Genomic DNA, 57,259 nt, shown 5'->3' on the forward strand with positions numbered 1-57,259 from the left:
GCCAACTCGTCGAAGGTCCGCCGCACCTCGGCGACGAGGGGGGCGAGCGGGTGCCGGGCGTCGACGAGGAGGCTGACCGCGAGCGCGACCGCGCCGCCGACCAGCGCGTCGACGAAGCGGAACGGCACCAGCGACCCGTCCGGTGGCGCGACCACCACCAGGTAGAGCGCGGAGACCGCGGCCTGGACCAGGGTCACGCCGGTGGCGCCGAAGGCGACCGCGAGCAGGACGGTGAGCAGGATGACGGTGCCGACCGTCCACGTGGTGCCCGGGCCGAGCGCCTGCACGACCAGGTCTGCGACGAGCACTCCGGCGGCCACCCCGAGTACGACCTCGACGGCCCGCCGGATCCGCTGCCCGCGGGCCTGGCCGAGCACGATCAGCGCGGCGGCCGGCGCGAAGAAGGGCTGCGGATACCCGAGCAGGCGGGTGGCGAGCAGCCAGGCCACGGTCGCCGCGACGGTCGCCTCCAGCACCGGCCGCCAGCCCTGCCGCAGCCGGTGAGCGGCGACCCGCAGGCCTCCGAACCACGCCATCGCCCACCTCCGCTCACCTCGACCGCACGCCGGGGGTCCATGATCGCCCGCGCCCTTCCGGCGGCCCGGAGCGCCCCTCGCGATCGTTCACCATCGCGTGATCGACCCGCTCACCGGGCTGCGCGACGGTCGCCGCGCCGTCCTGCCGGGCTCGGTGGTCGACCCGCAGTACGCGCTGCGGGTCGGCGCACCGGCCCGAGGCTCAACTGCTGGTCAAGGCGCGCAGCAGCGTACGGACGGCGCCCGCGAGGTCGGCGCGGCTGGCCGGGCCGCCGGGGTGCGGGGCGGTGAGCGCGCCGGCGCCGACCAGACGGTCGAAGAGCAGACCGTCGACGAAGGCGACGAACTGGTCGCCCTGCCGGTCGGGATCGGTGGCCCCGGCCCGGGTCAGCAGGTCCCGTGCCTGTGCCCGCATGCCGGTGCCGTGGTGCAGGATGCCGCGCAGTTCGGGGCGGTGGACCGCCTCCAGCAGACAAGCGTAGCGGGCCAGCGTCCGGCTGCGTCCGGTGCTCAGCCAGCGGTCGAGAACCTCGGCTACCCCGGCGGCGAGCCGGTCGAGGTCGTCGCCGTCGAGCCGGGGACCCGGCGTCGGGGAGGGCGGGCCGGTCGGCAGGTCGTACGCGGCCAGGTCGGTCCGTTCCCGCTCGGCGAGGCGTTCCACCACCGCCTCGATCAGTGCCTGCCGGGTGCGCAGGTACGCGGAGGTGGTGCCGGCTGGCAGCCCGGCGCGACCGTCGACGGCCCGGTGGGTCAGCGCCCGCATCCCGCCGTCGGCGATCAGCTCGATGGCGGCGTCGGTCAGCAGCGCGATCCGGTTGGCGCGGGCCGTCACGGGTCTCCTTCGGCGTCGAGGTCCGCAGGTAGTATCACTCTTCTACAGATGTAGAAGGGTGGGGACATGGGCGAGCCACACGCGGTCGTGGTCGGCGGCGGCATCGGCGGGCTGAGCGCGGCCCTCGCCCTGCACCGGCACGGGTGGCGGGTGACCGTGCTGGAACGCGCCCCCGAACTACGCGAGGTGGGCGCCGGGCTGACCCTGATGGCCAACTCGCTGCGCGCCCTGGACTCCCTCGGTCTGAGCCCGGCGCTGCGGTCCAGCGCGCACGCCGAGGCCCCCGGCGGGATCCGGGACCGGCGGGGCCGGTGGCTGTCCCGGGTGGACGCGGCGGAGATGATCCGGCAGCTCGGCACCAGCGCGCTCGGCATCCACCGGGCCACCCTGCACCGCATCCTGCGCGAGGCGCTGCCCGCGTCGTCGCTGCACACCGGAGCCGAGGTCGAGCACGTCGAGTCCGAACCCGACCGCGCCACGGTGCGCCACCACGGGCCCGACGGCCCACGAACCCTCGACGCCGACCTGGTCGTCGGCGCCGACGGCCTGCACAGCCGACTGCGCACCCAGCTCTGGCCGGAGATCCCGGCCCCGGTGTACGCGGGCTCGACGGCCTGGCGGGCCGCCGTCGCGTTCCCCGACCCGATCCCGACGGCGATCACCTGGGGCCCGGCCGCCGAGTTCGGCATGGTGCCGCTCGGCGAGGGCCAGGTCTACTGGGACGCGGCACTCAACGCTCCGCCCGGTGGCCATGCCCCGGACGAACTGGCGGCCGTACGGGACCACTTCGGCGCCTGGCACGAGCCCATTCCCGCGCTGCTGGCGGCGACCCCACCCGGGGTGGTCCTGCGCAACGACATCCACCACCTGGCCACGGCGCTGCCCTCGTACGTGCGGGGACGGGTGGCGCTGCTCGGCGACGCGGCCCACGCGATGACGCCGAACCTCGGGCAGGGCGCCGGGCAGGCGATCGAGGACGCGGTCGTGCTCGGCGCGGCCTGCTCCGGCGGCGCAGAGGGGCTGCCGGCCGCCCTGGCGGCGTACGACGAGCAGCGTCGCCCCCGCAGCCAGGCCATCGCCCGTGCCTCGCTGCGCGCCGGCCGGTACGGCCAACAACTGCGCAACCCGCTCGCCCTCGCCGTGCGCGGTGCCGCGCTGCGACTGATGCCGGCCGGCGCCGTCCTGCGCGGCATGACCCGGCAGGTCGACTGGCGACCACCGGCGGGCTGAGAGAGCGGCCACCCAGCCGGCCACTCAGTCGGCCACTCAGCCGGCCACGATCATCGACTCAGCCCGGGGTCGGGCACACCGGGACGCAAAACTCCAGTTTATTCTTTTGCGCCGCTTCCCACCTCGGTCGAATACGACAGTGCGCCGGTACAATCGGCGACTGCCTTGTGACCGATCGCTGACTGCTCATGGTGAAAGCGATCACACACACTGAGCGCATGAACAGGAGCGTCAACCGCGGTAGGGCACTCCGCGTCGCGGTGTGCCTCCTTCTTCTCGCCGCGTTGAGCGGCTGCATGCAACTCAACATCGGGCTCACCGTCAACGCCGATGACACGGTCGACGGGCAGTTGCTGCTAACCGCCCAGAAGTCCCTGCTGAGTGCCCGGAACAAGAACATCCCGGCGGCCTTCGCCGAGCTGCGGCAGAACATTCCGGCGCTGCCGCCGGGCGAGGAGACCAGCTACGAGGACGGCAAACTCTTCGGCACCCAGATCAGTTACCGCAGGGCACCGCTGGCGAGCTTCGACAGCGAGAGCGTCAAACTGGTCCGAGACGGCGACTTCTACCGATTCACGTTACCGCTGGACCCGAAGAAATACGGCGGGAAAATTGCCCAGCAGAATCCTCAACAACAGCAGGCTTTCCTCAAGCTGATGTCGTTCGAGATCTCGGTGACGTTTCCCGGTCGGGTGATCGACACCAATGGCACCGTCAACGGCAGGTCGGTCACCTGGAAGGTCGACTCCAACCAGGACAAGCCGATCGAACTGCGGGCCGTCGCCGAGGCCCCGCCCCGCCCCTGGGCGTCACCGGCAGCCGCCGCCTCCGACTCCGGCGGTTTCCCGTGGCTGCTGGTCGGCGGCGGCGTACTCCTGCTGCTGGTGCTCGCCGCGGTGGGCGTACTCCTGCTGCGCCGCCGTCGCCCGACGGCGCCGGCCGCACCCGGCGCGACCGCACCCGGCGCGACCGCACCCGGGCCGACCGCACCCGGGCCGACTGGGCCGACCTCGCCGGGCCCGCCCGCCGGCGCTCCCGGGCCCGGCTGATCCATCCGGTGGCCGGCCCCGCCGGCCACGTCCGGCCCCGGCCGCCCGCGACGACGGCGACCGGCGCCGGTGCTCCCCCCGCGGAGCACCGGCCCTCACCACCACCACATCCCGGTCGCACCATCGCAGAAAAGGGGGATCGCCGTGAACGATCTCTTCACCTGGGCCGCCCTGGGGACCATCGCCGGCGCGAGCGCCGCCACCCTGCTGGCCACCAACGTCATCGGCGGGCTCATCGGCCCGAGCGGCGACAAGCTCCGCAAGTGGATCGCCATCGCCATCGCGCTGCTGCTGTCCTACCTGACCGCGGCCTTCGCCGACGACGCCGGCGGCGAGAAGTGGGTCATCGCGTTCTTCAACGCGCTGGTGATCTTCTCCGCCGCGCTCGGCGTCAACCAGTTCCCGCCCGGCAACCGGCAGGCGACGCCCACCCAGCTCGCGAGCGGTCGCGAGCCCCGTGTCTTCCGCTCGTGGGTCTGAGGAGTGACGTCATGATCTTCGGAATTCTCAGCGCGGCGATCCAGGTGGGTCTCGGCGCCGTCCTCGGCCTCCTGGCCGGCGGCCCGGTCGGCCTGCTCATCGGCGCCGTCGTGGGCCTGCTCATCGGCGCGGCGTTCGGCTGGGCGGTCACCTCCGCCGGGGTGTACGCGCCGGACGCCCGCGGCATCTTCCTCTTCGTCGTCGACCACACGTGGAGCCTGCTCAACACGATCGTCGGGGCCATCTACCTGGCCGTGCACCTGATCTTCGGGCACTCGCTGGACCGGCCCACCTCGGCCGGCAGCGGCCGGGTCAGCGTGGTGGAGGGCGTCTCACCCCGCTACGCCACCACCATCGGCACCGTCTGCGCCGGCTCCAGCTCCGGCATCCAGCGCCACGAGGACGTGCACATCTTCCAGGCGCGGCTGCTCGGCCCGCTCTACATCCCGCTGGTGCTGGCGAACTACGTGCTGTTCACCATCGCGCCGGTCTGGCTGCTCTACCACGACCACACCAACGCGCCGATCAACCGGTTCACCCGCTACTTCGAGATCGGCGTCTACCCGCACGTGTGGAACGAGGCCATCGCGTACCGGATCCAGGGGACGCCGCCGCGATGACCACCGACGGGCGCGGACCGATCGAGACGGCCACCGCCGAGCTGGCCGCATGGCTGACCGGCGTGGCGGGGCAACCCGTCCCGATCGGCCCGCCCCACGCGGGCGTCGACGCCGACGGGCTGACCCTGTGGCCCCTCGAACTGCGCCCGGCCCAGCAGACGCGCTCCAGCGGCGCGGTCCGCGAGCCGTACCGGTTCACGGTCCGCTACCTGCTCTGCGTGGCCGGGCCGGCCGGGCTGGCCGTCCTGGACCGGGTGCTCACCGCCGCGACCAGCGACGGCAGCTACCCGGTGGTGCTGGAGGCCGGCGACGCCGCGCTGTGGAACGCGTTCGACGCCGCGCCCCGACCGGCGCTGCTGATCGACGTGCCCACGCAGGTGGAGCACCCGACGCCGGCCGCGCCGCCGGTCCTGCAACCGCTACGGCTGCGCCAGCTGTCGATGCGCACCCTCGCCGGCCGGGTGGTCGGCCCCGCGGACCAACCGCTCGCCGCCATGCGCGTCGAACTGCCCGGCACCGCGTCCGCGACCCGCACCGGCCCCGACGGCCGGTTCCTGATCGCCGGGGTCCCGCACGACCCCGAACACCCCGGCCCGGTACGGCTGCGGCTCAGCGGGCGCGGTCTCGTGCTCACCGCCGACGTCGACGCCGGCGAGGACGACATCGTCATCGTCTGCGCACCACCGACCCACTGACGCCCACCCGCACAGGAGGACCGATGCCCAGCTACTTCTCCCCCGGCATCTACGTCGAGGAGGTCCCCAGCGGCGCCCGACCGATCGGACCGGCGAGCACCAGCATCGCCGCGTTCGTCGGCGTCGCCCCGAACCGCAGCGCCCACCTGGGCAAGGCGGTACCGGTCAACAACTGGACCGAGTTCCTGCGGCTCTTCGCCGACGGGAACCAGATCGAGAGCACCCCACTGGCCCGGGCCGTCTTCGGTTTTCTGGACAACGGGGGCGCCCGATGCTGGGTGGTCAACGTCGGCGAGGGCGGCGCCATCACCGGCACCGGCCAGCGACGCGGTGGCCTGCAACTGCTGGAGGCCATCGACGAGATCTCCATCATCGCCGCTCCGGGCTTTTCCGACGTGGTGTCCCACGAGGCGCTGCTCAGCATGGCCGAGCGCACCCGCACCATGGTGGCGATCTGCGACCCGGCCCCGGACATCGACGACATCTCCGCGCTGACCCGGGTCGCCACCCCGTCGTCCGGCAAGCCGCCCAAGCCCGCCGAGGGCGCGGCCGGCAGCGCGGGACCCGGTGGGTCCGGCGGCGGCGAGGGACCGGCGTACCGGCCCCGGCAGTCCGAGTTCGGCGCGTTCTACTACCCGTGGATCGAGGTACGCGACCCGATCAGCGGGGAGTTGGAACTCACCCCGCCGAGCGGGCACCTCGCCGGCATCTGGGCCCGCACCGACGCCCTGCGGGGCGTGCACAAGGCGCCGGCCAACGAACCCGTCCGCGGCGCGGTCAACCTCGGCTACCTGGTCACCCGCCCGGAGCACGACGTGCTCAACCCCAAGGGCGTCAACGTGATCCGCTACTTCGCCGGCGAGGGCATCCGCGTCTGGGGCGCCCGTACGCTCGCCGCCGAGGCCAGCGAGTGGCGCTACCTCAACGTACGGCGGCTCAGCATCGCCATCGAGCAGGCCATCGCCAACGGCACCCGCTGGATGGTCTTCGAGCCGAACGACTTCACCCTCTGGCGCTCGATCCGGCGCGACATCGGTGCGTTCCTCACCCGGGTGTGGCGCGACGGCGCGCTGCTCGGGCGCAGCCCCGAGGAGGCGTTCTTCGTCAAGTGCGACGAGGAGACCAACCCGGTGGACGTGCGCGACGCCGGCATGGTGATCGCCCACATCGGCATCGCCGTCGTCAAGCCCGCCGAATTCGTGGTGTTCAAGTTGAGCCAGTGGGCCGGCGGCACCGAGACCGAGACGATCGGAGGCTGACACATGCCCACCACAGCCACCCCGCAGCCGGGCGCCCCGGTCGACCCGTACCGGGCGTACAACTTCCGGCTCCTCATCAACGGCGTCACCAACGGCCACTTCACCGAGATGAGCGGACTGGAGGTGAACATCCCCGGGCAGCCGTACCGCGAGCACGGCCCCGGACCGACGCGTATGGTCCCCGGCCAGGCCGAGTACGAGCCGGTGACCCTGCACTTCGGCCTCACCGCGTCCCGCGAGCTGTGGGACTGGGTGAACGCCACCGCCCAGGGCACCCTCAACCGCCGCAACGTGTCGGTGGTGCTGCTGGACTCGGCGGGCACCGCCGAGGTGCTGCGCTGGAACCTGATCGACGCCTGGCCCACCCGGTGGCGCGGGGCGCACCTCAACACGGTCAGCCACGAGATCGCCATCGCCTCGCTGACGCTGCGCTACGAGGGCCTGGAGTTGGAGACCGGCGGTGCCGCCGCGCCGACGCCCGCGTAGCTGGCTGGCCGGTCGGCTCCGCTCCGCGGCCGGCGCGGTGCAGCGCCTCGCCGGACTCGTCGAGAACACCGGCGTACCCCCGGCGCCTCCGGCGGAGGTGCCACGTCGTCTCGGGGAGCCGCCCCAGCACTGGCTGAACCTGGTCGCCGCACACGCCCCCGGCCTGCTGCGCGAACTGGACCTCGACGCGACCCCTGGCGGCGTCGAGCAGACGCCGGGCCGCGACGACCGGCAGGACGGCCGGGGAGAAGGTGGCCTGCCGTCGACCACTCAGGCTCGCCCTTACCAGGTCGAGGGAGGAACCGGCTCTGCCGATGAGAAGAGCCGGCGCCTCGCCGAGCGGGCCGGCCGCCGCGCTCGCGGCCCGGCCGCCCAACCCGACGACGACGCACGCGGCGTCCGGGCATCCGGTACGGCGGACGACCTCGGCGCGACGGACGGCCCGAGCACGGTAGGCGGCCCTGGTGCACCCGACGGCCACGGCCTCAGCAGGACGGCCGGCCTCGGCGGGAGAGACGGCCTCGGCCGGACAGCCGGTCTCGCCGGGACGGGCGGGACAGACGTCCTCGGCGGGTCAGACGTCCTCGGCCGGACGGGTGCGGTGAGGGCGGACGGGAGACCGGACGGATGGCGGCCCTCGGGCCGGAATGGGAGGTCGGGTCAGGTGCCCGACGCCTCTGGCCCGGGCGGTCGACCGGGCGGCTCGGGGATCGGCAGCGTCAGCCCTGGTGGCGATTCCGACGCCACCCACGTGTCGGGCGGGCACGGCAGGGAGGCGGCGTCCTCGCCGGCGAATCGGCGCTGGTCCGGCCGGATACTGGATCGTTGGCCCTCGCGCCCGTCATCGTGGCGGGGCGCGGCGACCCGGACGGCCACGGCGGCCGCACCGGTGGGACCGGCACGACGTGACACCCCGACCACCGACGCACGCGTCCCGACCCGGGCAGGCGTGCCCGCCGCCCCGCCGCTGGCCACCCGGCGCGGCTCCCCGCCCGAGATCGTGGAGGAATTCGGCCCCTCCAGGGGCACCTTCCAGCCACGATCCACTACCGCCCCCACCGCCGTCGGCGGGATGGCGGTGGGCGGCGCTGGCAGCGGGTTGTGGCCCGCCCTACCGGACGAACGAGCGCAGCAGGGCGGCGTACGGGCCACGCGGCCCGCCGAGCCCGACCGCAGCCACCGCGATCAACGCGAACCGAGTGCCGGGCATTGGTCGGTCGGCACGATGCTCCCGGCGTCGACGGCCGTCGACCCGTGGCCGGAACTGCCGGACGACGCTCCGCTGTGGACGGTGCCCGGGGCGGCGCTCGACGCCGGTCACGTGGACCGCCTGGATCGGGAACAGGCGGGCGGCTGATGGAACGTGTCGCCTTCCTCATCGACTCCTCCGGGGAGCGGGTGGACTGCCTGCTCAACCCGGAGACCGTGCAGGTGACCCGGCTCGCCGGCGTACGTCATCGGGGCGCGGGCGGCGGGCAGCTCACCGGGTCCGGACTGGCCGACGACCCGTTGGTCTTCACCGGCGGCGGCCGTACGGAGCTGGTGCTCGACCTGCTGTTCGACGTCGACTTCGTCCAGGCCCAGGTCCGCCCCACCGACGTACGGGTGCTCACCCGGCCGCTGTGGATGCTGGCCGAGAACTCCACCGCCGAGCACGGGTGGCTGCGTCCGCCGCTGGTCCGGCTGGTCTGGGGTAAGACCTGGAACGTGCCCGGCGTGATCATCGCGGTGGCCGAGCGGTTCGACGCGTTCACCGGCACGGGCTCGCCGCGGCGCTCCTGGCTGCGGCTGAAGCTGGTCCGGGCCGCCGAGACGGCCGACCAGGCGCAGGCGGGATTCGCCGAGGAGCTGGCCGCGGTGAGCACCCCGGCGGCCGCCCCGGGCAGCGCCGTGGTAGCCGCCGGTGACGGTGCCGCCGAACCGGGTCGCTCCGGGGTGCGCTTCGACCTGCTGGCCAACGACGCGCTCGGGTCGCCGCTGCGGTGGCGGTTGCTGGCCGAGCACAACCGGATCACCGACCCGCTCGCGGTGCCCGCCGGCACGACCCTCGCGGTCCCTGCCAGCGCCTCGGGCGGTGGCGGGCCGGAGCCGACGCTGGCCGGGATGGCGCGGGCGGTGGCCGGCGCGGTGGGCGCCGGCGCGTCGTTCGTGGGCGCCTCGATCGCCACCGCGAGCTGGGCCACGCCGACCGGCACAACGCCCGCCAGCACCAACCCGGACAGCACGCCGCTCGGCACCGGCCCGCGGAGTGCGCCATGACCAGCGTCGCGCCCCGCGCGCTGACCGTTGCGCTGGACGGCGTGGAACTGAATGCTACGGCCCGCCAGCGGATCCGCTCGCTGCGGGTGGCCGCCCGGCTCGACCAGCCGACCCAGGCCGAGCTGGTGCTCGCCACCGCCGCCGGGGGCGGCGCTCTCGACCCGGCTGCGCGGCCGGGCACGACCCTCGACGTGCGGCTCGCCGATCATCCCGACGCGCTGTTCACCGGTGAGGTGACCGCCGTGGAGGTCGAGTACGCCGCCGACGGCGCGGCCGTGCTGCGCCTGCGGGCGTACGACGCGCTGCACCGCCTGCGCAAGCGGCAGGACCTGCGGGTCTTCACCTCGGTGACGGCGGCGGAGCTGGCCCGTGAGCTGTGCGGCGAGGTGGGGCTGACCGTGACGGCGGAGAGCGACGGGCCGCGACTGGAACGGCTGCTTCAGCACCGGCACAGCGACCTGGAGCTGCTCCGGGAGGTCACCGGCCGGGCCGGGCTGCACCTGGCCGCCGACGGCGACGACGTCCGGCTGATCACCCTCGCCGGCTACGGGGAGCCCGTCGCGCTGAGGTTGGGCGCGGGTGTGCACACCCTGCGACTGTCCACCAATGCCGACCAGGCCAGCGGCGCCAGCGCCGCGCTGGGTTGGCATCCGCAGCGGGCCGAGCCGATCAGCCAGCAGGCCGACGAGGCGCGCTGCGGCCGACCGGCCGGTGACCGCCCGGACCCGGCCGACGTCGGGGCGGACGGGGTACGCACCGCCGTCGACCAGCCGGGGCGCAGCGACGACGAGTTGGCGGCCCTGGCCCAGGCACGACTGGACCTGCGCGCCGCCGCGCTGGCCACCGCCGAAGGGCTGGCCGAGGGCGATCCGGCGCTGCGGCCGGGCCGGCGGATCGACCTGACGGGTGTGCCCGACCCGCTCGCCGGGGCGTACGTGCTGACCGAGGTGGTGCACACCGTGGACGGCGACGGGCACCTGACCCGCTTCTCCACCGTGCCACCGCCCGCTGCCCCCACGACGGCGGGCGGCGCGGTGGTCACCCTGGGCACCGTCACCGACGTGGCCGACCCCGACGGGTTGGGCCGGGTGCGGCTGACCCTGCCGGCGTACGGGGACCTGGACGCCGGCTGGCTCGGCGTGCTCTGTCCCGGTGCGGGACGCGGCAAGGGCCTGGTGGCGCTCCCCGATCCGGACGACACCGTGCTGGTGGTGCTGCCCGGTGGCGAGCCCGCCTCGGGCGTCGTGCTGGGCTCGCTGTTCGGCGCCGTCGAGCCGTACGACGCGGGTGTCGACGACGGGAAGTCCCGCCGCTGGTCCCTGCGGACCGCCGGCGGGCAGTCGATCGTCGTGGACGACGTCCAGCGCAGCCTGCGGCTCGCCACCGAGGGCGGCAGTTGGCTGGAACTCACCCCCGACCTGGCCACCCTGCACGCGGCGAGCGACCTGGTGATCTCCGCGCCGGGCCGGGCCATGGTGGTCCGCGCCCGCAGCGTGGACTTCCTGCACGCCGAGGCGCCCGAGGACGCGACCACCGCGGCGCAGCAGGCCCGTTCGCTCGCTCGCGCCCATCACGAAGGAGGCGGCTGATGCGCTGGATCCACCGCGACTCGGTGATCACCTGCGACCACGACGGCCGGGTCGAGAACCAGCCCTCGCAGCTCTGGGTGACCGTCACCGCCGTGCCGGTGCTTGTGGACGACGACCCGGAGGGACGAAAGATCATCGCCTGCCCGAACTACGGCCCGACCATCAAGCCGTGCGCGAAGACGCTGACCGTCCGGGTCGGCTACAGCGACTGGCTGCGCGTCGACGGGCACCGGGTGGTGCTCTCGCACCTGGAGGGGTTCACCGACGGCACACCGCCGGGAGCGGTCCACCACACCGTCCGCGACCCGCGCCAGCAGTTCCTGGGGGCGGACCGATGAGGGCGTTCCGTTTCGTCGGCGCGGGCTTCGACGCCGGCCGGGGCGGCGGGCTGGCGCTCACCGCGGCCGGCGGCCTGGCCATGACCGATGGCGACGAGAGCGTACGCCAGGCGCTGTTCCTGTTGTTGTCCACGACGCCGGGCGAGCGGCTGATGCGACCCGGGTACGGCTCCCGGCTGCACCGGCTGGTCTTCGCGCCCAACGACGACACGACGGCCGGGCTGGCCATCCACTACGTCCGGCAGGCCATCGCCCGCTGGGAGCCCCGGGTGGAGGTCATCGACACCGACGCCGGCCCGGACCCGGACGACGCGTGGCGGCTGGTGATCCGGCTGGACTACCGGGTGCGGGCCAGCCTGACACCCGGGCAGCTGGTGTTCTCCGTGGACCTGCTCCCCGCCGACGACGAACCGGGAGGACAGTCATGACGCTGCCCGTGCCGCACCTGGACGACCGTGGGTTCCTCGACCTCGTCACCGAGGCCCGCGAGCGGATCCAACAGTCCTGCCCCGCCTGGACCGACCTGTCGGCGCACGACCCGGGCATGGCGCTGGTGGAGGCGTTCGCGCACCTCACCGAAGTGATGATCTACCGGCTGAACCAGTTGCCGGAGAAGGCGTACGTCTCGTTTCTGAACCTGCTCGGGGTGGCGCGGCACGCGCCTACCGCGGCCTGGGCGGACGTCGTGTTCACCCGCGCCGGCACCGACCGGGACGCGGTGCGGATCCCGGCCGGCCTGCGGGTCGCGGCGGCGCGCGGCGCCGATCCCCGACCGGTCCTGTTCGTCACCACCGAACCGGCCCTGCTGGCGGCCGGGGAAGCGTCGGTGACGGTCCGCATGCACCACTGCGAGCCCGTCGAGGCGGAGCTGCTGGGTGTCGGCACCGGCCAGCCCGGCCAGGTGCTCCGGGCGGCGCACGCTCCCCTCACCCACACCGGCGAGCCGCTGGACCTGCTGCTCGGGGTGGAGGTGCCGGCCGGCTCGGTGGAGCTGGGGGTGGCAGCCCGCGAGCACGACGGCCGCACGTTCGAGATCTGGCAGCCGGTGGACAGCTTCGCCGGGCTCGGTCCGCAGGCCAAGGCCTACCTCGTCGACCGCTGCTCGGGCACCGTCACCTTCGCCCCGGCCCTCGACCTGCGACCGCCCGCCGGTGCGGGCGAGGCCGCCGGGCCGGGCGGGGCGGTGACGGTGGCGGCCGTGCCGCCGGCCGGGCGACAGGTCCGGCTCTGGTACCGGGCCGGCGGCGGTCCGACCGGCAACGTGGCGGCCGGCACGCTGACCAGCCTGCGCGATCCACTGCCCGGGGTACGGGTCGACAACCCCGCGCCCGCGGCCGGCGGCCGGGAGATGGAGGCGCTGGAATCGGTGCTGCTGCGCGGCCCGTACGAGTTCTTCGCCCAGCAGCGCGCCGTCACCGCCCGCGACTTCGAGGTGCTGGCCACCAGCTCCGGCGCGGTGGCGCGGGCCCGCGCGTTCACCCGCTCGGCCGTCTACAGCTTCGCCCGGCCCGGTGAGGTCGAGGTGGTGCTGGTGCCGTACGTGCCGCCGACGGCCCGTCCGGGCGGCCGGCTGCCGGTGGCGGTGCTGCGCGAGCACGAGGTGCCCGAGGCCCGCCACCGCGTCGAGGGCGACCTGGAACAGCGCCGGATGGTCGGCATCCGCTCGCGGGCCACCTGGGCCCGGTTCAAGGCGGTGTCGGTGCGGGCCCGGGTGGTGGTGCGCCGGGAGGAGGACGTGGACGCGGTCCGGCGACGCATCCACGACCGGCTGCACCAGACGCTCAGCCCGCTGCCCACCGCGCTCAACCCGACCGGGTGGCCGTTCGGTGAGCCGCTGCGCGCGTCCAACGTGTACCGGTTGTTGGAGCACGCCGAGCCGGGCGTGCGCTACGTCGAGTCGGTGCGGTTCGTGGTCGACGAGGCCCCCGACGCCGAGGTCCGCGCCCTCGCCGTCGACCAGTACCAGCCGCGCACCTGGTACGCCGGACGCGGCCCGGTGCTGTTCCGCTCCAGCAACGCGGGCTCCGGCTGGGAGCCGGCCGGCCGGTTCGACGACGAGACCGTGCTGCGGGTGGCGCCCGCGCCCGCGCCGGTGCGACCGGGCATCGTCGCGCGCCCCGGCTCGGTGGCCGTGGTGACGCTGCGCGCCTCGGGCGGCTCCCGGGTGCACCTGAGCACCGACCTGGGTGAGACGTGGTCGCTGCTGACCGACCTGGACTCGCGCATCTCCGACGTGGCGTGGCTGGACCGCGACGGCGCCGGCGCGCTGCTGGTGGCGACCGACACCGGGCTGTACGAGGTGTCGCTGCTGCCCGGCGCGGTGCCGCTGCAGATCCTCGTCGATTCGTCCGACGCCGACCGGGGCTTCTACGCCGTACGCGCGTTCGTCTCCGAGCGGGGCGCTCCCGGTGTGGCGGTCGCCGCGCAGGCGGGCTTCGGGGTGTACCTGTCGACCGCCGGTGGCCGGCCGGGCAGCTTCGCGCACGTCGGCCTCTCCAACGTGGACAACCGGGTCCTCGCGGTGCAGTACGACGGCCCGGCCACCCTGCTGTGGAGCGGCGCGGGCGAGCCGGACCCGAAGAAGCCCGGCCAGGGCTGCCACCGCACCCGGCTGTTCGAGTCCGACGTGCAGTGGCAGACCGTGCAGGCCGGCTGGATCGGCGGGACCTGTCGCGACCTGGCGTTCGCCGGATCGCAGGCCCTCGCCGCCACGCAGAGCGGCGGGGTGCTGCGGCTGGACACCCTCGCGGCCCAGCCGCAGTGGCAGTCGGTGTCGGTCAACTGCGGGCTGCCGCTGCGCGACCGGACCCGGTTCGTGCCGGTGGACGCCGTCGCCGTGAGCGGCCCGGCGACCGTCGGCGCGGACGGTCCCACGGCGGGCGACCGACTGGTCCTGGCCTGCGGTGAGCGCGGCGTGTACCGCAGTGCCGACGCGGTCAACTGGACCGCCAGCGCCAACCAGGCCACCGCCGACGTGGTGACCGTCCCGGACACGTGGCTGCTCTGCTCCGGCGAGCACGACATCGAGGTGGTGCGCCAGGATGCGACGCTCGGCGATTGAGCGGCTGCTGCCCGCCGCCTACCAGCGGGCGTGCGTGCCGGGCAGCGTGCTCTGGGCGCTGCTGGACGTCATGGAGGGGCTGCACGCTCCGGACGAGGCGATCCTCGCCGAGGTGGACGCCCTGTTCGACCCGTACCGGGCGCCCGACCACCTGGTCGTGCGGTTGACCCGCTGGGTGGCGATGGACCACGTGGTGGCCTCGCCCCGACCGGACGCCCCGCTGCCGCTGCCGGTGGGCCGGCTCCGTGACCTGGTGGCCAACGGCGCGCTGCTGGCCCGGTGGCGCGGCACCCCGTACGGGATGCGCCGAGCGCTGGAGCTGGCCACCGGGTTGCCGGGGTTCGTCATCGACGAACCCGACGAGCGGCCCTTCCACATCGTGGTGCGGGTGCCGGCGGCCGCCGCCGGTCAGCTCGCCGTGATCACCCGAATCGTCGAGGCGGAGAAGCCCGCATCGACCACCGCCGAGATCGTCGTCGCCGCTTCGCCGCCATTCACCCCGCCGAGCGCGACACCGTCCGCAGAGGAGCCGTCATGACCACCGAATGGACCGTCGTCGCCGCCGCGTCGCAGTTCACCCTGGATGCCGCCAACCACGGCGAGCTGACCTTCACCGTCTCCAATCCGGGCCTGGCGCCCGACACCGTCGTCTTCGACGTGGCACCCGGCGAGGGCAGCCAGCGGGCCTGGTTCACGGTCACCGAGCCGCAGCGGGTGGTCCCCGGGCAGGGCTCGGTGTCCTTCCTGGTCCGCCTCGCCGTACCGGCGGGCATCGCGCCGCGCCGCTACGACATGACCGGGTTCGCGTACTCGGCGAACACCGCGCCGGAGGAGAGCTCGCGCTCCAGCGGCCGGGTGACGTACGAGGTCCGCGCGGTCGCCGCGCCGAAGCGGACGCCCTGGCCGTGGATCGCCGCCGCGGCGGCGCTGGTGCTGGTGGTCGCCGGAGTGGTCGGCTACCTGCTGACCCGCCCCGACGGCACACCCACACCGGGCACGCCACGAGTCGTGACGGTGGAGGCGGAGAGCCTGGTCGACGGCGCTCGAATCGAATCCCCGGCGAAGACCGCCGCGGCGGTCGGGGCGCAACCGAACTGCTGCGACGTGACCTGGTCGGGCGACAAGCAGCTGTTCTTCACCGGCCTGGCACCCGGCGACCGGGTGAGCGTCACGGTCGAGCTGCCGACCGACGCGCTCTGGCGGTTCTCCACCAGGCGCACCACGTCCTTCGACTACGCCAACACCATCTGGCAGGTCGACGGGGTGCAGCTCGGCGGCACCTTCTTCGGCTTCACGCCGACGGTCGTCCTGCAGGACTTCACCGACGTGGGCACCGTCCGGCTCGGGCCGGGTCGGCACACGCTCACCCTGGTCGCGGTGGGCAAGACGCAGGGCTTCGACAGGTACTTCGCCGGCGTGGACCAGATCCGGTTCACCGAGGTGACCGGGGCGGTCGCGCAGCGATGAGCGGTCGGCAGAAGGTGGTGCTGGTGACCCTGGCGGCGCTGCTGGTGGCGTTCTTCGTCCTCGCCGTCGGTGTCTCCGGCGGCGACCAGGGCCGCGCGGACGATCCGCCGGGGGTCGTCGAGCGGCTCGGCCGGCTCGCCGGCGCGAGTACGAGCGTCGACCCGGCGACCGTGCAGGCCGACTGCGACCGCACCGGCGACGTGCTCAGCTTCGTCGGCGGCTGCGCGGTGCGCGTCGCCGACCCGGGCGAGCTGCGGACGCTGGTGCTGCGCAGTGGTCGCCCGTTCGTGGTGCGCGCTCCGGCGCCCCGCGACGCCGACCTCACCGTGCGCTCCGAGGTCGAGCCGGACGACGGCGGCGAGGCGGTCGCCCGGATTGCCGTCGACCGTGCGGTCACTGTGCTCCTGAGCTGTCCGGGAGGTGTCGGATGCACGGTCACCGTCGCCGCCGACTGACCCGTCCCCCGGCCGGGCCCGTGCCGGCCGCCGGCCCCGGCCGCGCACCCGTCGGCCGGCACGACCGCGAGGAGGCCCGACATGGGTGACCTGCGCAAGCCCTTCCTCCTGCTCGCGCTGGTCGCGGTCACGCTGGTGGTCCTCGTCGAGGTCGGATCGTCACTGCTCACCGGGGGCGGGGACGCCACCGGCGCGCTGCTGGCCGGCGCGGCGGACCTCGGCGTGGAGGTGGACGCCGGCGGAATCAGCGAGCCCTCCGGGCGGGGTACGAGCTACCTGGCGCTGATCGACGTGGTGGCGCTGTGGACCACCGGCCTGTTCTGCCTGAGCCTGGTCGTGCCCGAGCGGGTGCAGGGCCGGATCCAGGGCGTGGCGACGCTGATCTTCTCGATCCTGCTCATCCTGGGCTCGCTCGTGCTGCTGATCATCGCCTTCGTGGAGCTGACCATCATGGTGTCGCTGTTCCTGGCCGTGCCGTTCGGCACCCTGGCGTACCTGGCGTTGTGGGGCTTCTTCCCGGTGGGTGAGGCGAGCCTGCTGCTGGGGCTGGCGCTGCTGCTGAAGCTGGTCTGGGCGGTGCTGCTGCTGCTCGCCCAGCCACGGTTCGCGCAGAACAAGGGCCTCGTGCTGCTGGCGCTCACCACCCTGCTTTGCACCGTCGTGCTGGAGTTCCTGCACCGGCTCGTCCCGGTCATCGTGGTGAGCATCCTCGACGACGTGGGCGCGCTGGTCTTCGCCATCGTGGCCATCATCTGGGGTCTGGTCCTGCTGATCGGCTCCATCCCCGCCATCGTCAAGTCCGTGCGGGTGACCGCCGCCCTGCCCACCCGTTGACAAACGCGACCCCCTGTGCGGTTGATCCACACCATATCGCCGATATGGGGGCATCCAGACGCCCGGACACCCCCATGTCGGCGACCTGGAGTGGATCAACCGCTCGTTGACCTCTGTTTCACCACATGATCACCGCTCACCACGTCAACACGGGCGGAGTTCGCGGCCACTGCCGCGGCGGTGGCAGGGTCCAGGGCTCCATCGGCGACGACCACGCCGTGCCGGCCCTGCCGCTGCAGGCCAGCCGCGATGGTGACCGGCCGTTCGAAGGCGAACGCCACCCCCACACCCGGGTACATCGCGGTCCGCACGAACCACCGGTCGTCGACCCCGAGACCGGTAAAGACCAGGGTGTACGCCCGACCGTCCGGCCCGGTGCCGCAGAGCGCAATCCACGGCTCGGCGGAGCCGTTGACCGCCTCCTCCCCCGTCGCCGAGGCGCTGAACACCGACGCGGGCGAGGCCGAGACCGCCCGCCAGAAAAACCCCCCGTAGCCGGCCCCGCCGGGGCGGCCGTTGGTGGCGGGGCTGCCCAGCCGCACGTCCTGCTCCGCCGGGGCGCTGAGCGTGTAGTCCATCTCCAGCCGCCAGGCCGACACGCCGCCGGTCAGCGGAACGGCGGCGAGCCGCCGCTGCTCCGTGAGCAGCACCGACCCGTGCCGGTCGCGCCACTGCAGCCGGTGCGCCAGCCGGTCGACGGCCCGCTCGGACCAGCCGGTGTGCGCGATGACGCCGTGGTCGTCGCGCCACGTGTAGCCGACGTCGCGCACGTAGGTGCGCCCGCCCCAGAGGTTGCTGCCGTTGACGTCCTGCACGGCGAGGGAGGCGCCGAGGTGCCATACGTGGTCGGCGGGGAGCGCGTCGGTGACCACCGTGCCGCCGAGGGTGCGTACCGGGTGCAGGTACGGCCGGGGCCCGTGCCGCGCGTCCAGCGCCGGGTCCACCACGTACCGGGCCACCTCCGTCCCGCCGACCAGCAGTCGCGCCGGCTCCTCGGCGGCCGTCTCGACCTGGTCGGGGCCGGTACGGGCCGCCGCGTCACCGCCGGCGGCGGCCGGGTCGGCGCTCACGGCAGCTCCGGCTGGGCGGAGACCGCCCGGGGACCGGCGACACCGGCGGAGATCGGCCGGCGGCCGGCGGTGCCAGCGAGAGTCGAGCGGCCGCCGTCGACACCGGCGAGAGCCGAGCGGCCGCCGTCGATACCGGCGAGGGCCGGCCGGCGGCTGGCGACGGCGTGCAGGGCGGCCACGGTGTAGCCGGCGAGGATCGGCACCGCGACCGGGGATACCAGGACGGCGAGCAGCCCGGCCAGCGCCGTCACCCCGGTGAGCGCGGCCCAGCGGGTCGGCGCGTCGAGGCAGGCGCGGGCGGCGGAGCGGGCCGCGACCCGCCACCGCCCGCCCCCGTCGCCGCCCACCTCGACGACGACCAGCCCGGCGTACCCGGCCAGACCGGCCGCGACCAGCGCGGTCACCGCCAGCGCCGGCGGGCCGCCCGGCACCCGGCCGGCGGCCAGCGCCGCCAGGTCGGCGGCGAGCAGCCCGGCCACGGCGAGCGCGAGCAGACTGACCGGCACGCCGGGCAGCACCGCGCGGCCGAACCGGCGGGCGGTGGCCCGCGCCGACGGCCAGCTGCCGGTACGCGTCCAGTCGTGCACGGCCGCGCTGGCCGCGCCGACGGCCGCGGCGGCGGTGAGCACCGGCGCCGCGGCGAGGGTCAGCAGGATGCCGAGCAGCGCGAGGTCGGCGGCGTCACGGGCGACGTCCCGCCAGTCCCGCCGCCCGACGGTGTCGACCGGCTCAGCCCTTGATGCCACTGGTGTTGATCCCCTCGACGAGCATCCGCTGGAAGGCGACGAAGAACAGGAAGACCGGCAGCAGCGACAGCACCGACATGGCGAACATCGGCCCGACCGCGCTCTGGCTGGTCGAGTCGATGAACAGGGTCAGCGCGACCGGCACGGTGTAGTCCTCCAGTTGGGACAGGAAGACCAACTGGCGGAAGAAGTCGTTCCAGGTCCAGATGAACGAGAAGATCGCTGTGGTGACCAGCGCGGGACGGCTCAGCGGCAGGATGATGTGCCGGAAGATGCCGTACGGGCCGGCGCCGTCGATCCGGGCCGCCTCATCCAACTCGCGCGGGACGCCGCGCATGAACTGCACCATGAGGAAGACGAAGAACGCCTCGGTGGCCAGGAACTGCGGAATGAGCAGCGGCAGGTACGGCCAGTCGCCGCCGACCAGCCCGAGCGTCCGGAACAGGATGTACTGCGGCACGATCAGCACGTGCTGGGGCAGCAGCAGCGTGCCGATCATGACGGCGAACCACATGCCGCGCAGCCGGAACCGCAGCCGGGCGAACGCGTACGCGGCCAGCAGGCAGGAGAGCCCGTTGCCGACGACGGTGAGCAGGCTGACCATCGCGCTGTTGAGAAAGAACCGGCCGAAGCTGACGTCGAAGTTGGACCATCCGGCGGTGTAGTTGCCCGGGGTGAACCGCTCGGGCAGCAGCCCGACGTTGTTGACGATCTCCTCCTGGGACTTCACCGACGTGCCCACCATCCAGATCAGCGGGTAGAGCACCACGACGACGATCACCACCAGGATCAGCAGCCGCAGCAGGGACCGGCCGCCCGGCCGTCGACGCGCGTTCGGCGGCGCTGTGGTCGACGCCGCGGCCGCCGGGTTCACCGCCACCATCACCGGTCCTCCCCGTCGGAGTAGTGCACCCAGAACCGTCCGGTGCTGAAGAAGATCGCGGTGATGACCGCGATGGCGAGCAGGAACACCCAGGCCATAGCCGAGGCGTAGCCCATGTTGAGGTCGGTGAAGCCGGTGATGTAGAGGTTCAGCGTGTACATGAGGGTGGAGTCGACCGGGCCGCCGGTGCCGTTGCTGAGCACGAACGCGGCGGTGAAGCCCTGGAAGCCGTTGATCGTCTCCAGCACCAGGTTGAAGAAGATGACCGGGGAGAGCATCGGCAGCGTGACGTTGCGGAACTGGCGGAACCTGCCGGCGCCGTCGACCGAGGCGGCCTCGTACAGCTCGGTGGGCACCTGCTTGAGCCCGGCCAGGAAGATCACCATCGGCGCCCCGAACTGCCAGATGGCGAGCACCATCAGCGTCTCCAGGGCCCAGTCGGGGTCGTTGACCCACGGTCTGCCGGTGACGCCGACGAGGCTCAGCAGCGAGTTGAACGCCCCGTCGCGGTTGAACATGTTGACCCAGACGATGGCCAGCGCGACGCTGCCGCCGAGCAGCGACGGCAGGTAGAACAGCCCGCGGAACAGCCCGACACCGCGCCAGGCACGGTTGAGCAGCAACGCCACGCCGAGCGCGGCGGCCAGCTTCAGCGGCACCGCGACCAGCGCGAACGTCAGGGTGACCCGCACCGCGTGCCAGTACGACGGGTCGGCGGTGAACATCCGCTCGTAGTTGGCCAACCCCACCCACCGCACCTCGGAGAAGGGGGTGAGGATGTCGTAGTTGGTGAAGCTCAGGTAGAGCGACAGCAGCATGGGGACCGCCGTGACACCCATCAGGCCGATGAGCCACGGCGACAGGAAGACGTACCCCGCCAGACCTTCGCTGTGCCGGATGCTGCCGGGCCCACGCCTCTCGGCGTGGGCCCGGCCGGATCCGGGGCCGCGTCGGGTCGGGTCGGGTGCCGTGGTCAATGCCACGAACAGCTCCTCTCCTCGCCTCGTGCGGCGGTCAGGCGATGGCGGACTTGCACGCCTCGACGAACTGGGCGGCGGCCTGCGCGGACGTGGCCCGGCCGTACTGCACGTTCTCGGCGGCCTTGACCAGCTCGGACTTGACCTTGCTGTGTCCCTTGATCGGCACCTGCGGGGACTGGCCGAACTTCTGCGCCAGCTCGGTCTCGACCGCGATGGACTGCTTCATCGCCGGGTCGGTGGTGTCGTCGCTGACCACCCGACGCAGGTCCAGGTTGGACGGCAGACCGCGGTCGGTGCCGAGCAGCTTGACCGCCCCCTGGTCGTTGTTCAGGAAGTTGATCACGTCGACCGCGACGTCCTTGTTCTTGCTGCCCTTAAAGACCGACCAGTACATGGAGGCCCGGGCCCACTGCGCGCTGGGGTCACCGGGATAGGCGACGACCCCCAGCTCGTCCTTGGTGTTCTTCTTCAGGTCGGGCATCTGGTTGGCCCAGACCCAACTGGTGCCGGCCTTGCCGGTGACCACCAGTTGCTTGGTGACGTCGCTGGAGTTGCCCTCGTGGATGACGTCGGGGGTCGGGGTGGCCTTGCGGTCCCGGGCGCCCTTCCACAGGTCGAACCACGCGGTCACGTCCTCGGCCGTGAAGCCCAGCTCGTTGCCCTTGTAGAGGTCCTTGCCCTGCTGGCGCAGCCAGATCCAGTACGCCTTGTAGTCGGCGCTCGGGTCCTGTGTGCCGGGCACCTTGGTCTTGGCGGTGACCTGCTCGGCCCAGGCGATGTGCTGCTCCCAGGTCATCCCGGTGGTGGGCTCGGGCAGGTTGTGCTTGGTCAGCAGCGTCTTGTTGTAGACCAGGCCCTGGGTGTTCTCCCCGGCGGCCACCCCGGCGAGCTTGCCATCGATCACGCCGTACTCCAGCAGGCTCTTGGGGAACTTGGTGACGTCGAGCTTGCCGGAGTCCTGGTAGCTCTTCAGGTCGAGGGTGGTGCTGCGGGCCGCGTACTCGGCGAGGTAGTTGTCGTCGATCTGGAACAGGTCCGGCGGGTTGCCGCCGGCGGTGAGCGTGGCGAGCTTGTCGAAGTAGCCCTGGTTGGCCTGCCAGGTCTTCTCGAAGGTCACGTTCGGGTGCTTCTTCGTGTAGAGGGCCAGGGCGTCCTCGGTCAGCTTGGCGCGGGCGTCGCCGCCCCACCAGAAGATCGAGAGCTTGACCGGGGCGTTCGGGTCGGCGGCGCCGCCGTCGTCTCCGCAGGCGGCGGCGCCGAACATCAGCGGCGCGGCGACGGTCGCGGCGAGCAGGCCGCGCAGGAGTCGCCGACGGGGCACCGGGGTACCGTGATGGCGCCCGACGGGCGTGTCAGTGGTGGGGGGCGTTGCGGGGTGCATGTGCGCTCACTCCTCGGCATTAGGAGGCGACGGCGTCACCGGTGGCCGCGGTCGGGACGCCCGGGCCCGCAGGGCAATGCGGGTCCGGGCCAGGCGGCGCGGCCAGGGGACGTGCCGGTCGGGCGTGCGGGCCCGGGCCGGTCGAGTCGCGGATGACCAGGTCGGTCTGGAGCATTACCTGTGCGGTGGTACGACGGACGCCGAGCGCCGTGCCGGCACCGGGGCCCCGCGCGCCGCGCGGTGACTCGATGTCCTGTTGCAGCAGCATGTCGACGGCCGTCCGGCCAGCGGCCCCGGTGGGTGTGGCCACCGTCGTCAGTTTGGGACGGGTGAGCCGACTCAGGGCGATGTCGTCGACCCCGACGACGCTCACCTCCTGTGGCACCCGGACCCCGAGCGCGTCCAGCCCCTCGATGAGGCCGATCGCCATCAGGTCGTTGTAGGCGAGCACGGCCGTCACGCCACTGCGCCGCACCTGGTCGGCGACGGCGAGGCCGCCGGTCTCGGTGGGCGCGTTGGGGCCGAGCACGGTCAGCTCCGCGCCGCCGCTGCGGGCGGCCGTGGCGGCGGCGCGGCGCATCTCCCGGTTGGTCCACGAGCTGCGTGGGCCGCCGAGCAACGCGATGCCGCGGTGACCGAGACCGATCAGGTGCTCGATCGCCGCCCGGGCGCCCTGCCCGACGTCCATCAGCACGCAGGGCAGGCCGGTAACCTGGCGGTTCACCACCACCAACGGCACCTCCCGGCTGAGCTGCTCGATCAGGCTGTTGCTCATCCGTGGGCTGCACAGCAGCACCCCGTCGACCTGCTTGGCGAGCGCGTGGACCAACTCCTCCTCGGCGGTCGGGTCCTCGTTGGTGTCGGCCACGAAGACGTGGTAGTCGCGATGGCGGGCCTGGCTCTCCGCCGCCTTGATCAGCGGCGGGAAGAACGGGTTCGCGATGTCCGCGATGATCAGGCCGATGTTGTGCGTCCGCCCGGTGATCAGGGCCCGGGCGGCGCGGTTCGGCCGGTAGCCCAGGTCCTCCGCGCAGGCGAGCACCCGGACCCGGGTCTCCGGGTTGACCAGGTGCGGGGCGGAGAAGGTGCGGGACACGGTGGAGATGTGCACCCCGGAGGCGCGGGCGACGTCCCGGATGGTGACTGGCACGGCGGGCCCTTCGTCCGATGTGGCGACGGTCACGTGGGTGCCGCCAATTAATGCAAACGGTTGCGCCAGTGTCAACGGTCAATGGTTGCGGTTCTGTTGCGTCGACGCTCCCCGTGGTGACCTAAAACGCCGCAAACACTGACATTTATCGCCGATTGCGCCGTTGGCGTTGACGCGATCGCATCGATCGTGGTTACTTCACTGCAAACCTTTGCAGGGATCACCTGGGGGCGACCACATGTCACCGAGATCCGACGGGCGAGTCCGGTACGCCGTCGTGGGCACCGGCGCACGGGCCGAGATGTTCGTCCGGGCCCTGGTGCTCGACCACGCCGACACCACCGAGCTGGTCGCCTTCACCGACGTGAACCAGGCCCGGATGGACGCGCACAACCGCTGGCTCGCCGAGCTGGGCCACCGCCCGGCGCCGACGTACCCGGCCGGTGAGTTCCAGGCCATGCTGGACAAAGAGCGGGTCGACGTCGTGCTGGTGACCAGTGTGGACGTCACCCACGACGAGTACGTGGTGGCCGCGCTGCGCGCCGGCCGGGACGTCGTCACCGAGAAGCCGATGACCGTCGACGCCGCGCGCTGCCGACGCATCCTGGACGCGGTGACCGAGACCGGCGGCCGGGTGACGGTCGCCTTCAACTACCGCTACAACCCGCTGCACGAGCAGGTCCGCCGCCTGCTCGCCGACGGCGCGGTCGGTGAGATCGGCTCGGTGCACTTCGAGTGGCTGCTCGACGTTCGGCACGGCGCCGACTACTTCCGGCGCTGGCACCGCGACAAGGCCACCTCCGGCGGGCTGATGGTGCACAAGGCCAGCCACCACTTCGACCTGGTCAACTGGTGGCTGGGGGCCACCCCGGTCGAGGTGTACGCCGCCGGCCGCCTGTTCTTCTACGGCGAGGACGGTCGCCGGCACGGCTACGCCCGCGACTACGAGCGGGCGTACGGCTCCCCCGCCGCCGTCGACGACCCGTTCGCGCTGCGGCTGGAGGCCCACCCCCGGCTGCGCGAGCTGTACCTCGACGCCGAGGCCGAGGACGGCTACCAGCGCGACCGCAACGTGTTCGCCCCGGGCGTGAGCATTGAGGACGACATGGCCGTGCTCGCCCGCTACTCCACCGGCGCCACGATGACCTACCACCTCACGGCGTACGCCCCCTGGGAGGGCTACCGGGTGATGGTCAACGGCAGCCGGGGTCGCCTGGAGCTGGAGGTGACCGAGAACGACTTCGTCGACCGGGGCACCGCGGGCGCGGTCAAGGGCGCCGCGCTGCACGGCGTCGAGGCGCCGGCCGAAGGGGGCGGCGCGACGCTCACCCTGCGCCCGTTCTGGGAACCGCCCCGGCAGATCCCCGTCGAGGGTCGTACCCGACACGGGCACGGCGGCGCGGACGCCCGGATGACCGCGGTGCTCCTCGGCGGCCAGCCCGATCCGCTGGGCCGCGCCGCGACGGCCGACGACGGCGCGCTGGCCCTGCTCACCGGCCTGGCCGCCAACCGGTCCTTCGAGACCGGGCAACCGGTCCGGGTCGCCGATCTGCTCACCCCCCGCTGACCACCGACGAGGAGCCCAGCCCCGTGCCGACGTCCGACCACACCGACCTGCTCCTGCCCTCCGAGCCCGGGCAGCGCGCGATCGCCCGGGAGCTGTACACCCTCGCGGCGCAGCAGCCGATCATCTCGCCGCACGGGCACGTCGACCCGGCCCTGCTCGCGCAGGACCAGCCCTTTCCAGACCCGGCGCGGCTGCTCATCGTGCCCGACCACTACCTGACGAGGATGCTGCTCAGCCAGGGCGTCCCCCCGTCGGACCTGGGCGTGCCGACCCGCGACGGCAGCCCGACCGAGATCGACGGGCGGGTGATCTGGCGGCGCTTCGCCGCGCACTGGCACCTGTTCCGGGGAACCCCGTCGCGGGTCTGGCTGGAGCAGACCTTCCGCACCGTGTTCGGGGTGCACACACCGCTGCGCCCAGCCACCGCCGACACCGTCTACGACGAGATCGCGGCCCGGCTCGCCGAGCCGGACTTCCGGCCCCGGGCGCTGTTCGAGCGGTTCGGAATCGAGGTGCTCGCGACCACCGAGTCGCCGCTGGACGACCTCGCGCAGCACGCCAAGCTCGCCGCCGACGGGTGGGGCGGGCCGGGCGGCCGGGTGGTCACCACGTTCCGCCCGGACGACGTGGTGGACATGGAGTACGAGGGCTGGACGTCCAACGTGGCGCGTCTCGGCGCGCTGACCGGCGAGGACACCGGCACGTACACCGGTTATCTGGCCGCGCTGCGGGCCCGGCGGGCCGCGTTCATCGCGGGCGGGGCGACCTCGTCGGACCACGGCCACCCCACCGCCCGCACCCTGGACCTGACCCCGGGTGAGGCCGCCCGGCTGTACGACCGGGGCCTGCGCGGCACGGCCGACGCGGCCGACGCGGAGGCGTTCCGGGCGCACATGCTCATGGAGTTCGCCCGGATGTCGCTCGACGACGGCCTGGTCATGCAGCTGCACCCCGGCGCGGTGCGCAACCACAACCGCTGGCTGTACGACCGGCACGGCCGCGACGTGGGCGGCGACGTGCCGCAGGCCACCGAGTACGTGCACGCGCTCGCGCCGCTGCTGGAGCGCCACGGCAACGACCCCCGGCTGCGGGTGGTGCTCTACACCCTCGACGAGGACACCTTCACCCGTGAGCTCGCGCCCCTCGCCGGCGGCTACGCCGCGCTGCTGCTCGGCGCGCCCTGGTGGTTCCTGGACTCCCCCGAGGTGCTGCGCCGGTTCCGGGAGACGGTCACCGAGAGCGCCGGCTTCTACAACACCACCGGGTTCGTCGACGACACCCGGGCGTTCTGCTCCATCCCGGTACGCCACGACGTGGCCCGCCGCGTCGACGCCGGCTTCCTGGCCCGGCTGGTCGCCGAGCAGCGGCTGCCGCTGGACGAGGCGGCCGAGACGATCGTCGACCTGGCGTACCGGCTGCCCAAGCGGGTCTTCAACTTCGGAGGGGTCGACCAGTGAGTGTCACCATCACGTCCGTCGAGGTGCACGACGTGCGGTTCCCGACCGCCGCGCGGGGCGACGGGTCCGACGCGATCAACCGGGGCGACTACTCGGCGACGTACGTCGAGCTGGGCACCGACGCCGGGGCGGTCGGCACGGGGTTCACCTTCACCAACGGCCGGGGCAACGAGATCACCTGCGCGGCGGTGCGGGCGCTGGCCCACCACGTCGAGGGTCGGACGGTCGAGGAGATCGCGGCCGAGCCCGTGGCGTTCTGGCGCTCGCTCAGCGCCGACGTGCAGTTGCGCTGGCTGGGGCCGGAGAAGGGCGTCATCCACATGGCGACCGGCGCGCTTGTCAACGCCGTGTGGGACCTGCGGGCCAGGATCGCCGGCAAGCCGATGTGGCGGTTCCTCGCCGAACTGCCCACTGACGAGCTGGTCGCCAGCATCGACTTCAAGCACATCACCGACGCGCTCACCCCGGACGACGCGGCGGCCATCCTCGACAAGGGACGCGACGGCCTGGCCGACCGACTGAGCACGCTCGAACGCGACGGTTTCCCTTCGTACACCACCTCGGTCGGTTGGCTCGGCTACCCGGACGACAAGGTGCGGGCGTTGACCCGGCAGGCGTACGACGACGGGTGGCGGGCGATGAAGATGAAGGTGGGCGGCCCGCTCGCCGACGACCTGCGCCGGGCCCGGATCATCCGCTCCGAGATCGGCCCGGACGCGCTGCTGATGATGGACGCCAACCAGGTGTGGGACGTCGACGAGGCGATCACGGCGATGACCGCCCTCGCGGAGGTGGACCCGTACTGGATCGAGGAGCCGACCCACGCCGACGACATCCTCGGTCACGCCCGGATCGCGCGCGCCGTCGACGAGCTGACCGGCGGGCGGTGCCGGGTGGCCACCGGCGAGGTCGCCGCCAACCGGGTGATCTTCAAGCAGCTGCTCCAGGCCGAGGCGATCGGCGTGATGCAGATCGACGCGTGCCGGGTCGGCGGCGTCAACGAGGTCCTGGCCGAGCTGCTGCTGGCGGCGAAGTTCGGGGTGCCGGTCTGCCCGCACGCCGGCGGCGTCGGCCTCTGCGAGTACGTCCAGCACCTGGCGATCTTCGACTACCTGCGGGTGGGCGCCGCCCTGGACGGTCGGATGATCGAGTACGTCGACCACCTGCACGAGCACTTCGTCGACCCGGTACGCACCCGCGGCGGCCGCTACCTGCTGCCCGACCGGCCCGGCTACAGCGCCACCATGAACCCGTCGTCGATCGCCGAGTTCCGCTTCCCGGACGGTCCGGCATGGCGGTGACCGTCGGCGCGTCCCGCCTCGGCCTGGGGGTGCTGCGCCACCTGCCCGTCGAGTCCCGTCCCCTCATCCGGCCGGGCACCGTGCCGACGGGCGTCGTACACCTGGGGTTGGGCGCGTTCCACCGGGCGCACCAGGCCGTCTACACCGAGGCGGCGGTCGGCGCGGCCGGCGGCGACTGGGGCATCATGGCCGTCGCCCCGCGCAGCACCGCCCTGGTCGAGGCGCTCACCGCCCAGGACAACCTGTTCAGCGTCAGCGCCCTCTCCGCCGCCGGCACCACCACCCGGGTGGTGGGCGCGCTCAGCGGCGTACGGCATGCTCCCAGCGACCCGGACGCCGTGGTGGCGTTGCTCGCCGACCCGGCGGTCCGCGTCGTGACGCTCACCGTCACCGAGAAGGCGTACCACCTCGATCCGGTGACCGGCCGACTGTCCCCGGACGCCGCGCTCGCCGCGGACCTCGCCGGTCATCAGGGACCGACGACCGTGCCGGGGCTGCTGCTGCGCGGGCTGGCCGCCCGCGCCGCCGCCGACGCCGGGCCGCTGGCGCTGGTGAGCTGCGACAACCTGCCGGCCAACGGCCGGCGGCTGCGCGGTCTGGTCGACCAGGCGGTCGAGCGGGCCGCCGGGGTGCCCGCCGGGCTCGTCGACTGGGTGGTCGCCAACGTGACCTGCCCCGGGACCATGGTGGACCGCATCGTGCCGGCCAGCACCCCGGAGACCATCGACGCGGCCCGCCGGGCGCTCGGCGTGACCGACCTGGCCGCGGTGGCCGCCGAGCCGTACGCGCAGTGGGTGATCGAGGACGACTTCCCCGGCGGGCGGCCGGGCTGGGAGCACGCCGGGGCGGTGCTCACCGGCGACGCCGGTCCGTGGGAGCGGTTGAAGCTGCGCACCCTCAACGGCGTGCACTCGGCCGTGGCGTACCTCGGCGCGCTGGCCGGCCGGGAGACCATCGCCGACGCCCTCGAGATCCCGCACCTGACCGACGTGCTGCGCCGGCTGATCGCCGAGGACGTCGCGGCCAGCTTCACGCCGCCGGACGGGGTGCGCGTGGTCGACTACGGCGAGCAGGTCCTCGCCCGGTTCGCCAACCCGGCGATCCGGCACCGCACCCTGCAGGTCGCGGTGGACGGCTCGCAGAAGTTGCCGCAGCGCATCCTGCACACCATCGCCGACCTGCGCGCGGCCGGCCGGTCCGCGCGCTGGGGCGCGCTGGTCGTGGCGTCCTGGTTGCGCTTCGCGCTGGGGTACGCCGACGACGGCGGACCGTTGCCGTTGCAGGACCCCCTCGCGGGGCCGATCCGGTCCGCCCTGGACGCCGGAGCGCGGAGCCCGGCCGGCGCGGTGGACGCCGTCTTCGCGCTGCGCGAGGTCATCCCGGCCGAGGTGGCCGACGACGACGAGGTACGCGCCGAGGTGACCGCCTGGCTCACCGCGCTCGGACGACACGGCGTCGAGGCGACCCTGGCCGGTGCCCGGTGAGCGGTGCCGCGTGGGCCGGTGCCCCGGGGGCCTCGGCAGTCCTGACCGGCGTCTCGTGAACGGGTCGGCGCCGCCGCCGACGGTGGCGGTGATCGGGGCGAACGGGCACGGCCACTGGCACCGGCGGGTTATCGCGCCGCTGCACGCCGGCGGCCGGCTGCGATTGGTCGCCCTGGTCGACGTCCAACCGGTGCGCGACGAGCGGGAGGCGCCGGTGCCGCCCGGGGTCGGGGTGTTCACCGACCACCGGGCGATGCTCGCCGCCACCCGACCGGAGGTGGTGGCGATCTGCACCCCGCCGCACACGCACCTGCCGATCGCCCGCGACGCCCTCGCGGCCGGCGCGGACCTGCTGCTGGAGAAGCCGCCGGTGCTGTCGCTAACCGAGCACGACCAGCTGACCGACGCCATGGCGGCGACCGGCCGGGTGGCCCAGGTCGGTTTCCAGGCGCTCGGTTCGGCGGCGCTGACCGCGCTGACCGACGCGCTGGCCGCCGGCCGCCTCGGCGCGGTCACCGGCATCGCGACCGTCGCGGCGTGGCAACGGCCGGACGCCTACTACGCCCGCTCCCCGTGGGCCGGCCGCCGGAGCGTGGACGGCCGACCGGTGCTGGACGGCGCGCTGGCCAACCCGCTCGCGCACGCGGTGATGCAGTGCCTGGCCGTCGCCGAGGCGCTCGGCGGGGCACCACCGTGGCCGGTCGCCATCGAGGTGGAGCGCTACCGGGTGCGGCCGATCGAGGTGGAGGACACGGCGGTGCTGCGGGTGCGGTTCCGCGCCGGTCCACCGGTGCTGGCGGCGGTCACCCTGGCATCCGAGGAGTTCGTGGCGGGCGAGGTGGTGGTGACCGGCACGACGGGACAGGCCGTGCTGGAGTACCCGACGGACCGGTTGCGCCTGCCCGGTGACGTGGTGACCCGCCGCGTCCCCGGTCGACGGGGCCTGCTGGAGAACCTGCTCGCCCACCGCGCCGATTCGGCCGGGGTGCCGCTGATCGCCCCGCTGGCCCGTACCGCGCCGTTCACCGCCCTGCTGGACGCGTTGCGGGCCGCGCCCGAGCCCCGACTGCTCGGCGGGGAGCTGGTCGACGTGGTGGGCGACGGTGACGAGCGGGTGTTGCGGATCCGTGGCGTGGTCGAGGTACTGCGTCGGGCGGCCGAGCAGGGTGCGCTGCCCAGCGAGCAGGGCGTGCCGTGGGCCGTGCCGGCGTACCGCGCGGACCTGGCGTAGTGGTGTCGCCCCGCGGTGGCGAGGGTGCTCCGGTTGTCCTTTGCTCTGCTTCAACCGAGGCAACACTTTTGCCCCGCAGGTGTTGCCTGGGTTGAAGCAGAGCAAAGGAGGCGACGGGTCGGTGCCCGCCCCTCCTCCGACACTCGGGGCAGGCGGCCGACGTCAGGAGAGGCGGCCCTCGGAGCGACTGTCCGTGCGATAACGTGCGTCCACATGGGAACAGTTGACCTGGCCCTGGCCGTCGCGGTCGGCGTGGCCAACCTGGCCGTCGCCGCCGTGCTGCTCGCCAGGAGCCGCGGTGGCACCGTGGCACCCCGGATCCTCGGCCGCCCGCAGCCGCTCCCCCGCCTGCGGGCCGCGATGCACGCCTGCCTGGGGCTGGGGCTGGGGGTCGGCTGGCTCGTCAAGGACATCTTCCCGCCCCACTCCACGGGCGACGCGGTGCTGTTCATCGTCATCAGGGTCCTGCTGGTGGCTGCTCTCGTCACCGCCCTGCTGGTCGCCTTCCGGCACGTTCGACCCGCGCGGGATGAGACCGCCCACTAGCGGCCGGCACCACTGCAACATTCCTGCAAACAATTTATATTGACCGATACAAAACCGCGAACCTACCGTTCCTGGTGAATGCCGAAACCACCACCAGCGAATGGGAAAATCAATGCGCGCACCCCTCGTCGGGGCGACGGTGATCGCCGTCCTGGTCGGTGCCACACCTGCCGCCGCCGCTCCCCGCCCCGACACTTCCGCCGCCGATCGGCTCTCCTGGTCGGCCCGTCACCTCGGTCGGCAGGCCCTGCCGGAGCGGGACGGCTGGGCGGCCGAGGGCGTCGGCACCACAGGCGGTTCGGCGGCGCAGCCGGAGCGGACCCGGGTGGTCCGCAGCAGGGCCGAACTGGTCGCCGCCCTCGGTGGCGACAACGCCGCCAACGCCACCGACGCCACGCCGAAGCTGATCTACGTGGCGGGCGCGGTCGACGGCTTCGAGGGGCCCGACAGCACAACACTGAGCTGCGCCGACCTGGCCGACCCGGCGTACCGGCTGCACGCCTACCTGGCCGCGTACGACCCGGCGGTCTGGGGTCGGGTGGCACCGGCCGGGCCGCTGGAGGAGGCCCGGGTGCGCTCGGTGGCCAACCAGACCCGCCAGACCCAGATCAACGTCGGCCCCAACACCACAATCGTCGGCCTGCGCGGCGCGCGACTGACCGGTCTCACCCTCATGATCGACCGGGCGTCCAACGTCATCGTGCGCAACCTGACCTTCGTCGACGCCCGGGACTGCTTCCCCGCGTGGTCGCCCACCGACGGCGACACCGGCAACTGGAACAGCCAGTACGACCAGATCTCGGTACGCCGCAGCGAGCACGTGTGGGTCGACCACAACACGTTCACCGACGGCGACAACCCGGACAGCGCCCAGCCCGTCTACTTCGGCCGGCCGTACCAGGTGCACGACGGGTCGCTGGACGTCACGCACACCGCCAGCGGAGTCACCGCCTCATGGAACCGCTTCACCGGACGGGACAAGCTGATGCTGATCGGCTCGTCCAACACGGTCGGCCCGGACGTGGGTCGGCTGAAGGTCACCCTGCACCACAACCTCTTCGACGGCGTCCTGCAACGGCTACCGCGGGTGCGGTTCGGTCAGGTCGACGTCTACAACAACCTGTACCGGCTGGGCGGCGACGGCTTCCAGTACGCCTTGGGCGTCGGTGTGCAGTCGGCGATCTACGCGCAGAACAACTTCTTCGCCCTCGACGCGGGCGTGGACCCGGCCGACCTGCTCTACGACTGGGGCGGCACCGCGCTCACCGAGCGCGGCTCCTGGGTGCGCCAGGGCGCCGGCCCGGCCCGGCCGGTCGACCTGCTCACGGCGTACAACGCGGCGCACGACCCCGACCTGGGCGCCGACGCCGGTTGGACACCCACCCTGCGCCGCGACCCGGTCCTGCCGGCGCCGCTGCTCCCGCTCCTGGTGGGCCCGCTCGCCGGGGCCGATCGGCTGCCGCTGTGACGACTCGCCATGGTCGGGTCGGCGACGTACCGGGCCATCGATGGGGGGAAGATCGGCTATAAGTGACGCATGGACTTCCCGCCGCACCTGGGCAGCATGCCGATGCACGCGATCACCGAGATCCACGGCGAACCGGGCCTGCTGGAGCGCTTCCGACTGGAGGTCGAGCGCTTCGACGACGGCGAACGCGCCCGCCTGACCGCCGCGCTCGACCTCGCCGCCGAGCTGCACCGCGACGACCGGCGGGTCCGCGAGCCGTACCTCAACCACCTGCTGCGGGTCGCCATCCGGCTCATGCACCACTACCAGGTCCGCGACGTCGACGTGATCGTCGCGGGTCTGCTGCACGACGCGGTGGAGGACCACCCGGCCGAGCTGGCCGACGGCGGCGGCGACCCGACCGCCGCGGCGCTGGCCGCGCTCGCCGCGCGGTTCGGGCCGCGGGTGGCCACCCTGGTCGCCGCGGTCACCAATCCGATGTACGACCCGCAGCGCGACCGCAACGAGCAGTACCGGGAGCACCTGGCGGTCAGCCTGGACCGGGAACCCTGGGCGCGGGTGATCAAGGTGTCGGACTTCACCGACAACGGAGTCGGGGTGATCCACACCGTCGGGCCGAAGGTCGTCTCGTCGGCCCGGAAGTACCGGCCGCTGGTGCCGCTCTTCCGGGACCTGATCGGTCGTGCGGACACCCCGCTCTCGCCTGCGGTGAAGGCCCACATCTTCGGCCAGCTCGACCTTGCCGAGGAGCGGTTCAGCGCCATCCTGGACCGGCCGGCCCACTCGCACTGAGCTGAGCTGAGCCGGGACGCGCGCCTGACGGGTCAGGCCTGCGTACCGCCGCCGAGACCCGACGCGGGCACGAACCTGTCCCGGCGCAGGCCCTCGCGCACCAGGTGCTCCAGCCAGGAGGTCGGGGCGACACCCAACTCCCGGCCCAGGTCGGCGCGGAACAGCTCCAGCCGGCGTACCGCCTCGTTGATGTTGCGTTCGGCCAGGTGCACGGCGATCAGCACGCGGGTGGCGCTCTCCCGCAACGGTTCCAACTGCACGGCGGTCAACGCCACCTGCACCGCCTCGCTGAAGCGTCCCTGCGCGGTGAGCCGTTCGGCGAGCGCCTCCAGCGCGTACAGCTGGGTCTGGCGCAGCCGCTCCCGCTCGGTCAGCACCCAGTCGTCGTACCAGCCGGGCAGCAGCTCGCCCGTCGCCAGCGCCGGCACCCCCGCGCCGACACCCGCCGGCGCCCCGCCGGCCAGCAGCGCCGCGGACGCCGCGCCGAGCGTGGCGACGTCGCTGGTCACACCGGCGGCGAGGGCCAGCCGGTCGTCCTCCTCGACGAGGGGTTCGGGGGTGACCCGGTGCAGCCGCCAGAGCATGGTGCGCAGGTTGGCGCGGGCCCGCTCCTCGTGCGAGCCGGGCCAGAGGGTGCCGGCAGCCTCCCAGCGGGCGCACCGCTGGCGTACGCCGAGGTAGGCGAGCAGCCGGCGCGCGCCCTGCGGCACCACGACGGACCGGCCGTCGCGTTCCAGCCCGAAGCCGCCGAGCAGACGCAGCGTGTACCGGGTTGGTCGCGCCACGCCGGCCTCCTGCGCCCCGGAGCGGACGTCCTGCGTCACCTCGTGAACTGCCATCCCTGCGCCCTTCGCACCCGATCACCGGTGTGGGAGTTCCACGCTCGGGTGTGGACGGTCCGCACGCCAGCGCAGTGTCGTCACACCGACCCGGCGAACGGCGGGGATCAGCCGTTCGCCGGAGCGATGACCGGCCGTTCAGCGCAGCTTGCTCAGCGTCCGGGCGTAGCCGGTCCACTCGGCGGCGTCGCCGACGTCGGCGCGTACCCCGGCCTCCTTCATGATGCCGAGCACCCGCTCGGCCGGCGCCTCGGCCAGCTTGCCGAGCGTGCTGATCCCGGCGCGGGTCAGCGCCGCGCGGGCCTTGGTGGGCACCCCGGCGAGCATGGCGATGTCGGCGTCGGCGACGTTCTCCAGTTCCGCGTCGATACCGAGCGCGGCGGAGACCGCCGACTGGGCGCCCGCCGTGGTCCGGACGATGGCCGCCTCCCGTTCGCTGACCTCGACGACCATCGCGTCCACGCTCGGGTAGCTGCTGTCCGCCGGCAGCACCTTGAGCACGTCGCGGATCGTCCGGCCGTCGGCCACCTGGTCCTCACCGAAGGTACGGATGAACTCCACCACCTTCACCTCGCGCGGGAAGCGCTGCCGCACGTCGGCGTTCTCGACGGCGTACCGGTCGAGGTAGGCGGCGCCCCGGACCTTCGGGCCGGCGACCACGTCCACGCCGAGGGTCTCGACGGCGGGCAGCACGATCGTGCCGGCCTTGGTCTGCCAGATGCTGACCTTCTTGTCCATGAACATCGTGGTGCCCATGTACCGGCCGAAGTCGAGCGTGCCGATGTAGTTGGGGATCTGCTCGAGCTGGTACGGGCCGGGGCTGACCTTCGTCTCGTGCACCGTGGAGTGCAGCCGGTTGATCTCGGCGCGGATCTCGTCGAGCAGCCGGCGCAGGCTCACCCGCATCGCGGCCATGCAGGAGAACGCCTTGGCCAGGTCGGTGCCGAGGTGGTCCAGGTCGTGCTCGATGCGGTGGAACCGCTCGTTGAAGCCCTGCTCGCCGGTCGTCTGCCCGGCCTGCACGACGTCCTCGCCGTCGACCCAGTCGGTGTGGGCGAAGGTGCGGGCGAACGGTGGTGGCGCGCAGCCCGGCTCCACCGCCGGGAACGGCTCGGCGTAGCTGAACACCCGCTTCGCGGTGCCCACGTTCTCGTAGATCCAGGAGGAGACCAGCACGCTGGCGTCCGACTGCGGGATGCCGTGTTCGGTGAACATCCGGTAGAGCTCGGTGACGGTCACCCCGTCGTAGTTGATCTCGCTCGCCATGATGATGTCCCTCTCAGAGCTGGTCGTACACGCCGCGGTGCCGGCGCTGCTGGAAGGTGCGGAAGGTCCGGGCCACCGCCGGACGCAGCGGCTCGGCGTCGCCGTCGGCGTCGAGGTCGACGTGGTCACGCCGGATGCCGAAGGTGTTGATCTCCACGCCGAGCGGGCAGACCCGCGTCAGGGTGTTCATCAGCCGCTCGTACTGGGCCAGGGTCAACGCCACCCCGTCGGGCAGCTCCACCCGGAACTCGTACGGGTCGGTCAGCCCGGTCCGCACGTAGGACAGCGCCACCACGGCGACCAGCCCGGCGTGGGTGGGGCGCAGCGTGGTCCGCGCGCCGACCGCCTTGATGTCGGCGGTGCCGCCGCCGAGCCCCACGGTGTACCAGCGGAAGCCGGTGGCCCGCCGCTCGGCCAGGTTGAGCCCGGCCTGGGGCAGCCCGATCACGCTGCACACCAGCAGCACCCGGTTGCCGGTGTCGACAAGCGGCAGCGCGGCGGCGAGATGCTGGTCGCGGAGCAGGCCGACCAGCCGGGCCAGCCGGTCGGCGGCGGCCGGCTGCCCGGCGATCAGCGCGGACGCCAGCGCCGCCGGCAGCTCGATGGTCTCCACCAGCTCGTCGGGGAGCCGGTTCAGCGCGGCCACCACGGGCGCCGGGTCGCGTACCGCGGGCAGGCCGGCGGCGGCCAGGACCGCATCGACCGGCTGCCCGGCCGGCCGGGTCGGTACACCAGCCCACCGCGTCCGGGCCGCCGCGTCGGTCATCGGCGTCCACGCCGGCTCCCCCGCGCCCGTCCACGCCGTCGCGGCGGCGGCCAGGCCGGCCAGCAGCAGCGCGTTGCCACCCGGGTCGCCCGGCGCGTGGAACTGCGCCTCGACGGCCACGTCGGCGCCGACCGTGGCGGCCGTCGGCGCGGTCACCGCCAGCCCACGGGTGGGCAGGTGTGACAGGTACATCCTGGTGGTGCTGATCCGGTGCGTGGTCTGCACCCCGCACACCCGCCACAGCCACGCCACCTCGCCGTCGGCCGCCACCGTGGGCACACCGGCGGCGCGGACGGCGGCGATCAGGGCCTCGGCGGTCCGGTCGCCGGTGACCGCGCGACCGGTGTCCAGCACCCGGTTGCGCAGGTCGGTGGCCTGGGCGGCGGTCGGCCAGCTCACGTCCACGCCGAGGCCCAGCTCGTAGCGACTGCCACCGGCGTCGTCCTGGGCCCGGGTCACCTGCCACACCTGGGTCGAGCCGAGCGCCCGGCAGACGCGCCCGGCGCGGTCCAGCGCGGTGGCCAGCGGCGGCGCGATGGCGTGCGCGCTGTCGAAGGCGTACGACTGCCGCAGGCTGGCGCGCAGCGCCGTGACCTCGGTCAGCCGGCCGGACGGCAGCGCCCGAGCGGCGTGCGTGGTGTTGTTCGGCGGGGTGTTGGCGGGCAGCACCAGGCGGTCGCGGCGCAATTGGGCGAGGAAGTTGGTGCGGTGCTGCGGATCACCGGCGGCGACCAGCCGGATCGCCACCGCGAACCGGTCGTCCTCCTCGCGCAGCGTGAACCGGGCGCCGCCGGGCAGGTCGGCGAAGAGCCCCGCGTTCGGGTCGGTGTCCGCGCCGGGGCCGTTGAGCAGCCGGCGTATCGCGCCCGGAGTGGGCAGCAGGAACCGCCGGTAGAGCCCCAACCGGTGGGCGTACGCGGCGTCCGCCTCGCGGGCCGGCGGCGCCAGCCGGCGGGCGTACACGTCGCCGCTGGCCGGCTCGTGCACCAGCTCGTCGACGAACCGGGCCACCCCGACGTCCGCGCCGATCCGGTCCAGCGCGTCACGTCGGGCGTGCGCGAGGGTCCGGTAGGCGTGCACCTCCCGCGCCGTGCGGCGCAGCCGGTGCTTCTCGTACGACACCAGGTAGAGCAGCCGGCCCAGGTTGCCCTCCACGACGGCCAGCTCGACCAGGGCGGTGAGCGCCGCACCGGTGACCGCCGTGGCGGCCGCCCCGTCGACGGCCCGCTCGGCCGTCACAGCGACGGAAAACGGCGCTACCAGCGGCTCGTCGGCGGTGTCCGGCGCGTATGCCGGCACCGACGCTCCCGCGGCGGACCAGGGCGCGAAGACCACCGGCGGCAGCACCCGCTCGTCCCCGCCGCCGCCGGGGTTGACGGTGACGCTCACCCGGACGGTCTCCTCGACCAGGTCGCGACGCAGCACGACGGTGAGCAGGGGGTGCCGACTGGTCCAGTCCACCGCGGCGGCGCCGGTGGTGGCGAGCGGCACGACGACCCGGCGGACGGTCCCCGGGTAGGGGCCCTCCAACTGGTCGACGAGGTTGCGTTCGACGGACGGATCGGCGCCGTCCACCGGCACCCGGATGTCGGTCATCGCGCCCCCGCTCAGACGATCCGGAACGGCCGGGGATCGTCCCGGTCGACGTAGACGGGCACCTGGTTGGCGGCGAGCACCGCGTTGTCGCCGACCGGCAGCCGCTGCACCCCGTCGCCGGTGGGCGCGCTGCCGGTCACCACCACCGCCGAGTCGGCCGGGAACCGCACGAGGCGCAGCCCGCGTACGTCGGCGACGCCCGGCTCGTTCATCAGCGTCCAGATCACCTCGGCGGCCCGGACCGGCTCACCGAAGGGCAGCTCGTCGACGTAGCGGCGCAGCCGCGCGTGCAGCCGGGCGCGCAGCTCGGTGGCGGCGGTGGACGCGTTCACCGTCTCCTTCGAACCGGTGGGCAGCGGCAGGCCACGGATCACCAGGTCCGCCTCGACGCCGATGCCGACCTCGTCGGCCCGGTCCACCGAGGCGAAGATGCCCACCGGGCGCAGGTCCTCGATGACGGACTCGACGGCGGCGTGCAGCCCGTCCGGCCCGTCCCAGATGGCGGCGGCGGTCGGCGCGACGAGCACCGTGACGTAGTACGGGTTACCCAGGTCGCGTTCGGTGCTGAAGACCCGCTCGATGAAGTTGAAGTTGCCAAAGATGGACTGGTTGAGGTCCAGCCCGCCCCGGCCGTCGAAGACCTGCACCTGACGTACGCCGGGCACGGTGGCCACGGCCAGGCCGATCGCCTCGGCCGTCCAGATCGAGCGGGGCGCGGCCAGCAGCAGTTGCCGGTAGCGGGCGTCGGAGACCTGCTGTTCACCCCCGGTCAGCGCGACGGTGTGGGTGATCTCGACCAGCTCCTTACCGGCCGCCTGCTCGGCGTCGTCGAGGTCGGCCAGCAGGGTGTCGGCCCGGTTCCAGCGGTCGATCTTTTGGTTGGCCTGCGTCGGGTCGAGGTTGTGCGCCGGGCCGGGATAGAAGGCGGCGACGGCCGGTTCGCGCTCGCCGACGGCGGCGGAGAGCACCACTGTCTCGTCCAGGGCCACGTGGTGCCCGCCGGGGGTGGACAGCCGGGCGCCCCGGGGCAGCGTGAGCGGGGTGTGGCCGGCGGGCAGCGCCGCCTTCAGCTTCAGTTTCACCGTGCCCCGCGCGGGCAGGTACGGCCGGGCGATGCCGAGTTCCTCGCCGAGGCGGGTCAGCGCGTCGGCGGTCGCCGACACGACGAAGGAGTTGTCGTAGACCGCGCCGAGCGCCGCCCACAGTCGAGCGTCCTCCAGGGCGGCCAGTTCGAGGACCTTGCGCAGCACCGCGCCGCTGGTCAGGTCGACGTCCTCGCCGAAGAGCAGCCGGGCGGTGGCCAGCTTCTCGGCGAGCAGGCGGGCGAAGGACTTGGGCACGAAGCCGGTCTCGACGATGCCGAAGCCGGTCGAGCCGGTGGCCCGCAGCGCGGCGGCGTCGACGGCGAGGACATCGGCCAGCTCGGCCGGGAGGGTCGGGTCAGACACTGGGCAGCTCCCCGAGGCGCACCGAGAGCCGGTCGTCGGTGATGGTTTCGAACTGGACCTGCACCTGCAGGGTGCGCGACGAGCGCAGGGCGGTCGCCGCCGCGTCGTCGGCACTTCCCGCGCCGAGTCGGCCGTCGTCGAGGTTCACGTCGACGATCTTGCGGACCCGGGGATCGCGGTCGAGCAGCGTGATGATGCCGATGCGGACCTGCTCGCGGATGAGATTCGGCTCGATCTGCTCGGCGAGGGCGTTGAGCCCGTCGAAGCCGAAGGTGGCGTCGAAGACGTTCGAGCCGCGCAACGTGGTCAGCGCCACCGCGAGGCTCTGCGCCACGTTGCCGGTGCCCTCGACGAGGGCCAGCGCCCGGCCGTTCGGGCCGTCGTCGAAGACGATGTCCCGGGCCAGGTCCACCCCGGGCATGGTGGGTTCGGAGGCGAGGCCCCAGCCGAGGTAGCGGCGCTGGGCGGCCTGCCGTTCGCGCTCGGTGCGGTCCATCTCAGACCGCCTTCAGTTTGCTCTGCCCGGCGGTGGCCGCGAGGCCGGAGGTGCTGCCGTTGGTGGCGCCGCTGAGGGTGTCCAGCGCCACCCCGGCGCCCCCGACGTGCAGCTTCTGCGCGGCCCCGGACGCCGACACGACGTTCTTGCACTGCACGGTGGAGCTGCTGTCGGTGATCGCGCACCCGCTCACCGACTTGCCGGTGATGCCGTCCGGGCGGACGACCGGGGCGCCGGCCACCGTCAGCTTGGCCTGCCCGGCCGGGGTGACCGTGCCCTGGCTGGGGCAGTGCACGTTGCTCGACGTGGTGAGCACGAATGCCATGTCGTTCTCCTCAGTGGACGTTCATCGCGTTGTCGACCTGGACGTCGACGTCGTCGGCGGCGATGCTCACCGTGCCGCCGCTGATGTTCACCGCGCCGTTGCCGGCGTCCAAGTCGATCCGGGTGGCGGTGATGGTGATCGAGCCGTCCTGCTTCATGACGATCGACGACCCGCCGGCGGCGTGCTCGATGGTGATGCTGTCGGCCTCGTCGGCGCGTTGCGGGCGCTGCCCCCGTCCCTGCAGCTGGTCCCGGCCCACCCGCACGGTCAGCTCGCCCAGCTCGATGACGCGGTTGCCGTCGCCGTCGGTGAGGTCGTGCGTGACCTTGCCGTCGTGGTCGGCGGGCACCACCGAGTCGCCGATCGACGAGCGGCTGTTCGTGGCCACCCCGACCGGCAGCGACAGCCACCAGTCCCCCGGCTGCGACACCGGGGCGTGCCCGGTGGGCCAGAGCGCGCCCACCTCGACGGGGTCGTCGGGGGCGCCGTTGCGGTAGGCCAGCGCCACCCGGGTGCCCGGATAGCGGGGCAGGATGAGCCCGCACCCACCCCAGGCGAACGGGGTCAGGTAGGTCACGCCGGGCAGCGGCGCGGGCTGCTCCCGGCGTACCGGCAGACGGCGGGCGGCGTTGGGCCGGCCGTCCGAGCGGACCAGGCCCTCCCACACCGTCTCGGTCTGCGCGGGCGGCTCGACCGCGCCGCTGGCGTTGGTGGCGGCGGCGCGTACCTCGCCGATCTCCAGGCCACGCGTCTCGCCCCGGGCCGCGCGGGCCGCGCGACGCACCGCCTCGGCGGCGGCCACACCGGGCGACGACGCCGGGCCGGCCGGCTCGGCGGCGGCCACACCGGACGCGTCGCTCCAGGTGTCCCACGCCTGGGCGCCCGAGGCGACCTCGACGCCCTGCACCACAGTGACGAACCCGGCGGTACGCGACAGGGTGTGCCGAGCGGCGCTGAGGTAGAGCAGTTTCGCCCCCGCGCCCAACTCCCCGGTCGACGGGGCGAACGGGGCGGCGAACGAGCCGAGCAGCGCCGCGCCGACACTGCCCAGCGTGGTGGCCTCGTCGGTCGCCGGCGGATCGAAGCGCACCAGGTCGCCGGGCTTCAGGTCGGGGCGGCCCTTGAGGGTCAGCGTCCACGCCCTGCGCCGCGGTGCGGCGGTGCCGCCGGTCTCGGTGGCCGCGTACGGGTCGGTGTCCTGGGTGCCGTTCTCGGTGCACTCCAGCAGGCCGGTGGCGAGGGTCAGCGGCTTCGGCTCCCCCTCCGGGTACGGGATCGGCCGCTTCCCGACGTGCACGGTGCCGTCGCGGATCAGCAGCATCCCCCGCCCGTACGCGTTGAGCGACTGCTGCAACGCGCCGCCGATGCGCTCCAGGGCGGCGCGGTAGAGCAGCCCGGCCCCGAAGGCGACCCGCTCGTCGCCGGCCGCCTCGGTGGCGCCCCGGGTCATCGTGCCGTCGGGGTTGGCGCCCCACCCGGTCACGTCGACCCGGGTCCGGTCGCGGATGGTTTGGATCGCGGCGGTGAAGGTGGCCGCCTCGAACCGTTCGGCGACCCGCTGCCCGAGGCGGGCGTACGCCTGCTCGACGAGGGTCAGCTCGGTGTCGTACGTCCGCTCCCCGGTGAGCCGGCGCACCTTCGTCACCCGCAGCACGGCGACCAGCGCCTGGGTCAGCTCGGCCGGGGTCGGGCCGGCGTTGACGCCGACCAGGTTGGTGAAGAACGCGCCGACGGAGGTGTTGGCGTCGCGCCAGTACAGGTGCAGTTTCGCCACCAGTGGCGGCTGCCCCTCGGCGGTACGCAGCGCGGCGAAGTGCTCGTCGATCAGGCCCTGCACGGTGATCGTGTACGCGCCGGGGCCCAGCCCTTCCGGCAGCGCGGCGTCGATGGCCGCGTAGTAGTCGGCGCTGGACAGGGTGAGCGCGACGTCGGGGCTGAGCCCGGTCGGGGTCTCCCGGTGAAACGTCAGGGTCCAGCCGGCGTCGTTGCCGACCGCGCCCTGGCGTATCTGGCCGGTCTGGAACGGCGTGAGCGTCACCGCAGCACCCTCCGCATCTTCTTGTCGAGCAGGTAGCGGTAGCGCAGCCTGCCGGGGCCCAGCTCGGATTCGACGCGCTGCGCGGGTGGGCGGCGACGCCAGACGAACTCGTTGATAGGCGGCGGCCCGAAGGTGTCGACCGCGCGGTCGGCGGGTCGCCACGCCACCGTCAGGGTGGAGCCGTAGTCGCCGGAGCCGCGTACCGTCCCGGCGTGCAGCAGCCAGGCGAGCACCACCACCTCGACGGCGACCGGGGTGGTCCCGGCGGGGTCGACGGGTGTGCCGGCGTCGGGGCAGACCCGCCGCAGGCCGGCGGCGAGCGGCACCGAGCCGAGGATCCGGGTGCCCTGGCGGACGACCAGGCGCAGCGGCACCCGACCGACCAGGGCCGGCGCCCGGGGCGTGGCGGGCGGCGCGGGTCGGGGCGTCAGGTCGTCGGCGGAGCTGCTCACCACGGCGAGGGGGTCGGTGTTCAGCCACTGCCGGGCCAGCCCGGTGGGCAGGATCAGCACCGCGTGCACGCCGGCGCCCAGCTCGACGCGGTGCGGCAGGCCGGCGGTGAGGCTCTGCCGGACCTCGGTGAACCCGGGGGGCACCTCGATGGGCGTCTCCGGCAGCAGGTAGCGGTCGATCGGGAACGGTGGCATCAGTTGCCCAACCCGTCGGCGAGCGCGCCGACTCCGATGCTGGCCACGTCGAGCAGCTTGCCGAGCAGGCTGGGACGGGGCACGTGGACGAGGGTGATGGTGGTGTCCAGGACGTCGCGGCGGGCGGCCGAGGCGTTGAAGGTCAGTGACTGCACCTGCATGTCGGTGCGGATGGTCATCGAGGTGACGAGGATGAGCCCGCCGAACTTCCCCCCGGAGTACGCCGCGAGGGCGGTGCCCCGTTTGCTCGCCTCGGCCATCGTCTCCAGGGCGAACTTCCAGGCGTAGCGTTCCGCGCCGACGAGCACCCCGGTCAGGGTGATGGTGTCGTCGTGGGTGGCCACGATGGCCTTGTGCGCGGTGGAGCCGATCGGCGGCAGGTGGTAGGTCTGGGCGAGGGAGATGGCGGTGACCGCCCAGAGCGGGATCGGCAGCACCCCGTCGCTGATGATCGCCGACGGGACCGTGCCGTAGCGCATGAAGCTGCTGGTGATGGCCATGCTCAACGCCCTCCGACGGGTGGCAGCGGCACCGGCGTACCGGTGGGTTCGACGGCCAGGCCCAGGTCGCGCAGCGCCTGGGTGATCTCGCGGACCTCGCCCGCGGCGCTGGTGACCCGCAGCCGCAGCCGGCGTTCCTCAAGCGCCGCGCTGATGCGCGCGGGTCGAGTGGACGCGGAGCCGCGCCGGTTGATCCGGTCGATCTCGGCGGCGGCGTCCTCCATCCGGGAGATCGCGTCGAGGATGCGCGGGTCCGGGGTGAAGCCGGGGTCGTCGCGTTGCAGCCGCGCGATGGCGTCGCGGAAATCGGCGGCGTCGCGGCGCAGGTTGACCACGAGGTTGTCGGTGAGCGCGCTGACCCCGGCGACGCTGCTCGCCCGGTGCGACTTGTCGTCGACGAGCCACACCCAGCCGTCGTGGCCGATGCCGACGAGGTCGGTGCCGGCGACCTTGACGTTGGCGTCCGGTCCCTTGAGGAACAGCTCGATGCTGCTCAGGGAGAACGCGGCGCTGTACTCGCCGAGGACGCCCCGGCCGTAGGTAACCATGTCGTGGCGCAGGTAGGCGCGGAAGCCGGGGCCGTCGTCGGCGCGTCCGCCCCCGTCGCGGAAGCGCCGCCACAGGGTGGCCAAGGCCTCCGGGTTGTGCACGGCGAGTTGTTGGGTGAGCCAGACGTCGCCGCCAGCCACCACGGCCCGCAGTTCCGGGTCACCGATGCGGGCCAGGGCGTCGGCGAGGCGGGCGTCGCTCATCTGCAGGCCGCGCGAGCGGGCCCGGCCGAGGTCGTCGACGGCGGTGCGCAGCCGGGCCAGCTCGTCGGGGGTGAGCCGACCGCCGAGGCGGGTCTCCAGATCGGCGACAGCCGCCCGCTTGCCACCCTCGCTCTCGGCGGCCACCGCGCGCCACAGCGCGGCCGGTTCCAGCTCGGCGGCGCGGCGCAGCGCCGCCTGCCGGTCCGCCGGCATGGCCCGGAACGCGTCACCGACGATCGCGGCCGGCTCGGTGTGCCGGCCGGCCGCGCCGCCGCCGCCGTCGAACTCGCGCAGCAGCGAGTCGGCGTACGCGCCGGCGTCGTCGGCCAACCGCAGCGGCGCGTCGCCGACGATGCCCTCGCGAGGTCGGCTCAGCTCGCGCATCTCGGTGCTGAGCTGGTCGAAGTACTCCCCGAGGGTCGCCACCCGCACCCCCTCGGGCAGGGTGCCACCCTCCAGCACGTGGTCGAGGATCGCGGCGATGTTGTCCCGCAGGACGGCGATGCGTTCCAGCCGGTTGAGCGCGTTGCCCAGGTGCAGGTCGCCGACGTCGTCGACGATGCGGCGGATGAGGTGCTCCAGCAGCCGCCGCGACCGCACCTCGCCGGCCTCGCTGTGCTCGGCGATGGTCCGCATGAACCGGCGCAGCCGGGGGTTCGCGTCGGCGGCTGCGTGCACGGCGGCGGCGTCGAGGAACCGGCCGGCGCGGAACCGGCGGGGCCCGGTCACGGCCGCACCACCGGCACGCGCGGGCCGGACGCGGCGGTGTGCTGCGAGTCGAGCACCATGAGGATGAACCGGGCGCCCTCCGGGCCGCCGACCGCGCCGCTGAGCATCGCCTCGCGCTCCACGTACGCGAGGATCGGCTCCATCAGCTTCTGCACGACCCGTTCCAGCACCTCGTTGAGCAGGATCTCGGTGAGGAACGCCTGGAGCAGGTCGCGGGAGGCGGCTTCGACGATCTGTCGGGTGACCCGGCGTACCACGTACCCCCGGGCGGCGCGCAGCCCCGCGCGGACGCCGAAGCGCAGCGCGACCCGGCCGCCGCGCACGGCCGCGCCGCCGATGGTGCCGGCCTCCGGGATCAGCGACATCGCCAGCCCGAGGTACGCGGCGAACAGCTCGACCTCGACCTCGGTGCGGGTGAGCACCAGCTCCGGGTCGAGCATGGAGGAGTAGAGGCGGGCCCGCTGGTGGGCGTGCGCCACGTCGACGGCGGCGACGGCCACCCCGACCACGAAGCCCAGCGGCGGGCAGAGGATGGACAGCGCGATGATCCCCACCATGATGGCGAACGCGCTCAGCGCCTCCCGGCCCAACTCGGTGTGGAACAGGCTGTCGACGCCTGTGGCGTAGTAGAGGTTGCCGCCGAAGAACTCGCCGATCTGCTGGTGCGTGACCAGGTGGATGCCCTGCAACGCGAAGCTCGACCCGGCGATGGTGGCCGACGGGATGTGCTCGCTGATCCGGCTGGACCGGAAGGCGAAGTGCGCGTCGGTGCGGGCGCGGCCCAGCATCTCGGTGTTGTTGCGCCGCATGTCCTGCAGCACCCGCCACAACTCGTCGCGGATCGCCGACCGGTTGCCGGCGAAGCGGGCCAGCACGTCGGGCAGGTCGGTGATCTGCTTGACCAGCGGGTCGACGCCCTCGGCCTCGCCGCGCTGGATGACCAACGCCTGTTCGATCTCGGCGAGGGTCCACAGCACCGCGTGCGAGTCGCGGATGCGGGTGACGCCGTCGCGTTCGACGATCTCGCCGGCCGCGCCGGGGCTGGTCAGGGCGGCCTCGGTGGCGAGGAACGCGGTGGAGATGGCGCGGGCTGCCCCGTACCAGGCGGTGGACGGGTTGGCCATGCTCACCGTGGCGAGGACGCCGCCGCCGGCGTCGGTGTGCTCGGCCGTCCACCGGGCCGCCTCGTGCCGGCGCAGCCGCTCGCGCAGCCCCTGCAGTTCGGCGTAGTCGGTGAGTTGGGAGACGATCAACCGCTCGAAGATCGGCGCGTACTGGTCGAAGTGGGCGATCCGCGCGTTGATGCCGGTCTGCGAGCTGAGCAGCAGTTGCACAAGCATGGCCTGGCTGCCGACGATGAACAGCTGCCCCACCGCGGCCTTGACGGCTGGGCTGAGCGCCTGGACGAAGTGCAGGTTCCAGGAGGCGGACGAGTCGATCCAGCCACCCTGGACGCGGGCGAAGTGCTCGGGCTGGCTGTAGCGGCCCATGACCAGTTGGGCGAGGTGGTCCAGGCGGGGCACCACTCCGGCCAGGTGGCGCAGGAACTGCACGGCGGGCGAGGCGACCGGCCGGAAGTCCAGCGGGCCGAGCCCTCCGGTGCCCTCGGGGACGGGCCGGGTGAACGCCTCGCGTTCGGCGGAGCCGACCAGCAGGCTGATCGCCGCGGCCCGGCCGCGCAGCACGGCGGCGGCCTGGAGGCAGAAGTTCGCCGGATAGCGGCACGGCTCACCCATCTGCAGCCGGAACGCGATGTCGTCCATCAGCCGACGCAGCTCGTCGCCGTCCGGCCCGAGCGCGGCCAACTCCGGCTCGCCGTTGAACGGCGCGCAGGCGGGCATCGTCGAGTGCCCGCCGCCGACGACGGGGAACCGACTGCCCTCGGCGCCGGCCGGCGCGCTCGGGCTGCTCGGGTCGAAGACGAACCCGCCCCGCCGGCCGCCACCACTGCCGTCCCCGCTGCCTCCGGTGCCGCCGTCCGCCCCGGTGCCCGTGCCGCCAGCGCCGCCCGACCCACTGCCGGACCCGGTGCCCGTGCCCGCGCCGGTGCCGGTGCCGGTACCCGTGCCGGTGCCGGTGCCGGTGCCGGTGCCGGAACCCGTGCCGCCGCCGGGTGGCGCGTTCGGGTCCGGCGGGGCCGCCGGGTGCTGCTCGATGGTGATCGGCAGCAGGTTGGCCGTGCCGGTCCAGTGCAGGGTGGCGTCGGTCTCCTCGGTGCCGACCAGCAGCAGGGACACCCCGCCGATGCTGACCACCACCAGGCACGTCGGCGTCGCCCCGCCCACCGAGGCGAGGATCGCGTCGACCCGCCGGGTCACCTCCGCGTCGACGGCCCGCTCGATCTGCGCCTGGTACTCCTGGGCGCTGGTGGTCTCGCCGCGCGGCGAAGCGGTCCGCAGCCGCTGCCGGATGTCGGCGCTCAGCTCCTCGTCCACCATGGCGACCAGGGCGCTCCGGTCGGCGACCGGCCGCCGCTGCACCGTCCCGGGCTGCGGGCTGGGCACCCGCTCCTCCACCTCGAAGTGCGGCTGCGGGGTGGCCCGGAACACCGTCTCGCCGAAGCGCTCGAAGGTCAGGACCGACAGTGGCGTGGTGGTCACCATGATCGCCCAGACCGGACGGCCGTCGGGGCCGACCACCCGCGCGATGATCCCCTGTGGTGCGCCGGAGGGCAGGCCACCGTGCTGGCGTACCGCCTCGCGGGCCAGCTCGGCGAAGTGATCGGCCAGGTAGGTGGCTGGTCGCAACAGCCACTGGTAGGTCACCGGAGGCGGCTCGTCTCCGTCCACCGGCACCTCGGCGGCGTCCCCGCCGTCGTCGTAGGACGGCACCCGGTAGACCGCGAGGAGGTGGCGCATCCGCTGCGGGTCGAACAGTTCGGTCGCCGGTCGGCTCAGCGGCGCGGCCACCCCGGGGGGCAGCCCCGGGTCCAGCCGCGCCGCGCCGACCACGTCGTCGATGCGCCGGCGCAGCCGAGCCTCGAAGGCCCGCCGGTCGTCCGGGGACACCCGCTCGGCGGCCGCGCCGGTCCACCGGAAGTCCGGCGCCGCGGCGCGTACCTCCAGATAGCCGCCGCGCGGCGCGACCACCTCCTGCCGGGAGCGTTCCAGGGCTCGGGCCAGGGCCGCGGCGAGCGCGTCGGTCACGGCCGCCGGCCGCTCGGTCACCGACCGGGCGTCCAGCCGGATCCGCACCGGCACGTGCACCGAGATGGCCACCGTCAGAACCGCCCGTCCAGGTGCTCGGCGAGCCGGGCCAGCGCGAGGTCGGCGAGCGCGTCGGCGTCGAGGGCGCCGCCGGCCGCGACCACCTCGATCTCCACCGGGAAGTGGTACGCGATGACCGCGCGATCGTCCTCGGCCACCTGCTCGGCTTCCGCCTCGCTGCCGGCCGCCGGCAGCACCAGCTCACCCGCGTGCACCAGGGCCAGCCCGGTACGGGTGACCCGGGCGGCGCGGCCAGCTCCGGTCGCCATCTGCTACCTCCGGTTCCTCGTCGGTCGGTTACGGCAGAACGGACGGGTCGCCGGTCTTCGGGTCGACCGAGGCGGCCAGGCTGAAGCCGCTGAAGGTCGCCGCCGGGGCGCCGGAGATGGTGGCGGTGGTGGGTGTCGCGCTGGTGATCAGGCAGTCCCGCAGCACGAAGGACGAGAACGCCCAGTCGTCGCCGGTGTGCTCCAGCAGCGCGATGTCGAACAGCTCGCCGTCGAGCGCCAGCTTGGTGAGCCGGCCGGCGACATCCCCGATCGCCTTGACGGTCATCGTGAAGTTCATCGACACCGGCGCGTGGATGACGCCCATGTGGGTCACCTCGCACGAGTGCAGCGCCTCGACGTTGAGCGAGAAGGACGGGCTGAACGAGTCGATCGGGCTGATCAACACCGTCTCGGTGCCCTTGGTGTACTGCACCGCGAGGCGGGTCTTCCACTCCATGGTCTGGTTCCTCCGGTCAGAACTTGGCCACGAGCGTGACCAGCAGGCGGCTCACGGCCGGGCCGTACGTGACGGTGACGACCAGGTCGACGGTGCGGTCGGCCCGGGCGGCGGTGACGATCGAGGTGTCGGTGGCGGTACGGGCGGCCTCGGGGATGGTGAGGATGTCGAGCACCGGGATCTCGACGCGGTAGTCGTCGATCACCGCCTGCCGCTTGAGTGGGCCGAGGATGCCGTCCACCTGGGTCTTGAGCAGGGTCATGCCCGGCTTGGTGATGCGGGCGTCGCCGACCAGGCCGATGAGACCGGCGCGGAGCATGAACTCGATCTGGTCGAGGGTGCGGACCAGGTCGACGTGCAGCAGGCTCGCGTCGGTGGTGAACAGCCGCCCGTCGGCGAAGTGCAGGCTCTCGCCGGTGATCAGCGTCGGGTCGATGATCGGGGTGAGGTTGGCCTCGGAGAGGCCCTTGATCTCGGCCGGGCTGTACTGCTTGGCCACCGGGATGGCCACCCCACGGATCTTCTTCAGCACGATGCTGTGGTGCACCGGCAGACCGGCCACGGCCGCCATCGCGGCGGTGGCGGCGTCGCCGTCGGCGCCCCGGGCGGCGATCATCACCATCCGGCTGGTGCTGCTCTTGAGTGGGTTCGCCGCGGTGGTGATGTCGGCGACGTAGCTGGGGCCCTTCTCGGTGGCCGGGTTGACCATGGCGAAGCCGATCCGCCGCTGGCCGGCGGCCGACATCGTCTCCACGTGCGCCTTGAGCGCCTGCAACCCGGTGGGCGCCCCGGCTCCGGCCGGGTTGCCGACGGTCGACTCGTTGGCCAGCGACACCATGGTCACGTCGTCGGCGGCCTCCAGACCGCCGAGCGCGGCGGCGTAGTCGTCACCGGCCACCTTGACCCCGTACACCTTGGCCGGCCGCGGGTCCTGTAGGAACGCCAGTTCGAGCGAGTTGTAGAGGGCGTTGCGGACCACGTTGCCGGCCTGCCGGCGGGCGAAGTTGGTGACCGCGTCGTCCAGGGTCTCGATCCGGACCGGCGTGTTCGCCGGGGCGGAGCCACCGTCGGCCGTGGACGGCGCCTTGCCCACCACGGCGATGACGCCCGGCGAGCGCTGGGCCAGCGGCGCCGGTGGCGGCACGATCCGGACCTCGATGAACGGGAATGCTGCTGTCGGTGCCACGGGTCCTCCCGGACGAAGTTGCTGCTGGTCTGGGTTCTCAGGTCGTCACGGCGGCCAGTCCGATGCCGCTGCGGGCGAGCCACTGGCCGGCGCGGGCGAACCGGGTGGCCCGCTTCTGCGCGGCGGTGCCGGCGTCGCCGCCGGGCCAACCGTCGTCGTCGAACGTCTCGATGGGGACCACCCAGACGGCGACCACCCGGTGCCGCCGCCGGACGTCGTCGGGTGCGGGCACGTCCAGGCCCAGCTCCTCGGCGCGGGCCCGGACGAGCCGCGTCTCGACGAGCAGGTCGGCGAGGGAGAAGCCCCGGTCGCGGATCAGCACGGCGGCGGCGAACGGCAGCGGACGGGGTGTGGGTGGCGCGGCCGGCGGCGCCGCGTAGCGCAGCCGTACGGTGGCGCCGGCGGTCTGCCCGCGCATCCGCGCCACCAGGTCACCCGCGTTCGCGGCGCCGACACCCGCGAGCAGCCGGTCCAGGTGCGCGTCCGTGAACGCGGCCGGCTGGTGCAGGCCCGCCCGCAGCCGGGCCACCAGTCGGGTACGACGCTCGGTCTCCAACAGCGCCGGGTCGGTGGGCAACGCGCCGAGGTCGGCGATGATCTGCGGGTCGACGTCGAAGGCCGGCACCGCCACGTCGAGGTCCTCGACCCGGTCCCGGGCGAGGCTCATGCGCACCACCAGGCTGCCCCGCCAGAGCGCGTCGATGCGCAGCGCCGACCCGCCGAGGCCGTGCAGCCGTACGCGCAGCTCGGTACGGGTGGTGCCGCCGGAGCCCAGCCACTCCCCCTCGGCCAGCGTCGCGGGCGCGGCGGCGAAGCCGAGGGTCAGCTCGTCGAAGACCGCCGCGTACGGGGGCGCGACCGGCATCGCCTCGGTGTCGTACGCGGCCTCGACCAGGTGGGCCAGCGACGCGTCGTCGAAGACGGCGGCGCGGGTGCCCGGATCGGCCAACCGCACCAGCACCCCGTCGACGAAGTCCACCGCACCGGCCTCCCCGCTGCCCCTGCCAGGGCACGCCGCCCGGCTGGGCACGAGGATCGCGAAGGGGCCGTCACCCGAGCGTCACCACCACCGTCACCGTGCCCCGGCGAGGTCCGGACTGTCGGGAACTGAGCACCCACACAGTCAGCGGCGGCTTGTCGACTGACCGTCCTCGGCCGGGCTGGCGTTGTCTCGGCGGGAGGCACGATCCGGCGCGCCCGGCGCCGTCCGGCCTCGGTCACTCGTGAGAGCGACATACCTCAGAGTCATATTCATTCCTCAGAGTCATAACGCTCATTGGAGTAACCACCCCGCCGGCCGTCACCGACCGCGACATTCCGTACGTGCCTCCCGATCCGGCCGGGGCGACGCCTCGAGGGCCGGCCGAGTGCGACCGGCCGGCCCTCGGGTCGGTCAGAGCCGGTAGAAGTCGGTGTAGTGGTTGGGCGAGAACCAGGTGGCGCCGCTGCTGCGATTCACCACGATCCGGTACGCGTCGCGGGCAGCGCCCTGGGTACGCGGGTACACGTCGTACTCGTAGTAGGTGGCGTTGGTGGGCAGTTGACCCTCGTTGTTGTAGAACCGGCCGCCGGCGAAGTTGGACAGCCCGCCGCTCCAGGAGTACCAGCCGCGGCTGGTCGGGAAGCCCTTGGCGGACCAGCCGGAGCGTGCGGTGCGCGCGTCCGCGCAGCGGCTGACGGTGCAGGAGCTGTAGACCGCCGCCGACGCGGAGTCGGTCAGCCGTGGGGCCACCACGGACGGGCCGACCAGCGCGGCGGCGACCATGGTGAGGAGCAGGGCGAGGGTGGTGGTACGCCGGCGGATCGCGCCGAGCGTGGCCAGCGGGGACACGAGGGTGGACACAGGCTGCCTCCAGACCATCCGATCCATCGATCCGCGTGATTGGCGGACCGGAGTCAGTCTCGCCGTTGCCGGCCGTCAGCGACAGCCCGCGCACCCCAACTGCTCCACAATGCTCGGTGAACCCCGGACCATCGGTCCCCCCACCAGCGGGGGCAGCGCGAGCATCCCGACGCGGACCCGACCTGGGGCCATCGGCGCGGCTACGGGCATATCGGTCATTGGTTGTTAGCGTGACATGCGGATCGGTGACCGTGAAGGGGTGCCATGACGGACGCTCCCGAGGAGAGGCCGAGGCCCGCGGACCTGTGGCGTCGGCGGGGCATCCGTGGGCTGACCATCGCCCGGGACGTGAGTGTCCGGGGTTGGCGGTGGTGGGCACGGACGTGGGATCGGCTGGTGGCCGCGCTCCAGGACGAGGCACCCGTCGGAGCCGGGGCCGGACCGTCCCCGCCGGGTCCGCTCATCGAACAGCGCGACGCGCCCCGGCTGATCGCGGTCCCCTCTCGCGGGTACGTGTACTCGTTCTACGTCCGCGCCACGTTCGCCTGGTCGTCACCGGCGAGCCTGCGCGCCGAGGTCTTGAGCTGGTACGTGCAGTACTTCCAACCGAACGCCATCCAACGGCTGACCCGGCTGGCCGCCGACGCCGCCCGGGACCTGCCGCCGCACCGGGCAGCCGATCTGGAGGTGGCGTTGCAGCGGGCGCTCGCCGACGATCCCGAGTGGCGCTACCAGCGCGGTGACGTCCTCATCACCTGCCGACCCGACGCCGCCGTCCGGCTCGACGAGCGGATCATGCCGGCGCTCCAGCCGCACGTCGACCGGATGGTGAAACTGGAGTACCAGTTCGACGAACAGTTGCGCAGGGCGACGTACGCCGAGGAGCTGAGCCGACGGTGGACGACGATCCTGGGCGACCACCTCGACGCGGACGCCGACCAGGAGGTGGCCGACGCCCGCCAGCACCTGCTCGCCGCCCAGCGGGAGGCCGCGCGGTGGATCGGCGAACTTCTTCATCTCCGCGCTACCAAATCTTGATCGGGTCGGCATAGACCTTCATGCCGATTGTTCCCGATCCGCGCGTTCTGCCATGATCGCCAACGCTGGCCCGGCTGGCTAGCATCCTCCCGTCCTTCCGCTCGGGAAGGCACGGGGGAGGAATACATCATGGAACTCGAACGAAATTGGAAGCCGTACGCCAAGGCCCCGGCGCTCCTCGTGCTGGCGGTCGTCCTGGTGTTCTCGCCGGAGATCCTGGCGGCGATGGGCCGGGAGTTCACCTTCGGCAACTGGGTCGGCTACGTGATGGCGCTGCTCGCTCTGATCGGCGGCCTGGGCGCGGTGCGGGAGAGCCGTCAGGCGTTCGCCGTCCGCATCGGTGAGCAGGGAATCACCTGGACCAGGGGCGAGGCGACCGTGGACTTCGCCTGGTCGGACGTGAGCCGGGTGGCGATCGAGAAGAAGCCCAACGCCGGCAAGCTGGAGAAGCCGAGCATCCTGACCGTCTGGGTCGGCGACCAGACCGAGCGCGCGCTGCCGCCCGACGTCGAGCTGACCGGCCTGCGCGGCTACCGCATCGCCGACCTGAAGAGCACCAGGCAGTCGCGCGACCAGGTCGAGGCGGCCCTGCGCCAGTACGGCGCCGACCGCTACCCCGCACCGGCCAGCTGACGGCACCCGCAGCAACTGTTCCACTCGCCAGCCCTTTCGCCAGCCGGAGCGACCTGTGACGACAATGCCCGCGCCCGTACCGCCGCCCGCCCTACGCCCGCCCACCGACGGGGAATGCCAGTTCTGCGGCAGCCACCCCGCCGCCCACGTGTCCTTCCAGTCGATGACGAGCATCGTGATCCTGTACGTCGTCTCCTCGCAGCGCGGGTGGATGTGTCGCAGCTGCGGTCTCGCGATGTTCCGTCACCACACGAACAAGACGCTGCTCGCCGGCTGGTGGGGAATCGGCGTCGTCGGCATGCCGATCCTCCTGGGCATCGACCGCCTCCGGCTGCGCCGCATCCTGCGGCTCGCCCCACCCCAGCCCACGCCGGGCGTCGCGGCGTCACTGCCGGCACCCCTCGACCCCGGCAAGCCGCTGATCCAGCGCCCGGGCGCGATCGTGAGCCTCATCCTGCTGACCCTGCTCGTACTGGTGATCGGCTGCGGCGCCCTGGCCTTCGGCATCGACAGCTAGCCCACTCCCATCCATGATCGCCGCGCCGTCCGGGTCGGTCGTGGGAAAGAGCATGAATGAAGAAAGACGTTCGTCGGACGGGATGAGATCGTGGCTGCGCGGCGCCTGTCACGTCGCCCCGCACGGGCAGTCGTCGCCGGCAGAGGCGTCCTCCCGGTCGGGCCGCGGTTCACGGCTGGAGGGCAGATCACCATGGCGCACATCGATCTGGGGATCGACGAGAAGGAGTTTCCCGGCGTCACCGGCCCGATGCGGTACCGTCCGGAGACGGCGAAGCCGCTCAACGAGTTGGCCGAGGTGCTGCTGCGCGCCCCACACACGCTCCCGCCCGGTGAGCGCGAGCTGATAGCCGCGTACGTCTCCGGGCGCAACGAGTGCACCTTCTGCTGCGCGTCGCACTCGGCGTTCGCCGCCGCGCAGCTCGATGAGGGCATGACCCTCGTCGACCAGGTACGCGCGGATCTCGACACCGCCCCCATCTCGGCCAAGCTGCGGGCGCTGCTGCGCATCGCCGGCGCGGTGCAGATCAGTGGCCGCAACGTCACCACCGAGCTGGTCGCCGACGCCCGCGCCGAGGGCGCCACCGACCTGGAGATCCACGACACCGTCCTGATCGCCGCCGCGTTCTGCATGTTCAACCGGTACGTCGACGGGCTCGGCACGTTCGCGCCCGAGGGCCAGGAGGCCTACGCCGGGATGGCACACCGGATCGTCGACGTCGGCTACGGGTCCGCGGCTCGTACACCGGCAGTCTGAGCACAACCACGGGTGACCGCACCCCGATCCCCCTGCGATGGTCGACGGGCACGCCTGATGAAGCCCGTCGGCCGTGCGGTTGGAGGGATCGATGGACCGTCCCCGCTTCCTGCTCGACGCCGCCCAGCGGCTCCGAGCTGACATGGTCGACCGGCTGAGCACACTCGTCTCCTGCGAGTCGGCACCGGGCTCGCTGCCTGAGCTGGAGTCCTGTGCCGACCTTCTCGCCGACTGGGGGGAGGACGTGCTCGGCCGGCCCGCCCACCGGGTCGTGATCGACGGCCTGCCGCACCTGCTGTGGCCGGCCGTCGACCAGCGCGTGCTGCTGCTCGGCCACTTCGACACCGTCTTTCCGGTGGGCACGATCCGGTCCCGGCCCTTCGCCGTCCGCGGGGACGTGGCGACGGGGCCCGGTGTGTGCGACATGAAGGCCGGCATCGTGCAGATGTTCACGGCCCTGAGCCTGATCGAGGACACCTCGGCGGTCGGCGTGCTGCTGACCTGCGACGAGGAGAGCGGGTCCGGCACGTCGCGGCACCTGATCGAGCGTGCGGCGCGCCGCTCGGGCGCGGTTCTCGTCTGCGAGGCGGCCACCCCGGACGGGCACCTGAAGGTGGCCCGCAAGGGTGGCTCGGTCTACCGCCTCACCGTCTCCGGTCGGGCGGCCCACGCCGGCGTCGAACCCCAGCGCGGAGTCAACGCCACCGTCGAGGTCGCCCACCAGGTTCTCAGCCTGGGCGCGCTCGGCGCGGCCGACAGCGGCGGCACCTCCGTCACACCGACAGTGCTCTCCGCCGGCACCACGACGAACACGGTGCCCGAGCGCGCCAGCGTGGCCGTCGACGTCCGGGCCTGGACGAGGGACGAACTCGAACGCGTCGACCACGCCATTCGCGGGCTCGTCCCGTTCCTGCCCGAGGCGACGTTGGCCGTGCAGGGTGGGATCAACCGCTACCCGATGGCCCCGGAGCTCGCGCGGCCACTGCTGGAGGTGGCCCAGTCGATCGCCCGCCGGCTGGGCATCCCGCGCCTGACCGGCGCGTACGCCGCTGGCGCGTCCGACGGCAACTTCACCGCCGCGCTGGGCGTACCGACCCTCGACGGCCTGGGGGCGGTCGGTGGCGGAGCGCACGCCGCCGACGAGTACGTCTGCCTCGACCGGATGCCCGAACGGACGGCGCTGCTCGCCGGACTCGTCGACGCGCTGTCCACGATGGATTAATTCGGGCCGCGACTCATCGACGACATCCCGTAACGTGCTTCTCGCCGGTGCGTGACCGGCAGCGAGGGGTGGGCTTCGGCATGCCTACGGGACAGCACTCGGAATCGCTCATTCCCCCGCTCGGCGTCGAGGAGGAATTCCTCGTCGTCGACGCCGACCGGGGCGAGGTCGTACCGGAGGCGGCCACCGTCGTCGACGGTGCACGAGCGACGCTGGGCCCTCGGGTGGGCGGCGAGATCACCAGGTTGCAGATCGAGACCCGCACCGACCCGTGCCAGGGCCTCGACGATCTCGCCGCGCAGCTCGTCGAGGGCCGGGCCGCCATCCAGACCGCGGCCCGTTCGGCGGGTCTGCGGGTGATCGCCAGCGGCTCGCCGGTGCTGGGCCGTGCCGTGCCGCCGCCGCTCACCGAGGGGCCGCGGCAGGATCGGGGCACCGCCACCTTCCGTGGGCTGCACGACGAGCTGGCGATCTGCGCCGTGCACGTCCACGTGCAGCAGCCCGACCGGGACCGGGCCGTGCTGATCGGCAACCACCTGCGCGCACACCTGCCGGTGTTCCTCGCCCTCTGCGCCAACTCGCCCTACTGGGCGGAGCGCGACACCGGCTACGCGAGTTGGCGCAGCGTCACGTGGGGGCGCTGGCCGGTGGCCGGCCCGCCGCCGTACCTGACGTCCGCCCGGCAGTACGACGACCACGTGGACATGCTCCTCGACGCCGGCGCGCTGGTCGACCACGGCACGATCTTCTGGGACCTGCGCCTGTCCACACACCACCCCACGCTTGAGGTACGGGTGGCCGACGTGCCCGTCACCGCCGCCGAGTCCGCGGCGCTCGCTGCCCTGGTGCGGGCCCTGGTGGTCGCCGCCGGGGAGGCCGTCGACCGGGGCGACGAGGGACCGCGGCTGGCTCCCGAGCTGCTGCGACTCGCCTACTGGCGGGCCGCCCGCGACGGGATGGGCGGCCACGGCGTCGACGTCGGCACGGGCCGGCTGCTGCCCGCGGCGGCCCTGGCCGAGCGGCTGGTCGAGCGCGCCCGGCCGGCGTTGGACGCGGCGGGTGACCGCGAACGGGTGGAGGGCTGGCTGAAGTGGCTCGCCGCGGACGGCGACGGCGCGACCCGTCAGCGTGCCGCCCAGGCAGCGCGCGGACGTCTGACTGACGTGGTCGACGAGCTCGTCAGCCGGACCGCCCCCGACCTGCCCGCCTGTGAACAGGGCACGCCTGCGTAACGACAGGCGGCGGCGGCTCCGCGATGCTGGAGGGACCGGAGACCGGCACAGTTTCATCAGGGAGGCCACAGGTGAACGACACCGACCTGGTACCCAGGGTCCCCGTCCAGCACCACCGCCGACCGCCGGCCGACATGGTGCGCGAGGCGGAGGCGTTCGCTCAGCGGATGGCGCAGCGCCGGTCGGTGCGGGACTTCGCCAGTGACCCGCTGCCCGACGGGGTCGTCGAGGCCGCGATCCGGGCGGCGTCGA

At 73.3% G+C, this 57,259-nt stretch carries 56 protein-coding genes (2 of these 56 running past the window's edge); 32 read left to right on the forward strand and 24 right to left on the reverse strand.

All coding sequences use genetic code 11. The annotated features are described in order from the left end of the window. Both ABZT87_RS20380 and ABZT87_RS20385 read right to left on the reverse strand, forming a co-directional pair. Positions 1–536 carry the 5' end (the start) of an FUSC family protein gene (locus ABZT87_RS20380; protein ID WP_355137359.1) on the reverse strand. Its footprint begins 589 nt before the window's first position, so the window shows 536 of its 1,125 coding nt (coding positions 1–536); the start codon lies at positions 534–536; the stop codon falls past the left edge of the window. 202 nt (positions 537–738) lie between these two features. After that, entirely contained in the window at positions 739–1,368 is a 630-nt protein-coding gene (locus tag ABZT87_RS20385) for a TetR/AcrR family transcriptional regulator (RefSeq protein WP_355065272.1), read from the reverse strand. 66 nt (positions 1,369–1,434) lie between these two features. On the opposite strand from ABZT87_RS20385, the gene ABZT87_RS20390 reads away from it, so the two are divergent. The 17 genes from ABZT87_RS20390 to ABZT87_RS20470 all read left to right on the forward strand — a co-directional run bounded on the left by ABZT87_RS20390 (position 1,435) and on the right by ABZT87_RS20470 (position 17,190). Beyond that, positions 1,435–2,598 (forward strand): FAD-dependent oxidoreductase, encoded by a 1,164-nt coding sequence (locus ABZT87_RS20390; RefSeq protein ID WP_355137361.1) that lies wholly within the window; start codon positions 1,435–1,437, stop codon positions 2,596–2,598. Positions 2,599–2,816: 218 nt separating this feature from the next. Continuing rightward, on the forward strand, positions 2,817–3,647 hold the full coding sequence (locus ABZT87_RS20395; protein ID WP_355137363.1) for a DUF3153 domain-containing protein: 831 nt from the start codon (positions 2,817–2,819) through the stop codon (positions 3,645–3,647). A 144-nt stretch (positions 3,648–3,791) separates the two neighbouring features. Continuing rightward, positions 3,792–4,127 carry a hypothetical protein gene (locus ABZT87_RS20400; RefSeq protein WP_355065267.1) on the forward strand — a complete coding sequence of 112 codons (336 nt, stop codon included), beginning with the start codon at positions 3,792–3,794 and terminating at the stop codon, positions 4,125–4,127. Between the two features lie 11 nt (positions 4,128–4,138). Next, a complete protein-coding gene (locus ABZT87_RS20405) occupies positions 4,139–4,747 on the forward strand; it encodes a glycine zipper family protein (protein ID WP_354862837.1) in 609 nt (202 codons plus the stop codon). Next, on the forward strand, positions 4,744–5,442 hold the full coding sequence (locus ABZT87_RS20410) for a carboxypeptidase-like regulatory domain-containing protein (protein ID WP_355137365.1): 699 nt from the start codon (positions 4,744–4,746) through the stop codon (positions 5,440–5,442). Before ABZT87_RS20405 ends, ABZT87_RS20410 begins: the two co-directional genes overlap by 4 nt. A 23-nt stretch (positions 5,443–5,465) precedes the next feature. Then, entirely contained in the window at positions 5,466–6,701 is a 1,236-nt protein-coding gene (locus tag ABZT87_RS20415) for a phage tail sheath subtilisin-like domain-containing protein (protein WP_355137367.1), read from the forward strand. Between the two features lie 3 nt (positions 6,702–6,704). Continuing rightward, a complete protein-coding gene (locus ABZT87_RS20420) occupies positions 6,705–7,187 on the forward strand; it encodes a phage tail protein (RefSeq protein WP_354862842.1) in 483 nt (160 codons plus the stop codon). A 949-nt stretch (positions 7,188–8,136) separates the two neighbouring features. After that, entirely contained in the window at positions 8,137–8,544 is a 408-nt protein-coding gene (locus ABZT87_RS20425; protein ID WP_355137369.1) for a hypothetical protein, read from the forward strand. Further along, positions 8,544–9,446: a hypothetical protein gene (locus tag ABZT87_RS20430; RefSeq protein ID WP_355137371.1), complete on the forward strand. Its 903-nt coding sequence runs from the start codon at positions 8,544–8,546 to the stop codon at positions 9,444–9,446. Before ABZT87_RS20425 ends, ABZT87_RS20430 begins: the two co-directional genes overlap by 1 nt. After that, positions 9,443–11,035, forward strand: coding sequence for a contractile injection system protein, VgrG/Pvc8 family (locus tag ABZT87_RS20435; protein ID WP_355137373.1), 1,593 nt, complete (start codon positions 9,443–9,445; stop codon positions 11,033–11,035). Before ABZT87_RS20430 ends, ABZT87_RS20435 begins: the two co-directional genes overlap by 4 nt. After that, entirely contained in the window at positions 11,035–11,373 is a 339-nt protein-coding gene (locus ABZT87_RS20440; protein ID WP_354862849.1) for a hypothetical protein, read from the forward strand. The genes ABZT87_RS20435 and ABZT87_RS20440 overlap by 1 nt, the downstream gene beginning before the upstream one ends. Then, entirely contained in the window at positions 11,370–11,801 is a 432-nt protein-coding gene (locus tag ABZT87_RS20445; protein WP_355137375.1) for a GPW/gp25 family protein, read from the forward strand. The genes ABZT87_RS20440 and ABZT87_RS20445 overlap by 4 nt, the downstream gene beginning before the upstream one ends. Then, positions 11,798–14,434, forward strand: a complete 2,637-nt coding sequence (locus tag ABZT87_RS20450) for a putative baseplate assembly protein (RefSeq protein WP_355137377.1) — start codon at positions 11,798–11,800, stop codon at positions 14,432–14,434. The genes ABZT87_RS20445 and ABZT87_RS20450 overlap by 4 nt, the downstream gene beginning before the upstream one ends. Beyond that, positions 14,415–14,972, forward strand: a complete 558-nt coding sequence (locus ABZT87_RS20455) for a phage tail protein (protein WP_355137379.1) — start codon at positions 14,415–14,417, stop codon at positions 14,970–14,972. Before ABZT87_RS20450 ends, ABZT87_RS20455 begins: the two co-directional genes overlap by 20 nt. Beyond that, positions 14,969–15,901 carry a hypothetical protein gene (locus ABZT87_RS20460; protein WP_355137381.1) on the forward strand — a complete coding sequence of 311 codons (933 nt, stop codon included), beginning with the start codon at positions 14,969–14,971 and terminating at the stop codon, positions 15,899–15,901. The genes ABZT87_RS20455 and ABZT87_RS20460 overlap by 4 nt, the downstream gene beginning before the upstream one ends. After that, positions 15,898–16,356, forward strand: a complete 459-nt coding sequence (locus ABZT87_RS20465; RefSeq protein ID WP_355137383.1) for a hypothetical protein — start codon at positions 15,898–15,900, stop codon at positions 16,354–16,356. The genes ABZT87_RS20460 and ABZT87_RS20465 overlap by 4 nt, the downstream gene beginning before the upstream one ends. An 81-nt stretch (positions 16,357–16,437) precedes the next feature. Further along, the gene (locus tag ABZT87_RS20470; RefSeq protein ID WP_354863362.1) at positions 16,438–17,190 is read left to right on the forward strand and encodes a hypothetical protein; all 753 of its coding nucleotides are present in this window, start codon (positions 16,438–16,440) and stop codon (positions 17,188–17,190) included. Between the two features lie 95 nt (positions 17,191–17,285). Here ABZT87_RS20470 and ABZT87_RS20475 read toward each other — a convergent pair whose 3' ends face one another. Genes ABZT87_RS20475 through ABZT87_RS20500 form a run of 6 tightly spaced genes read right to left on the reverse strand, consistent with a single transcriptional unit; the run spans position 17,286 to position 23,400 of the window. Next, positions 17,286–18,260 carry a PmoA family protein gene (locus ABZT87_RS20475; RefSeq protein ID WP_355137385.1) on the reverse strand — a complete coding sequence of 325 codons (975 nt, stop codon included), beginning with the start codon at positions 18,258–18,260 and terminating at the stop codon, positions 17,286–17,288. After that, entirely contained in the window at positions 18,257–19,006 is a 750-nt protein-coding gene (locus ABZT87_RS20480) for a hypothetical protein (protein WP_355137386.1), read from the reverse strand. The genes ABZT87_RS20475 and ABZT87_RS20480 overlap by 4 nt, the downstream gene beginning before the upstream one ends. Then, on the reverse strand, positions 18,990–19,889 hold the full coding sequence (locus tag ABZT87_RS20485; protein WP_355065322.1) for a carbohydrate ABC transporter permease: 900 nt from the start codon (positions 19,887–19,889) through the stop codon (positions 18,990–18,992). Before ABZT87_RS20485 ends, ABZT87_RS20480 begins: the two co-directional genes overlap by 17 nt. Further along, positions 19,889–20,872 carry a sugar ABC transporter permease gene (locus ABZT87_RS20490; RefSeq protein WP_355065237.1) on the reverse strand — a complete coding sequence of 328 codons (984 nt, stop codon included), beginning with the start codon at positions 20,870–20,872 and terminating at the stop codon, positions 19,889–19,891. The genes ABZT87_RS20485 and ABZT87_RS20490 overlap by 1 nt, the downstream gene beginning before the upstream one ends. Before the next feature lie 31 nt (positions 20,873–20,903). Continuing rightward, complete coding sequence (locus tag ABZT87_RS20495; RefSeq protein ID WP_355137388.1) at positions 20,904–22,250, reverse strand: extracellular solute-binding protein; 1,347 nt, start codon at positions 22,248–22,250, stop codon at positions 20,904–20,906. A gap of 19 nt (positions 22,251–22,269) precedes the next feature. Next, positions 22,270–23,400: a LacI family DNA-binding transcriptional regulator gene (locus ABZT87_RS20500; protein ID WP_354863044.1), complete on the reverse strand. Its 1,131-nt coding sequence runs from the start codon at positions 23,398–23,400 to the stop codon at positions 22,270–22,272. A 238-nt stretch (positions 23,401–23,638) separates the two neighbouring features. Here ABZT87_RS20500 and ABZT87_RS20505 point away from each other — a divergent pair, with 238 nt between their 5' ends. The 8 genes from ABZT87_RS20505 (at position 23,639) to ABZT87_RS20540 (ending at position 33,246) form a co-directional block, all read left to right on the forward strand. Next, positions 23,639–24,967 carry a Gfo/Idh/MocA family oxidoreductase gene (locus ABZT87_RS20505; protein WP_355137390.1) on the forward strand — a complete coding sequence of 443 codons (1,329 nt, stop codon included), beginning with the start codon at positions 23,639–23,641 and terminating at the stop codon, positions 24,965–24,967. 23 nt (positions 24,968–24,990) lie between these two features. Beyond that, positions 24,991–26,424, forward strand: a complete 1,434-nt coding sequence (gene uxaC / locus ABZT87_RS20510; RefSeq protein ID WP_355137392.1) for a glucuronate isomerase — start codon at positions 24,991–24,993, stop codon at positions 26,422–26,424. After that, a complete protein-coding gene (locus tag ABZT87_RS20515; RefSeq protein ID WP_355137394.1) occupies positions 26,421–27,725 on the forward strand; it encodes an enolase C-terminal domain-like protein in 1,305 nt (434 codons plus the stop codon). The genes uxaC and ABZT87_RS20515 overlap by 4 nt, the downstream gene beginning before the upstream one ends. Next, positions 27,716–29,209 (forward strand): mannitol dehydrogenase family protein, encoded by a 1,494-nt coding sequence (locus ABZT87_RS20520; protein ID WP_355137396.1) that lies wholly within the window; start codon positions 27,716–27,718, stop codon positions 29,207–29,209. The genes ABZT87_RS20515 and ABZT87_RS20520 overlap by 10 nt, the downstream gene beginning before the upstream one ends. Positions 29,210–29,264: 55 nt before the next feature. Beyond that, positions 29,265–30,440, forward strand: coding sequence for a Gfo/Idh/MocA family oxidoreductase (locus ABZT87_RS20525; RefSeq protein WP_355137398.1), 1,176 nt, complete (start codon positions 29,265–29,267; stop codon positions 30,438–30,440). A 213-nt stretch (positions 30,441–30,653) separates the two neighbouring features. Next, positions 30,654–30,986, forward strand: a complete 333-nt coding sequence (locus ABZT87_RS20530; protein ID WP_354862302.1) for a hypothetical protein — start codon at positions 30,654–30,656, stop codon at positions 30,984–30,986. 112 nt (positions 30,987–31,098) lie between these two features. Then, positions 31,099–32,454 (forward strand): polysaccharide lyase family 1 protein, encoded by a 1,356-nt coding sequence (locus ABZT87_RS20535; protein WP_355137400.1) that lies wholly within the window; start codon positions 31,099–31,101, stop codon positions 32,452–32,454. Positions 32,455–32,523: 69 nt separating this feature from the next. Further along, a complete protein-coding gene (locus ABZT87_RS20540) occupies positions 32,524–33,246 on the forward strand; it encodes an HD domain-containing protein (protein WP_355137402.1) in 723 nt (240 codons plus the stop codon). A 32-nt stretch (positions 33,247–33,278) separates the two neighbouring features. Here ABZT87_RS20540 and ABZT87_RS20545 read toward each other — a convergent pair whose 3' ends face one another. The 16 genes from ABZT87_RS20545 to ABZT87_RS20620 all read right to left on the reverse strand — a co-directional run bounded on the left by ABZT87_RS20545 (position 33,279) and on the right by ABZT87_RS20620 (position 51,609). Continuing rightward, positions 33,279–34,085 (reverse strand): BTAD domain-containing putative transcriptional regulator, encoded by an 807-nt coding sequence (locus tag ABZT87_RS20545; RefSeq protein WP_355137404.1) that lies wholly within the window; start codon positions 34,083–34,085, stop codon positions 33,279–33,281. Between the two features lie 138 nt (positions 34,086–34,223). Further along, positions 34,224–35,351, reverse strand: coding sequence for a hypothetical protein (locus ABZT87_RS20550; RefSeq protein WP_354862309.1), 1,128 nt, complete (start codon positions 35,349–35,351; stop codon positions 34,224–34,226). 13 nt (positions 35,352–35,364) lie between these two features. Next, a complete protein-coding gene (locus ABZT87_RS20555; RefSeq protein ID WP_355137406.1) occupies positions 35,365–37,713 on the reverse strand; it encodes a hypothetical protein in 2,349 nt (782 codons plus the stop codon). An 11-nt stretch (positions 37,714–37,724) separates the two neighbouring features. After that, entirely contained in the window at positions 37,725–39,161 is a 1,437-nt protein-coding gene (locus ABZT87_RS20560) for a baseplate J/gp47 family protein (protein ID WP_354862312.1), read from the reverse strand. Continuing rightward, entirely contained in the window at positions 39,154–39,657 is a 504-nt protein-coding gene (locus ABZT87_RS20565; protein ID WP_355137408.1) for a hypothetical protein, read from the reverse strand. The genes ABZT87_RS20560 and ABZT87_RS20565 overlap by 8 nt, the downstream gene beginning before the upstream one ends. A 1-nt stretch (position 39,658) precedes the next feature. Beyond that, positions 39,659–39,982, reverse strand: coding sequence for a hypothetical protein (locus ABZT87_RS20570; RefSeq protein WP_354862316.1), 324 nt, complete (start codon positions 39,980–39,982; stop codon positions 39,659–39,661). A 10-nt stretch (positions 39,983–39,992) separates the two neighbouring features. Then, on the reverse strand, positions 39,993–42,020 hold the full coding sequence (locus ABZT87_RS20575) for a hypothetical protein (RefSeq protein ID WP_355137410.1): 2,028 nt from the start codon (positions 42,018–42,020) through the stop codon (positions 39,993–39,995). Continuing rightward, positions 42,017–42,667 (reverse strand): hypothetical protein, encoded by a 651-nt coding sequence (locus ABZT87_RS20580; RefSeq protein WP_354859584.1) that lies wholly within the window; start codon positions 42,665–42,667, stop codon positions 42,017–42,019. Before ABZT87_RS20580 ends, ABZT87_RS20575 begins: the two co-directional genes overlap by 4 nt. Beyond that, entirely contained in the window at positions 42,667–43,167 is a 501-nt protein-coding gene (locus ABZT87_RS20585) for a hypothetical protein (RefSeq protein ID WP_053659787.1), read from the reverse strand. Before ABZT87_RS20585 ends, ABZT87_RS20580 begins: the two co-directional genes overlap by 1 nt. Positions 43,168–43,169: 2 nt before the next feature. Next, complete coding sequence (locus ABZT87_RS20590; protein WP_355137412.1) at positions 43,170–44,648, reverse strand: hypothetical protein; 1,479 nt, start codon at positions 44,646–44,648, stop codon at positions 43,170–43,172. After that, positions 44,645–47,866: a hypothetical protein gene (locus ABZT87_RS20595; RefSeq protein ID WP_355137414.1), complete on the reverse strand. Its 3,222-nt coding sequence runs from the start codon at positions 47,864–47,866 to the stop codon at positions 44,645–44,647. Before ABZT87_RS20595 ends, ABZT87_RS20590 begins: the two co-directional genes overlap by 4 nt. A 2-nt stretch (positions 47,867–47,868) precedes the next feature. Next, positions 47,869–48,123, reverse strand: a complete 255-nt coding sequence (locus ABZT87_RS20600) for a hypothetical protein (RefSeq protein WP_088989350.1) — start codon at positions 48,121–48,123, stop codon at positions 47,869–47,871. A gap of 28 nt (positions 48,124–48,151) precedes the next feature. Next, positions 48,152–48,580 (reverse strand): hypothetical protein, encoded by a 429-nt coding sequence (locus tag ABZT87_RS20605; RefSeq protein ID WP_234582446.1) that lies wholly within the window; start codon positions 48,578–48,580, stop codon positions 48,152–48,154. Between the two features lie 16 nt (positions 48,581–48,596). Continuing rightward, positions 48,597–49,766: a hypothetical protein gene (locus ABZT87_RS20610; protein WP_354859592.1), complete on the reverse strand. Its 1,170-nt coding sequence runs from the start codon at positions 49,764–49,766 to the stop codon at positions 48,597–48,599. A 37-nt stretch (positions 49,767–49,803) separates the two neighbouring features. Then, positions 49,804–50,745: a hypothetical protein gene (locus ABZT87_RS20615; RefSeq protein ID WP_355137416.1), complete on the reverse strand. Its 942-nt coding sequence runs from the start codon at positions 50,743–50,745 to the stop codon at positions 49,804–49,806. 414 nt (positions 50,746–51,159) lie between these two features. Further along, entirely contained in the window at positions 51,160–51,609 is a 450-nt protein-coding gene (locus ABZT87_RS20620) for a ribonuclease domain-containing protein (protein WP_354859597.1), read from the reverse strand. A 264-nt stretch (positions 51,610–51,873) separates the two neighbouring features. On the opposite strand from ABZT87_RS20620, the gene ABZT87_RS20625 reads away from it, so the two are divergent. The 7 genes from ABZT87_RS20625 to ABZT87_RS20655 form a co-directional block, all read left to right on the forward strand. After that, positions 51,874–52,647: a hypothetical protein gene (locus ABZT87_RS20625; protein ID WP_354859599.1), complete on the forward strand. Its 774-nt coding sequence runs from the start codon at positions 51,874–51,876 to the stop codon at positions 52,645–52,647. A gap of 129 nt (positions 52,648–52,776) precedes the next feature. Beyond that, positions 52,777–53,280 carry a hypothetical protein gene (locus ABZT87_RS20630; protein WP_355137418.1) on the forward strand — a complete coding sequence of 168 codons (504 nt, stop codon included), beginning with the start codon at positions 52,777–52,779 and terminating at the stop codon, positions 53,278–53,280. A gap of 55 nt (positions 53,281–53,335) precedes the next feature. Continuing rightward, entirely contained in the window at positions 53,336–53,797 is a 462-nt protein-coding gene (locus tag ABZT87_RS20635; protein ID WP_355137420.1) for a hypothetical protein, read from the forward strand. Positions 53,798–53,989: 192 nt separating this feature from the next. Beyond that, entirely contained in the window at positions 53,990–54,553 is a 564-nt protein-coding gene (locus ABZT87_RS20640) for a carboxymuconolactone decarboxylase family protein (protein ID WP_355137422.1), read from the forward strand. 91 nt (positions 54,554–54,644) lie between these two features. After that, complete coding sequence (locus ABZT87_RS20645) at positions 54,645–55,775, forward strand: M20/M25/M40 family metallo-hydrolase (protein ID WP_355137424.1); 1,131 nt, start codon at positions 54,645–54,647, stop codon at positions 55,773–55,775. 80 nt (positions 55,776–55,855) lie between these two features. Next, positions 55,856–57,007, forward strand: coding sequence for a glutamate--cysteine ligase (locus ABZT87_RS20650; protein WP_355137426.1), 1,152 nt, complete (start codon positions 55,856–55,858; stop codon positions 57,005–57,007). Positions 57,008–57,141: 134 nt separating this feature from the next. Next, positions 57,142–57,259: the 5' end (the start) of a nitroreductase family protein gene (locus ABZT87_RS20655; RefSeq protein ID WP_355137763.1), read on the forward strand. 482 nt of this gene lie beyond the right edge of the window; the window shows 118 of its 600 coding nt (coding positions 1–118); its start codon is at positions 57,142–57,144; its stop codon lies off the right edge, out of view.

Origin of the sequence: Micromonospora sp. NPDC005237, assembly GCF_040607775.1 — a bacterium.
Classification (GTDB): domain Bacteria; phylum Actinomycetota; class Actinomycetes; order Mycobacteriales; family Micromonosporaceae; genus Micromonospora.

Coding starts and splice junctions, on each gene's coding strand:
- ABZT87_RS20520 (WP_355137396.1), top strand. CDS start 27,716: ATGGCGGTGACCGTCGGCGCGTCCCGCCTCGGCCTGGGGGTGCTGCGC.
- ABZT87_RS20550 (WP_354862309.1), bottom strand. CDS start 35,351: ATGGCGAGCGAGATCAACTACGACGGGGTGACCGTCACCGAGCTCTAC.
- ABZT87_RS20460 (WP_355137381.1), top strand. CDS start 14,969: ATGACCACCGAATGGACCGTCGTCGCCGCCGCGTCGCAGTTCACCCTG.
- ABZT87_RS20410 (WP_355137365.1), top strand. CDS start 4,744: ATGACCACCGACGGGCGCGGACCGATCGAGACGGCCACCGCCGAGCTG.
- ABZT87_RS20640 (WP_355137422.1), top strand. CDS start 53,990: ATGGCGCACATCGATCTGGGGATCGACGAGAAGGAGTTTCCCGGCGTC.
- ABZT87_RS20485 (WP_355065322.1), bottom strand. CDS start 19,889: ATGGTGGCGGTGAACCCGGCGGCCGCGGCGTCGACCACAGCGCCGCCG.
- ABZT87_RS20600 (WP_088989350.1), bottom strand. CDS start 48,123: ATGGCGACCGGAGCTGGCCGCGCCGCCCGGGTCACCCGTACCGGGCTG.
- ABZT87_RS20435 (WP_355137373.1), top strand. CDS start 9,443: ATGACCAGCGTCGCGCCCCGCGCGCTGACCGTTGCGCTGGACGGCGTG.
- ABZT87_RS20495 (WP_355137388.1), bottom strand. CDS start 22,250: ATGCACCCCGCAACGCCCCCCACCACTGACACGCCCGTCGGGCGCCAT.
- ABZT87_RS20570 (WP_354862316.1), bottom strand. CDS start 39,982: ATGGCATTCGTGCTCACCACGTCGAGCAACGTGCACTGCCCCAGCCAG.
- ABZT87_RS20605 (WP_234582446.1), bottom strand. CDS start 48,580: ATGGAGTGGAAGACCCGCCTCGCGGTGCAGTACACCAAGGGCACCGAG.
- ABZT87_RS20585 (WP_053659787.1), bottom strand. CDS start 43,167: ATGGCCATCACCAGCAGCTTCATGCGCTACGGCACGGTCCCGTCGGCG.
- ABZT87_RS20505 (WP_355137390.1), top strand. CDS start 23,639: ATGTCACCGAGATCCGACGGGCGAGTCCGGTACGCCGTCGTGGGCACC.
- ABZT87_RS20555 (WP_355137406.1), bottom strand. CDS start 37,713: ATGACCGACATCCGGGTGCCGGTGGACGGCGCCGATCCGTCCGTCGAA.
- ABZT87_RS20545 (WP_355137404.1), bottom strand. CDS start 34,085: ATGGCAGTTCACGAGGTGACGCAGGACGTCCGCTCCGGGGCGCAGGAG.
- ABZT87_RS20540 (WP_355137402.1), top strand. CDS start 32,524: ATGGACTTCCCGCCGCACCTGGGCAGCATGCCGATGCACGCGATCACC.
- ABZT87_RS20420 (WP_354862842.1), top strand. CDS start 6,705: ATGCCCACCACAGCCACCCCGCAGCCGGGCGCCCCGGTCGACCCGTAC.
- ABZT87_RS20630 (WP_355137418.1), top strand. CDS start 52,777: ATGGAACTCGAACGAAATTGGAAGCCGTACGCCAAGGCCCCGGCGCTC.
- ABZT87_RS20535 (WP_355137400.1), top strand. CDS start 31,099: ATGCGCGCACCCCTCGTCGGGGCGACGGTGATCGCCGTCCTGGTCGGT.
- ABZT87_RS20395 (WP_355137363.1), top strand. CDS start 2,817: ATGAACAGGAGCGTCAACCGCGGTAGGGCACTCCGCGTCGCGGTGTGC.
- ABZT87_RS20390 (WP_355137361.1), top strand. CDS start 1,435: ATGGGCGAGCCACACGCGGTCGTGGTCGGCGGCGGCATCGGCGGGCTG.
- ABZT87_RS20565 (WP_355137408.1), bottom strand. CDS start 39,657: ATGGACCGCACCGAGCGCGAACGGCAGGCCGCCCAGCGCCGCTACCTC.
- ABZT87_RS20580 (WP_354859584.1), bottom strand. CDS start 42,667: ATGCCACCGTTCCCGATCGACCGCTACCTGCTGCCGGAGACGCCCATC.
- ABZT87_RS20530 (WP_354862302.1), top strand. CDS start 30,654: ATGGGAACAGTTGACCTGGCCCTGGCCGTCGCGGTCGGCGTGGCCAAC.
- ABZT87_RS20405 (WP_354862837.1), top strand. CDS start 4,139: ATGATCTTCGGAATTCTCAGCGCGGCGATCCAGGTGGGTCTCGGCGCC.
- ABZT87_RS20445 (WP_355137375.1), top strand. CDS start 11,370: ATGAGGGCGTTCCGTTTCGTCGGCGCGGGCTTCGACGCCGGCCGGGGC.
- ABZT87_RS20430 (WP_355137371.1), top strand. CDS start 8,544: ATGGAACGTGTCGCCTTCCTCATCGACTCCTCCGGGGAGCGGGTGGAC.
- ABZT87_RS20645 (WP_355137424.1), top strand. CDS start 54,645: ATGGACCGTCCCCGCTTCCTGCTCGACGCCGCCCAGCGGCTCCGAGCT.
- ABZT87_RS20440 (WP_354862849.1), top strand. CDS start 11,035: ATGCGCTGGATCCACCGCGACTCGGTGATCACCTGCGACCACGACGGC.
- ABZT87_RS20415 (WP_355137367.1), top strand. CDS start 5,466: ATGCCCAGCTACTTCTCCCCCGGCATCTACGTCGAGGAGGTCCCCAGC.
- ABZT87_RS20470 (WP_354863362.1), top strand. CDS start 16,438: ATGGGTGACCTGCGCAAGCCCTTCCTCCTGCTCGCGCTGGTCGCGGTC.
- ABZT87_RS20455 (WP_355137379.1), top strand. CDS start 14,415: ATGCGACGCTCGGCGATTGAGCGGCTGCTGCCCGCCGCCTACCAGCGG.
- ABZT87_RS20465 (WP_355137383.1), top strand. CDS start 15,898: ATGAGCGGTCGGCAGAAGGTGGTGCTGGTGACCCTGGCGGCGCTGCTG.
- ABZT87_RS20625 (WP_354859599.1), top strand. CDS start 51,874: ATGACGGACGCTCCCGAGGAGAGGCCGAGGCCCGCGGACCTGTGGCGT.
- ABZT87_RS20450 (WP_355137377.1), top strand. CDS start 11,798: ATGACGCTGCCCGTGCCGCACCTGGACGACCGTGGGTTCCTCGACCTC.
- ABZT87_RS20650 (WP_355137426.1), top strand. CDS start 55,856: ATGCCTACGGGACAGCACTCGGAATCGCTCATTCCCCCGCTCGGCGTC.